The sequence below is a fragment of the Streptomyces sp. NPDC048637 genome, from assembly GCF_040650675.1.
Lineage (GTDB): Bacteria > Actinomycetota > Actinomycetes > Streptomycetales > Streptomycetaceae > Streptomyces.
Genome location: NZ_JBEZHQ010000034.1, coordinates 1 through 57,671, shown reverse-complemented (window position 1 = coordinate 57,671; position 57,671 = coordinate 1). Strand labels below are relative to the sequence as shown.

44 protein-coding genes and 2 pseudogenes are annotated in these 57,671 nt (G+C 71.3%); 23 read left to right on the top strand and 23 right to left on the bottom strand.

The features are described 5' to 3' along the window. The first annotated feature begins 67 nt into the window (after nucleotides 1-67). The gene (locus tag AB0C46_RS31355) at nucleotides 68-1,372 is read left to right on the top strand and encodes an NPCBM/NEW2 domain-containing protein (RefSeq protein WP_362831973.1); all 1,305 of its coding nucleotides are present in this window, start codon (nucleotides 68-70) and stop codon (nucleotides 1,370-1,372) included. Between the two features lie 98 nt (nucleotides 1,373-1,470). Here the strand turns inward: AB0C46_RS31355 and msrB are convergent, their stop codons facing one another. The 4 genes from msrB to AB0C46_RS31335 all read right to left on the bottom strand — a co-directional run bounded on the left by msrB (nucleotide 1,471) and on the right by AB0C46_RS31335 (nucleotide 4,933). Next, on the bottom strand, nucleotides 1,471-1,878 hold the full coding sequence (gene msrB / locus AB0C46_RS31350; RefSeq protein ID WP_362831972.1) for a peptide-methionine (R)-S-oxide reductase MsrB: 408 nt from the start codon (nucleotides 1,876-1,878) through the stop codon (nucleotides 1,471-1,473). Between the two features lie 16 nt (nucleotides 1,879-1,894). Continuing rightward, nucleotides 1,895-3,292 carry a UDP-N-acetylmuramate--L-alanine ligase gene (gene murC / locus AB0C46_RS31345; RefSeq protein WP_362831970.1) on the bottom strand — a complete coding sequence of 466 codons (1,398 nt, stop codon included), beginning with the start codon at nucleotides 3,290-3,292 and terminating at the stop codon, nucleotides 1,895-1,897. A 179-nt stretch (nucleotides 3,293-3,471) separates the two neighbouring features. Then, entirely contained in the window at nucleotides 3,472-3,969 is a 498-nt protein-coding gene (locus tag AB0C46_RS31340; RefSeq protein WP_362831968.1) for an indole-3-glycerol phosphate synthase, read from the bottom strand. A gap of 139 nt (nucleotides 3,970-4,108) precedes the next feature. Continuing rightward, a complete protein-coding gene (locus AB0C46_RS31335; protein WP_362831966.1) occupies nucleotides 4,109-4,933 on the bottom strand; it encodes a dihydrofolate reductase family protein in 825 nt (274 codons plus the stop codon). Nucleotides 4,934-5,000: 67 nt separating this feature from the next. Between AB0C46_RS31335 and zapE the strand changes: the two genes are divergently transcribed. Further along, entirely contained in the window at nucleotides 5,001-6,119 is a 1,119-nt protein-coding gene (gene zapE, locus AB0C46_RS31330; protein ID WP_362831965.1) for a cell division protein ZapE, read from the top strand. A 110-nt stretch (nucleotides 6,120-6,229) separates the two neighbouring features. After that, entirely contained in the window at nucleotides 6,230-7,597 is a 1,368-nt protein-coding gene (locus tag AB0C46_RS31325) for an alkaline phosphatase PhoX (protein ID WP_362831963.1), read from the top strand. 197 nt (nucleotides 7,598-7,794) lie between these two features. Here the strand turns inward: AB0C46_RS31325 and AB0C46_RS31320 are convergent, their stop codons facing one another. Beyond that, nucleotides 7,795-8,463, bottom strand: coding sequence for an ABC transporter (locus AB0C46_RS31320; protein WP_362831961.1), 669 nt, complete (start codon nucleotides 8,461-8,463; stop codon nucleotides 7,795-7,797). After that, on the bottom strand, nucleotides 8,460-9,398 hold the full coding sequence (locus AB0C46_RS31315) for an ABC transporter ATP-binding protein (RefSeq protein ID WP_362831959.1): 939 nt from the start codon (nucleotides 9,396-9,398) through the stop codon (nucleotides 8,460-8,462). Before AB0C46_RS31315 ends, AB0C46_RS31320 begins: the two co-directional genes overlap by 4 nt. 227 nt (nucleotides 9,399-9,625) lie before the next feature. On the opposite strand from AB0C46_RS31315, the gene AB0C46_RS31310 reads away from it, so the two are divergent. The 3 genes and pseudogenes from AB0C46_RS31310 to AB0C46_RS31300 form a co-directional block, all read left to right on the top strand. Beyond that, the gene (locus AB0C46_RS31310) at nucleotides 9,626-10,375 is read left to right on the top strand and encodes an aminoacyl-tRNA hydrolase (RefSeq protein WP_362831958.1); all 750 of its coding nucleotides are present in this window, start codon (nucleotides 9,626-9,628) and stop codon (nucleotides 10,373-10,375) included. A gap of 234 nt (nucleotides 10,376-10,609) precedes the next feature. Then, nucleotides 10,610-11,422, top strand: a pseudogene (locus AB0C46_RS31305) (DUF692 domain-containing protein); the annotation flags it as partial. Between the two features lie 415 nt (nucleotides 11,423-11,837). Then, nucleotides 11,838-12,248, top strand: a pseudogene (locus AB0C46_RS31300) (endonuclease); the annotation flags it as partial. 153 nt (nucleotides 12,249-12,401) lie between these two features. Here AB0C46_RS31300 and AB0C46_RS31295 read toward each other — a convergent pair. The 3 genes from AB0C46_RS31295 to AB0C46_RS31285 form a co-directional block, all read right to left on the bottom strand. After that, nucleotides 12,402-12,617 carry a hypothetical protein gene (locus AB0C46_RS31295; RefSeq protein WP_362831957.1) on the bottom strand — a complete coding sequence of 72 codons (216 nt, stop codon included), beginning with the start codon at nucleotides 12,615-12,617 and terminating at the stop codon, nucleotides 12,402-12,404. Nucleotides 12,618-12,746: 129 nt separating this feature from the next. Beyond that, entirely contained in the window at nucleotides 12,747-13,112 is a 366-nt protein-coding gene (locus AB0C46_RS31290) for an ASCH domain-containing protein (protein ID WP_362831955.1), read from the bottom strand. A 9-nt stretch (nucleotides 13,113-13,121) separates the two neighbouring features. Continuing rightward, nucleotides 13,122-14,591, bottom strand: a complete 1,470-nt coding sequence (locus tag AB0C46_RS31285; RefSeq protein WP_362831954.1) for a tetratricopeptide repeat protein — start codon at nucleotides 14,589-14,591, stop codon at nucleotides 13,122-13,124. Nucleotides 14,592-15,012: 421 nt separating this feature from the next. On the opposite strand from AB0C46_RS31285, the gene AB0C46_RS31280 reads away from it, so the two are divergent. The 8 genes from AB0C46_RS31280 (at nucleotide 15,013) to AB0C46_RS31245 (ending at nucleotide 24,655) form a co-directional block, all read left to right on the top strand. Continuing rightward, complete coding sequence (locus AB0C46_RS31280; protein WP_362831952.1) at nucleotides 15,013-15,849, top strand: aspartyl/asparaginyl beta-hydroxylase domain-containing protein; 837 nt, start codon at nucleotides 15,013-15,015, stop codon at nucleotides 15,847-15,849. A gap of 47 nt (nucleotides 15,850-15,896) precedes the next feature. Further along, nucleotides 15,897-16,802 (top strand): hypothetical protein, encoded by a 906-nt coding sequence (locus AB0C46_RS31275; protein WP_362831951.1) that lies wholly within the window; start codon nucleotides 15,897-15,899, stop codon nucleotides 16,800-16,802. Continuing rightward, nucleotides 16,799-17,368, top strand: a complete 570-nt coding sequence (locus tag AB0C46_RS31270) for an LOG family protein (protein ID WP_362831950.1) — start codon at nucleotides 16,799-16,801, stop codon at nucleotides 17,366-17,368. Before AB0C46_RS31275 ends, AB0C46_RS31270 begins: the two co-directional genes overlap by 4 nt. Next, complete coding sequence (locus AB0C46_RS31265) at nucleotides 17,365-17,910, top strand: phosphoribosyltransferase family protein (protein ID WP_362831949.1); 546 nt, start codon at nucleotides 17,365-17,367, stop codon at nucleotides 17,908-17,910. The genes AB0C46_RS31270 and AB0C46_RS31265 overlap by 4 nt, the downstream gene beginning before the upstream one ends. Further along, nucleotides 17,907-18,584, top strand: coding sequence for an HAD hydrolase-like protein (locus AB0C46_RS31260; RefSeq protein ID WP_362831948.1), 678 nt, complete (start codon nucleotides 17,907-17,909; stop codon nucleotides 18,582-18,584). The genes AB0C46_RS31265 and AB0C46_RS31260 overlap by 4 nt, the downstream gene beginning before the upstream one ends. 239 nt (nucleotides 18,585-18,823) lie before the next feature. Further along, on the top strand, nucleotides 18,824-21,481 hold the full coding sequence (gene alaS, locus AB0C46_RS31255; RefSeq protein WP_362831947.1) for an alanine--tRNA ligase: 2,658 nt from the start codon (nucleotides 18,824-18,826) through the stop codon (nucleotides 21,479-21,481). A gap of 597 nt (nucleotides 21,482-22,078) precedes the next feature. Next, complete coding sequence (locus AB0C46_RS31250; protein ID WP_362831945.1) at nucleotides 22,079-22,882, top strand: TIGR04222 domain-containing membrane protein; 804 nt, start codon at nucleotides 22,079-22,081, stop codon at nucleotides 22,880-22,882. A gap of 123 nt (nucleotides 22,883-23,005) precedes the next feature. Further along, complete coding sequence (locus AB0C46_RS31245) at nucleotides 23,006-24,655, top strand: alpha/beta hydrolase (RefSeq protein ID WP_362831997.1); 1,650 nt, start codon at nucleotides 23,006-23,008, stop codon at nucleotides 24,653-24,655. An 87-nt stretch (nucleotides 24,656-24,742) separates the two neighbouring features. Here AB0C46_RS31245 and hemQ read toward each other — a convergent pair whose 3' ends face one another. Both hemQ and hemG read right to left on the bottom strand, forming a co-directional pair. Further along, on the bottom strand, nucleotides 24,743-25,495 hold the full coding sequence (gene hemQ, locus AB0C46_RS31240) for a hydrogen peroxide-dependent heme synthase (RefSeq protein ID WP_127153488.1): 753 nt from the start codon (nucleotides 25,493-25,495) through the stop codon (nucleotides 24,743-24,745). 11 nt (nucleotides 25,496-25,506) lie between these two features. Next, nucleotides 25,507-26,958, bottom strand: a complete 1,452-nt coding sequence (hemG, locus tag AB0C46_RS31235; protein ID WP_362831944.1) for a protoporphyrinogen oxidase — start codon at nucleotides 26,956-26,958, stop codon at nucleotides 25,507-25,509. Between the two features lie 551 nt (nucleotides 26,959-27,509). Between hemG and AB0C46_RS31230 the strand changes: the two genes are divergently transcribed. Together AB0C46_RS31230 and AB0C46_RS31225 are read left to right on the top strand one after the other, a co-directional pair. After that, nucleotides 27,510-28,706: a thiolase family protein gene (locus AB0C46_RS31230; protein WP_362831943.1), complete on the top strand. Its 1,197-nt coding sequence runs from the start codon at nucleotides 27,510-27,512 to the stop codon at nucleotides 28,704-28,706. 189 nt (nucleotides 28,707-28,895) lie between these two features. Then, on the top strand, nucleotides 28,896-30,278 hold the full coding sequence (locus AB0C46_RS31225; protein WP_362831942.1) for an FAD-dependent oxidoreductase: 1,383 nt from the start codon (nucleotides 28,896-28,898) through the stop codon (nucleotides 30,276-30,278). A gap of 30 nt (nucleotides 30,279-30,308) precedes the next feature. Here AB0C46_RS31225 and AB0C46_RS31220 read toward each other — a convergent pair whose 3' ends face one another. Together AB0C46_RS31220 and hemE are read right to left on the bottom strand one after the other, a co-directional pair. After that, complete coding sequence (locus AB0C46_RS31220) at nucleotides 30,309-31,841, bottom strand: hypothetical protein (RefSeq protein ID WP_362831941.1); 1,533 nt, start codon at nucleotides 31,839-31,841, stop codon at nucleotides 30,309-30,311. Nucleotides 31,842-31,872: 31 nt separating this feature from the next. Beyond that, nucleotides 31,873-32,940 carry a uroporphyrinogen decarboxylase gene (gene hemE / locus AB0C46_RS31215; protein ID WP_362831940.1) on the bottom strand — a complete coding sequence of 356 codons (1,068 nt, stop codon included), beginning with the start codon at nucleotides 32,938-32,940 and terminating at the stop codon, nucleotides 31,873-31,875. 147 nt (nucleotides 32,941-33,087) lie between these two features. On the opposite strand from hemE, the gene AB0C46_RS31210 reads away from it, so the two are divergent. From AB0C46_RS31210 to AB0C46_RS31200, 3 genes are all read left to right on the top strand, one after another. Then, entirely contained in the window at nucleotides 33,088-33,744 is a 657-nt protein-coding gene (locus AB0C46_RS31210; protein ID WP_362831938.1) for a DUF3000 domain-containing protein, read from the top strand. Between the two features lie 351 nt (nucleotides 33,745-34,095). Next, nucleotides 34,096-34,758 carry a response regulator transcription factor gene (locus tag AB0C46_RS31205; protein WP_018088879.1) on the top strand — a complete coding sequence of 221 codons (663 nt, stop codon included), beginning with the start codon at nucleotides 34,096-34,098 and terminating at the stop codon, nucleotides 34,756-34,758. 77 nt (nucleotides 34,759-34,835) lie between these two features. Next, nucleotides 34,836-36,110, top strand: a complete 1,275-nt coding sequence (locus tag AB0C46_RS31200) for a ribonuclease D (RefSeq protein ID WP_362831937.1) — start codon at nucleotides 34,836-34,838, stop codon at nucleotides 36,108-36,110. 55 nt (nucleotides 36,111-36,165) lie between these two features. On the opposite strand, the gene AB0C46_RS31195 is transcribed toward AB0C46_RS31200, so the two are convergent. Continuing rightward, a complete protein-coding gene (locus tag AB0C46_RS31195; RefSeq protein ID WP_362831936.1) occupies nucleotides 36,166-36,861 on the bottom strand; it encodes a PepSY domain-containing protein in 696 nt (231 codons plus the stop codon). Nucleotides 36,862-37,111: 250 nt separating this feature from the next. Here AB0C46_RS31195 and AB0C46_RS31190 point away from each other — a divergent pair, with 250 nt between their 5' ends. The 3 genes from AB0C46_RS31190 (at nucleotide 37,112) to AB0C46_RS31180 (ending at nucleotide 40,971) form a co-directional block, all read left to right on the top strand. After that, nucleotides 37,112-38,338 (top strand): acetyl-CoA C-acyltransferase, encoded by a 1,227-nt coding sequence (locus AB0C46_RS31190; protein WP_362831935.1) that lies wholly within the window; start codon nucleotides 37,112-37,114, stop codon nucleotides 38,336-38,338. Next, a complete protein-coding gene (locus tag AB0C46_RS31185) occupies nucleotides 38,335-40,470 on the top strand; it encodes a 3-hydroxyacyl-CoA dehydrogenase NAD-binding domain-containing protein (RefSeq protein WP_362831933.1) in 2,136 nt (711 codons plus the stop codon). Before AB0C46_RS31190 ends, AB0C46_RS31185 begins: the two co-directional genes overlap by 4 nt. Nucleotides 40,471-40,572: 102 nt before the next feature. Continuing rightward, complete coding sequence (locus AB0C46_RS31180) at nucleotides 40,573-40,971, top strand: NTP pyrophosphohydrolase (protein WP_362831932.1); 399 nt, start codon at nucleotides 40,573-40,575, stop codon at nucleotides 40,969-40,971. A 77-nt stretch (nucleotides 40,972-41,048) separates the two neighbouring features. On the opposite strand, the gene AB0C46_RS31175 is transcribed toward AB0C46_RS31180, so the two are convergent. The 9 genes from AB0C46_RS31175 to ngcE all read right to left on the bottom strand — a co-directional run bounded on the left by AB0C46_RS31175 (nucleotide 41,049) and on the right by ngcE (nucleotide 53,629). Further along, entirely contained in the window at nucleotides 41,049-42,575 is a 1,527-nt protein-coding gene (locus tag AB0C46_RS31175; RefSeq protein ID WP_362831931.1) for an amino acid permease, read from the bottom strand. 194 nt (nucleotides 42,576-42,769) lie between these two features. Beyond that, nucleotides 42,770-44,767 (bottom strand): 1-deoxy-D-xylulose-5-phosphate synthase, encoded by a 1,998-nt coding sequence (dxs, locus tag AB0C46_RS31170; protein WP_362831929.1) that lies wholly within the window; start codon nucleotides 44,765-44,767, stop codon nucleotides 42,770-42,772. Nucleotides 44,768-44,979: 212 nt separating this feature from the next. Continuing rightward, nucleotides 44,980-46,287 carry a sugar ABC transporter permease gene (locus AB0C46_RS31165; protein WP_362831928.1) on the bottom strand — a complete coding sequence of 436 codons (1,308 nt, stop codon included), beginning with the start codon at nucleotides 46,285-46,287 and terminating at the stop codon, nucleotides 44,980-44,982. Beyond that, nucleotides 46,284-47,084: an ATP-binding cassette domain-containing protein gene (locus tag AB0C46_RS31160; protein WP_362831927.1), complete on the bottom strand. Its 801-nt coding sequence runs from the start codon at nucleotides 47,082-47,084 to the stop codon at nucleotides 46,284-46,286. The genes AB0C46_RS31165 and AB0C46_RS31160 overlap by 4 nt, the downstream gene beginning before the upstream one ends. A gap of 281 nt (nucleotides 47,085-47,365) precedes the next feature. After that, nucleotides 47,366-48,460: a substrate-binding domain-containing protein gene (locus tag AB0C46_RS31155; RefSeq protein WP_362831926.1), complete on the bottom strand. Its 1,095-nt coding sequence runs from the start codon at nucleotides 48,458-48,460 to the stop codon at nucleotides 47,366-47,368. 140 nt (nucleotides 48,461-48,600) lie between these two features. Then, nucleotides 48,601-49,800 (bottom strand): ROK family transcriptional regulator, encoded by a 1,200-nt coding sequence (locus AB0C46_RS31150; protein WP_362831924.1) that lies wholly within the window; start codon nucleotides 49,798-49,800, stop codon nucleotides 48,601-48,603. A gap of 408 nt (nucleotides 49,801-50,208) precedes the next feature. After that, entirely contained in the window at nucleotides 50,209-51,174 is a 966-nt protein-coding gene (locus AB0C46_RS31145; RefSeq protein WP_362831923.1) for a carbohydrate ABC transporter permease, read from the bottom strand. Then, nucleotides 51,174-52,097 carry a sugar ABC transporter permease gene (locus tag AB0C46_RS31140; RefSeq protein WP_362831922.1) on the bottom strand — a complete coding sequence of 308 codons (924 nt, stop codon included), beginning with the start codon at nucleotides 52,095-52,097 and terminating at the stop codon, nucleotides 51,174-51,176. Before AB0C46_RS31140 ends, AB0C46_RS31145 begins: the two co-directional genes overlap by 1 nt. A gap of 89 nt (nucleotides 52,098-52,186) precedes the next feature. Then, entirely contained in the window at nucleotides 52,187-53,629 is a 1,443-nt protein-coding gene (ngcE, locus tag AB0C46_RS31135; protein ID WP_362831921.1) for an N-acetylglucosamine/diacetylchitobiose ABC transporter substrate-binding protein, read from the bottom strand. Between the two features lie 434 nt (nucleotides 53,630-54,063). Between ngcE and AB0C46_RS31130 the strand changes: the two genes are divergently transcribed. Continuing rightward, nucleotides 54,064-57,516 carry a GH92 family glycosyl hydrolase gene (locus tag AB0C46_RS31130; protein ID WP_362831919.1) on the top strand — a complete coding sequence of 1,151 codons (3,453 nt, stop codon included), beginning with the start codon at nucleotides 54,064-54,066 and terminating at the stop codon, nucleotides 57,514-57,516. Nucleotides 57,517-57,671 lie beyond the last annotated feature (155 nt).

The following is a 57,671-nucleotide window of genomic DNA, read 5'->3' as shown; positions in this document are numbered from 1 at the left end:
CGGAGCCCGCCACGCCGTACGGTGTTTTCAATGATCGTCAGGACGTTGAAGGGTCAGTAGCCCACTCATGCAAGAGCAATTCGACACATTCGGTGGGACAGCGCCCTCCGACACCGAGCTGGTCCGGCGTATCCGTGCGGCGGCCCGGCCCGGCGGCCGTGTGTCGGCCGGCCCGTATGGCACCCCGGTTCCGGACGGCGCGGCCGGGGCGGGCGAGGATGCCCTCAACGAGTTCCACCGCCGGCACTACGCCGCCGTACTGGCCTACGCCCGCGACTGCTGCCGGTCCTCGCAGGCGGCAGCCGATCTGACGAAGGAAGCCATCAACGGCGTCCTGCACTCCCCCGGCCCGGAAGCGGCTTCCGATGCGGCCTGGCGGGACAGCTTGCTGGCGGCGGTACGCCACACCGCCGCCGCCTGGCACCAGCATTCCCGGAACACCGAGCTGCGGGACGACTTCGCGTCCTGGCTGGCCGCCCAGCCGGGGGAAGGCCCCGGCCCCGCGGACGGTGCCCGGCCGCACCCGGCCGAAGGTGGCCGGCCGGCCGGCGCCGGCGGCGTGCCCACGGCCGGTATGAGCTTCTCGGGGACGGTCCCGTCCGGCGCGCCGGACAAGCCCCGGCGGGCGCGGTTCTCACCGGCGCGGATCACCGTGCTGGCGGTCGCCGTGGCCGTCCTGGCCGGCGTCGCGATATCCGCCGGCCCGCTGTTCGGCTCTTCGCGGCACGATGCCGAGGCCGGCGGCCCCGCACCGTCCGGACACGCGTCGGCGCCCGCTCCGGACCGGTCGCCGACCACCTCCCCCAAGGGCTCGGCAAGCGCATCCCGCTCGGCGTCCGGCTCCCCGGACCCCACCCCCAGCGCGGCGTCGAAGCGTCCGAAGCCGCGGCACCCGTCGTCCAAGAAGCCATCGCCCTCCGCGCGCCCGGGCCACAAGAGCAAACCGCCGGCCCACACCACTTCACTGACCGCCCGGCAGTGGATTGCCAGCAGCGACAGCTTCGGGCCCGCGCGGGTGAACAGCAGCATCGACGGGCATCCCCTCACCATCCAGGGAGCCGGCTACCCGCAGGGTCTGGGCGCCCACGCCGACAGCCAGCTCCTCTACGACCTCGGTGGCTCGTGCTCCGCCCTCACCGTGGATGTGGGCCTCGACGACGAGGTGGGCGCGAACGGCTCCGTGGTCTTCCAGATCTACCGGGACACCACCTTGGTCGCCGACAGCGGGCTGATGACCGTCGACCAGCCCGCCAAGCGCCTCACCGCGGATCTCTCCGGCGGCAGCCAGCTGCGGCTCGTGGTCACCGACGGCGGCAACGGGAACGACTCCGACCACGCCGACTGGGGCGGCCCGCAGCTCACCTGCCGCTGATCCGGCCACCGGACAGCGGCCGGATCAGCACGGCCCGCCCGTGGACCGCCGGCCCGGCGTCCAGGGGCGGGGCCGCTCCATGCCGTCCGGCGCGCCGCTCACCGCTCGTCCGGAGCCAGCCGCAGCGAGATCGAGTTGATGCAGTACCGCTGATCGGTGGGGGTGGCATACCCCTCGCCCTCGAAGACGTGCCCGAGATGCGAGCCGCACCGGGCACACCGGACTTCGGTGCGCACCATGCCGTGGGAGCGGTCCGCGATGAGCTCGACGGCGTCGGAATCCTTCGGGTCGTAGAAGGACGGCCAGCCGCAGTGGCTCTCGAACTTGGTGTCGGAGCGGAAGAGCTCGGCGCCGCAGGCGCGGCAGGAGTAGACGCCCTCGGTCTTGGTGTCGGTGTATTCGCCGACGAAGGCGGGCTCGGTGCCGGCCTGGCGGAGCACCTGGTACTCGGCGGGGCTCAGCTCGGCGCGCCACTGCTCGTCGGGCTTGTCGATCTCGTACGGCATCTGGGGCCTCCTCAGCTCAGCTGCCCAGGCGGGACAGGATGGCGGGGCCGAGGTCGGTCACATCGCCCGCGCCCATGGTGAGAACAAGGTCACCGGGCTTCGCCATTCCGGCGATGACGCCCGGGACGGCGTTCTGGTCGGTCTCGGGGGTGACATCGGCGCCCGCGGCGCGCGCGGCATCGATGATCAGGGCGCTGGTGACGCCCGGGATCGGGTCCTCACGGGCCGGGTAGATGTCCAGGACGACGGAGGCGTCGGCGAGGGCGAGGGCCTGGCCCATCTCCGTGCCCAGCTCCTGGGTGCGGGAGAAGAGGTGCGGCTGGAAGACGACCAGCACGCGGGCGCCCTCGGCGGCGCCGCGGATCGCTTCCAGGTCGGCGGTCATCTCCGTGGGGTGGTGTGCGTAGGAGTCGATGACCTGCACGCCGGCCGCCTCCCCCATGAGCTGGAGGCGGCGCTTGACGCCGGTGTACTTGCCGAGCGCGGAGGCGAGGTTGTGCGGCGGGAGGCCCAGCGCGACGCCGGCGGCCAGCGCGGCGACGGCGTTGTGGGCGTAGTGCCGGCCCGGGACGGAGACTGTGAAGGTGAGGATCTTGCCGCTGGTGAGGGTGACGGTGACATCGCTGGTCAGGCCGCGGGGGTTGACCTTCAGGATGCGGACGTCGGCGTCCGCGGACTCGCCGTAGGTGACGACCTCGATGTCATGGCGGCCGGCGATCTTTTCGGTCAGCTCACGGGCGCCGGGGTGGTCGGCGGCGATGACCAGGGTGCCGCCGGGGCGGATGCGGCCGACGAAGGTCTCGAAGGACTCGTAGATCTCGTCCATCGAGGCGTAGTTGGCGTGGTGGTCCAGCTCCACGTTGAGGATGATGGCGACCTCGGGGGCGTACTTGTGGAAGCTGCGGTCGCTCTCGTCCGCCTCCGCGACGAAGATGTCGCCCGAGCCGTGCTCGGCGTTGGACCCCGGGGCGTCGAGGTCGCCGCCGATGGCGTACGACGGCTTGAGGCCGAGGGCGCCGAGCGAGACCGCGAGCATGGAGGTCGTGGTCGTCTTGCCGTGGGTGCCGGCGACGGCGATGGGGCGCAGGCCGTCCATGAGGGAGGCGAGCGCGTCGGAACGGTGCACGACGGGGATGCCGCGCTCATGGGCGGCGGCCAGCTCGGGGTTGTCGGGGCGGATCGCGGAGGAGACGACGACGCTGGTGGCGTCCTCGGCGAGATGCCCGGCGGCATGGCCGAGGTGGACCGTGGCGCCGAGGGCGCGCAGGGCCTGGGCGGTCGCGGAATCCTTGGCGTCGCTGCCCGCCACCCGGGCCCCGCGCTGCGCAAGGATCTTGGCGATGCCCGACATACCGGCTCCGCCGATGCCGATGAAGTGCGGCCGGTCCATCGAGGCTGGGATGGCGGGTGCCATGGGCGGGTCTCCCTGATGTCGATCGTCGCGAGCGGTGGTGCGGTGGTTCGGTCGTGCTGTCGATGATTCTCGCACCCGGCACCGACAGAGCCGGTCCGCGGACCCGGCCGGGTGCGGTCCCCGGTGCGAAGCCCGGTGGTCAGCGGCGGATCAGGCCCTGTGCGGGTGGCGGGGGCCCCTCAGCCGCCGGAAGTGCCCTGAGGCTGGTCGTCCGCCGCGTGCGAGAAGAGTTTGAGGACCGGGACGCCGACCCTGTGACGGGCGCGGGAGGCCCAGTCGCGGTGGAAGAACTCCTCGACGAAGTGCGGGGTGGTCAGCACGATCACCTCGTCCGCGCCGGTCTCGTCGACGATGGACCGCAGCAGGTCCAGCGGATGGTCCTCGACCACCTGCCCGACGGCCTCCGAACCGGCGTCGCGCAGCGCCTGCAGGGTGTGCGCCAGGGCGAGCTCGGCGGGGGCCTCGGCCTGGCGGCCGCCCGGCTCCTCGGCCTCCCGTACGGCGTCGTCGAACTCGCCGAGGGCGACGTCGTCGATGGCCCGCAGCAGCACGTCCTGCTTACCGCGCGGCTGCATGAGCACGACGAACGAGATCCGGTCATCGCCGTGCAGGGTGGTCACAAACTCCACGTCGGCGGGCGTCAGAGGCTTCTCGATCATCAATACGCTCGTGAACACGACGGACGCCCTTCTTCTCTTCGGGGCGCCGCATGGCACGGCGCCCGACAGACACCATCCTGCCCCGTCGCCACACGGGACCTGTCGCCTTTTAGTGTGCCCAACGGAAGCTAAGCGGAACAGATAGTTCCGCCGATTGTCAGGACCGACGGTAGCGAGTGAACAGGAACCCGGCCTCTTCCAACACCGATGCCAGGGCGAACCGCTCCGGAACCGCGACGGCGGGACCGTTCATGATCCTCGGCGCGTCGCCCACGGCGACCACCGGAGCCAGCGACAGACACATCTCGTCCAGCGCATCGGCCGCCGCCAGCTGCCCCAGCAGCCTCGGCCCGCCCTCCGTCAGCAGCCGGTGGTGGCCCCGCCCGGCCAGCACCCCGGCCACCCGGGCCGGATCGACACCCAGCCCCTCCCCGGCGAACAGCACCTCGGCGCCGGCCGCGCGGGCCCGGTCCACCCGGTCCGCCGGCGCCCCCGCACCGGTCACCACCACGGTGGGCACCTGCGGCCCGGTGAACAGCGGCAGGGTGAAGTCCAGCCCGAGGCCGGCGGTCACCACGGCGATGGCAGGGGCCGGGCCCTGGCCGGCGGCGGCCCGGCGGGCGGCGAACGCCTCCCGGGCACGGGCCGGCCGGTAGCCCTCCTGCCGCACCGTCTCCGCCCCCACCACCACGGCATCCGCGAGCGCCCGCAGCACCCCGAAGATCCGCATGTCGGCTGCGCCGGACAGCGGCTGCGAGCGGCCCTCGTGATGGGCCGCGCCGTCCAGGGAGGACACCATGTTCGCCCGCAGCCAGCCGGTGCGCCCGGAGCGCGCCGGGTCGTCCGCCGCCGGGTACGCATAGGCGTCGGCCAGCTCGTCCAGCGTCCACTCACGGTCCGTGGAGTCGGTCGTCCCCGCCCCACTGCTGTCGAGGTCAGGGGCCGGAACGGGCGGGGCAGGGAGCGGGAACAGGCGTCGCATGGCGGCAGTGTGACATGCCTCGCTCACCGGACCGGCGGGTGCCGCACACGAGATAGGCTGGACGGCTGTGTCGCCTTCCCAGCACTCCTCCCCGCAGCCCGACCCGACAGCCGGACTCCCGGCCGACGGGGACGACGCGGTGCCCGCCGCGCTCACCACCCGTGCCCCGCAGGTCCCGGCCGACCGCCTGGTCGCCGAGATGGTGCCGCCGCCGCGCTTCCAGGGCGCCCGCTTCGACACCTACATCCCGGATGCGAAGCAGCCCAGCCAGGCCGAGGCCGTACAGGTCCTGAGCGACTTCGCGGACAGCATCGACGCCGGGCGGGCGGGCGCGGCCAAGCGGCGCTGGTTCGCCAGGAAGCCGGCGGCCCCCCAGGGCCCGCGCGGGGTCTACCTGGACGGCGGTTACGGCGTCGGCAAGACCCATCTGCTCGCCTCCCTGTGGCACGCCACCCCCGCCCCGGCCGAGCGCAAGGCCTTCGGCACCTTCGTCGAGCTGACCAACCTCGTCGGCGCGCTCGGCTTCCAGCAGACCGTCAAGACGCTCGGCGACCACAAACTGCTGTGCATCGACGAGTTCGAGCTCGACGACCCCGGTGACACGGTCCTGGTCTCCACCCTGCTCGGCAAGCTGGTGGACGCCGGGGTGGCGCTGGCCGCCAGCTCCAACACCCTCCCCGGCAAGCTCGGCGAGGGCCGGTTCGCCGCCGCCGACTTCCTGCGCGAGATCCAGGGGCTGAGCGCCCACTTCCGTCCGCTGCGCATCGACGGCGAGGACTACCGTCACCGCGGTCTGCCCGAGGCGCCCGCCCCGTACGACGACGAGACCGTCACGCGCACCGCGTACCGCACCCCGGGCGCCTCTCTCGACGACTTCCCCTCCCTGCTGGAGCATCTGTCCAAGGTGCACCCCAGCCGCTACGGCGCCATGTGCGACGGCATCGAGGCGGTCTGCCTCACCGATGTCCAGGCGGTGCCCGACCAGTCCACGGCGCTGCGGCTGGTCGTCCTCGCGGACCGGCTCTACGACCGTGAGGTGCCGGTGGTGACGTCCGGCAAGGCCTTCGACGAGCTGTTCAGCGACGAGATGCTGCGCGGCGGCTACCGCAAGAAGTACTTCCGGGCGATCTCCCGGCTGACGGCGCTGGCGCGCGACGCGGGCACCCTGGTGACCGACGCCCGGTAGGCGGATCAGCGGCAACACCCGGTTGGTGCCCGCCGCCCGGTTCCCGGCGGCCCGGCCGCGTGGTACACACGAGCGGATCACGCCACCTGTCCGCCAACAGGGAGTTGCCCATGTCCGCGACACGACGTCAGATCCTGGCACGCACCGGTGCACTGGGGGCGGGAATCGCCTTCTCCGGAAGCCTCACGGAGCTCTTCGCGGGGACCGCGACCGCCCAGAGCATGGGACAGCGCGGCTACGGCCCGCTGGTCCCCGACCCGGACGGCCTGCTCGACCTCCCCCGGGGCTTCCGCTACCGGGTCCTGTCCCGGGAGGGCGACCCGCTGCCGTCGGGAGAGGGCAAGGTGCCCAGCAACTGTGACGGCATGGCGGCCTTCCCCGGGCGCCGCGGCGGCACCCACCTCGTCCGCAACCACGAGAACCGTACGGGCTCCCGCCAGGCCGTCCCCAGGGTCCGCGATCTGACCTACGACCCCGGTGGGGAGGGCGGCTGTACGGCCCTCGAACTCGACCGGGACAACAAGGTGCTCTCGGAGCGGGTCGCCATCGCCGGCACCTCCACCAACTGCGCGGGCGGCCCCACCCCCTGGAACACCTGGCTGACCTGTGAGGAGACCGAGTTCCGGGCCGGTGAGGAGAACTACACCAAGGACCACGGCTTCATCTTCGAGGTCGATCCGTACGACCCGCGGCGCACCGGAGCCGTCCCGCTGACCGCGATGGGCCGCTTCCAGCACGAGGCGATCGCCGTGGACCCCGGCACCGGCATCGTCTACGAGACCGAGGACGCCTTCGAGAAGCCCTTCGGCCTCTTCTACCGCTTTCTGCCCGAGAAGCCGATGGGCGGCCGTGGTTCGCTCCGGGCCGGCGGCCGCCTCCAGGCACTGCGTGTCCCCGGAGTGCCCGACCTCTCCACCATCCAGCGGCCCGGCACCACCTTCGACCACGTCACCTGGGTGGATGTGCCCGATCCGCTCGCCCGTGAGACCCCGATCCGCTTCCAGGACTTCGGCCCTCAGGGCATCACCCACGCCCAGAAGCTGGAGGGCTGCTACTGGGGCGGCTCCTGCGTCTACTTCGTCTCCAGCTTCGCGCACCGCGAGGACGGCTCGGCGGCCGACCACTACGGCCAGATCTGGAAGTACGACCCGAAGAAGCGGCGGCTCACCCAGGTCATCGTCTTCGGCCCGGACACCGATCTCCAGCTGCCCGGCGAGTCCCCCGACAACATCTGCCTCGCGCCCAGCGGCGGACTGATGGTGTGTGAGGACGGCGAGGGCGCCCAGCATGTCTTCGGTCTCACCCGGCGCGGCGAGGTCTATGCGATGGCGCGCGGCCGGCAGAACATCGGCACCCCGCAGAAGCCGGAGTGGGGCGAGTTCGCCGGAGTGACGTTCTCGCCCGGCCACCGGACGATGTATGTCAATTGCTATACGCCGGGGACGACGTTCGCGGTGACCGGGCCCTGGCACCACTGAGGCCCACTCGGGTCGGCCGGGAGCAGGGGCGAACCGCGGCTACCCCCACCCCACCGCGGACCGCGGCTCCCCCCCCACCCCCGAACCCACCCCCGCCCCCTCCCCCGAAGGGGGGAGGGGGAGGGGGCGGGGGAGAGCCCGCGGCCCCGCTCAGCCGCACCCCGGCTCAGCCACACCCCGGCTCAGCCGCCCCCCGCTCAGCCGCGCCGCGAGCTGAGGGCGCACGCGGCTGCGGTGGCGGCGGCCGCGATCAGGGCGGTGACGGCGAGCGGCAGCCAGGGGGCGCTGATCGTCCCGTGGAGGGAGCCGGTGACCAGTCCCGATACGGCGGCGTTGGCGGGCGAGGCGCCCAGCACCAACAGCAGCAGGGCGGCGACCAGGCCCGCCGGGATGCTCCAGCCGGTGCTGCGCAGCACCGGCCAGTTGCTCAGCGCGCCGACGGCGGTGCCCATCAGCAGACACACCAGCGCGGCGAGCAGCGCGGCGAGGGCCGCGGGCAGGACCGGAACGGCCACCTGGTGGTTGTTGGAGCGCGGGTCCGCCAGCAGTACGACCACTGCCGTACCGATGAGCGCGAGCAGCAGCCCGGTGCCGGCCGCGGTCAGCACACAGGCGAGGTGCACCCGGCCCGGCCCGGCGGCGGCCGCGGCGCAATTGCGGGCGGCCGGCGGCTCGTTGGTGACACAGACCCGGGTCAGCCATACGGTGGCCGGCAGCAGGCCGCCGACGGCCCAGCCGAATGTGTTGAGGAGCGGGTCGCCGATCCGGATGCCGATGGCCAGCCAGGCGGCGTAGAGGATGACCGGCGGCAGCCAGCGGTGCGAGCCGATGAGCAGTGCCGTCTGATAGCGGAGGAGAGCGATCACGGGAGGGGGGCCTCGTGGGGTGTGGGGGCGTCGTCGGTGACCGGGGCGGTACCGGGGGCGGTACCGGGGGCGCCGTGCGGCAGTGGGGCGGCGGTGACCGCGCGGATGTGCCAGGGCGGACGGGCGGTGAGCAGGGCGCGCAGCAAGGCGTCGGAGTGGACGGCCGGTACCGTCAGCCGGGTCGTCCCGTCCGGTCCGGACGCGATCTCCGGTGCGCCGGGCAGGTGCGGCGCACCGTCGGACGGCAGGTCCCCGGGTGCGCCCTCGGCCTCGATGAGGACGCGGGGGCCGGCCGCGGCCGTCGTACCCGCCGCCGGGCCGCGCCCCTCATGGGCCAGCAGCCGTCCGTCCGTGACCCGGTAGCGGGCGTCGGCGGCGCCCGCGAGCCGCTGCGGGTCATGGTCGACGAACACGACGGTGCCGCCGTCCGCAACCCGTTCGGCGACCGCATGGTCGAGCACCTCGCGCGCGCTCCGGTCCAGACCGGTCCAGGCCTCGTCCAGGACCAGGAGGCCGGGCTCGGCGAGCAGCGCCTGGGCGACCGCGACCTTCTGGCTCGTCCCCTTGGACAGCTCGGACAGCCGGGTTCGCGCATGCCCGGCCGCCCCGAAGCGTTCGAGCCACTCGGTGGCGCGGCGGGCCGCGGTGGGGCCGGGCAGGCCGTGGATGCGGCCGAGGTGGGTGAGGTAACCGGCGGCGGTGAAGGGCAGGGCGGCCGGGAAGCGTTCGGGTACATACGCGGTGCGCGGGCGGCCGGTGATCCGTCCGGTGCTGGGCCGGTCGATCCCGGCGAGCAGCCGCAGCAGGGTGGATTTCCCGCTGCCGTTGGTCCCCTCGACACGCAGCAGTGCGCGAGTGGGCACGTCGAGATCCACCTCCCGCAGCACCCAGGGGCCGCGCACCCCGTACCGCCGTCCCACCCCGTCCAGCCTCATACGTTCCGGCACCTCCGCTGTCTCCGCGCGGCCACCGCCGCCCCGTCGCCCCCGACGGTAGCCGGAGCGGGCGCCCGGTGCCTGTCCCGAGACGCGTTCGCCCCCGGCCGTGCGCGCCCCAACCTCGCGCCGGGCGGGCGGCGTTGGCCGTCACGGCTGCCGGACGGTGGCCGGGGCGGCGGGAGCGGGGCGGGGGCGCTGTCGGTGGCGGCTGGCAGACTGGGCGGGTGACCAGCACCGAGACCGCCGGGGAGCCCGGCAACAGCGCCACCAGCCCCTCCGAGCACGCAGAGACCGACCGGGACGCGGCTCCGCAGTTCGTGCTGCCGCTCGTCGTACGGATCGAGCGGGACGCGCCGCCGGCGCGTACGGACGCGCTGGAGACGGCGGCGCGGGCGGTGCTGGTGCTGCTGTCGGACGAGCGGTCGGCCGGGGACGGCGAGTGGGCCGCGGCGGTGCGGGACTGGCAGGACGCCCGGATCCGGAAGGTGGTGCGGCGGGCGCGCCGCGCGGAGTGGCGGCGGGCCGGGGCGCTGCCGGGCATCACGGTCACCGGCCATGAGGCCGAGGTGCGGGTCTTCCCGCCGGTGCCGCTGGACGGCTGGCCGAAGGACCTGGCGCGCCTGCAGGTCTCGGGCACGGAGCTGGACGATCCGCAGCCGCCCGGGGCGCCCGCCGCGGGCCCGGTGCTGTGGTTCAGCCCCGAGCTGGAGATGTCGGCGGGCAAGGAGATGGCACAGGCCGGGCACGGCGCGCAGTTGGCGTGGTGGGAGCTCTCCGAGGAGGAGCAGGCGGCCTGGCGGGCGGCCGGGTTCCCGCTGTCCGTGCGGTCCGCCGGGCGCGCGGAGTGGGACGCGCTCACCCGCAGCGGTCTGCCCGTGGTGCGCGACGCCGGGTTCACGGAGATCGCACCGGGCTCCTGCACGGTCGTCGCCGACCACCCCGCGCTGCGGAGGGCGCTGCCGCGCACCGGCTGAGAGCTGAGCGGGCCGGGGTTCGCCACCGGGCCCGGCGCCCGGCCCGATCAGGCCACCGTCGGGGCGCTGCTCGCGCCGGTCACCGCGGTGCGGCGGAGGAGGCCCGCAGCGCCGCCGCGCGGCCCCGCGGGGGCACCGGTGAAGCTCAAATCAACCTCTGAACTCGGCCGGTGCAGGGTTCGGCCCGTCCTGACGCGGCATGAGTACCGACACCACGGAGCGAGAGGGGGAGCCATGGAGCGCCTGGGTACGGGAATCGGCTGGCGGCCGGAAATCGCCGCGGAGATCGCGGAGCTGCCCGGGGTGGACTGGGTCGAGGTGGTGGCGGAGAACATCTGCCCGGGCCATCTGCCCGCCGCCCTGGAGGAGTTGCGCGAGCGCGGCACGACCATGATCCCGCACGGGGTCTCGCTCGGTCTCGGCGGCGCCGACCGTCCGGACCCCGGCCGGCTGACCGCGCTCGCCGAGCGCGCCGAGGCACTCGGCGCACCGCTGGTCACCGAGCACATCGCCTTCGTCCGGGCGGGCGGTCCGCTCACCGCCTCGCCCCGTATGGAGGCCGGGCATCTGCTGCCCGTACCGCGCACCCACGACGCACTGGACGTGCTGTGCGAGAACGTACGGATCGCCCAGGACGCCCTGCCGGTGCCGCTGGCGCTGGAGAACATCGCCGCCCTCGTCAACTGGCCGGGCGAGGAGCTGACCGAGGGGCAGTTCCTGGCCGAGCTCGTCGAGCGGACCGGGGTGCGGCTGCTCATCGATGTCGCCAACCTCCACACGAACCACATCAACCGGGGCGAGGACCCGGCGGTCGCCCTGGACGAGCTGCCGCTCGACGCGCTGGCCTACGTCCATGTCGCGGGCGGGGTGGAGCGGGACGGGGTGTGGCACGACAGCCACGCCCACCCGGTGACCCGGCCCGTACTGGACGTCCTGGCCGCACTGTGCGCCCGGATCACGCCGCCCGGGGTGCTGCTGGAGCGGGACGACGACTTCCCCGAAGGCGGGGAACTGGCCGGCGAACTCAAGGCGATACGCACCGTACTGAAGGAGGCCCGCCTTGACCGGGCGGCTTGAGGCAGTGGCGGACACCGCACCGGACGCGGGCACCGCACGGGACGCGGGCCACCGCCCGGACGCGAGCACCACACAGGACGCGGGCCACCGCCCGGACGCGAGCACCACACAGGGCGCGGGCACCGCACGAAACACAGGCACCACACAGGACACAGGCCACCGCCCGGACGCGAGCACCACACAGGACACGGGCACCGCACGAAACACAGGCACCACACAGGACACAGGCCACCGCCCGGACGCGAGCACCACACAGGACACGGGCCTCCGCCCGGACGCGAGCACCCGCCCGGACGCACCGGCCGAAGGGGGCACCACGGGTGCCACTGCGGGCACCGGCACCGGCACCGACACCAGCACCAGCACCAGCACCGGCACCGACGCGGCGCGCCAGCGGCTGGCGCTGGCGCAGACCGCGCTGCTGTCCGCGCTGGTCGCCGGGACGCCCGCGCCCGAGGGCTTCGACCGCGCCCGGCTGCGGGTGCAGAGCCGGGCGCTGGCCGCCAAGCGGGCCGCGGTGGTCGCCAAGGTCGCGCCCGAGCTGCCCGAGATCCTCGGCGCGGACTACCGGGCCGCCTTCGCCGGCCATGCCCGGAACCGGCCCATGAGCGGCGGCTACCGCCAGGACGCCCTGGACTTCGCGGCGTATCTGCTGGCCCAGGGGCGGCCCGAAGCCCCGGTCCCGCGGCGGCAGTTGACGCGCTGGTGGCGGGAGCGCGCGGGCCCGAAGCCGCCGTCCGCACGGCCCGCGGCCCGGCTGGCACGCGCCCTGCGGCTCTTCCGGCACCGGGGGTGACCGCGATGCCCTACCCCCAAGCGGTGTACCTGGGGATCGGTGCCTCGTCGCTACTCGGGCAGCCCGTTTGCAGCTTCGACAGCAGCTGACGGCCCCTGACCCCGTCGTCCGCATCCTGCCCACCCAGCCTCAACCGCCCGCCAGTTAAGCCCATCAGGCGGCGACGCCGAACTCGGTGCGGGCGCGGTGGACGAACTTGCCCCCGGCTGGCCCGCGCCGCCAGGGGGCAAAGGTCGCGTTGAACTCGCGGACGTAGTCCTTGGTGCGGGTGGACTGGACGCTGGCAAGGATGTCGACCGAACGGTTGCCGAGTTCGAGGCCGCGGGCGACTGCGGGGCCTTCCCGGCCGAGCCGCTGCCCCGTCCCCACGCCGACACCCCGGCTCGAACGCCTGGCTGAGCACATAGATCCGTACGCGGTGATGCGCGACGGAGTCGTACGCGACTGGGCACGTTCGTTGGTACGTCGTCCCCCTCATCGAGGAGGGGGACGGCCGTCTCAGGCGCCGGCCTGTGCGAGGGCGAGGTGGAGGGCGAAGGCGCCGAGGGCCTCCTTCTCGGGCGGGTAGATGTCGCGGATCGCGGCCACGAGCTCGTCGTGGGTCATGTCCGGGCCGCCGATCGCGGCCGGATCCTCGGCACCGAGCATCGCTTTGAATGACTCGTACTCGTTGACCTGGGTGATGCGGGTGGTCAGGGTGTCGTCGCCACAGCTGATCCGCAGAGTGTCCCCGGCGGCGATCTTGCGGATCTTGGGATAGCCGACGCGGACTTCGATGGTCTTGGCTCCGGCCGCGATTAGGTCGAAGTACGGCTTGCGGATGTTGAGGGAGTACTCGGCGGGTTGCGGTTGCTGGATGGCCATCGGTCTCCTTCATGCTTCAGACGATGCTGTGGGCAGGGCTGAGCGGGCTGCTGCGTTGACGGCGGCCAGCCGTTCGTGCAGGCCCTCGACGGCTGTCTGCCGGGGATAGCGGCGGGTCAGGAAGGTGGTGAGGTTGCCGGCCCGGTTGCGGACGGAGTCGACGACGCGGGCGGAGTCCAGGGCTTGGTGGCCGAGGATGACGGCGTCGTCGGGGTCACCGAGCTGGGCATGGGCGAGCGCGAGGTCGATGCGTGCGATGGCCTCCCGGCTGGGGGACCGGGATGCCGCCGGGGCCGCTTCATAGGTGGCCAGCGCGCTTTCGGCGTGCTGGCGGGCCTGTTCAGCCTGGCCGAGCCAGATGAATGAGGTCGCCGGATAGGAGGTGAGGGCATAGTCCGCCAGCGGCATCACGTCCATGCCGAAGCGGCGGGGTGAGCGGGGCGGCAGGAGCCGGTGGGCGTCCTGGGCGGCATGGAAGGCGGTGGTGAAGCCTTCGGCGTCGCCGTCGGCGGCGGATGCGCGGGCGGCCTGGGCATGCAGCCGCACGGTCAGCGGATGGCCGGCTGGGGCCTCGGTGAGGCCCTTGAGAGCCGCGTTATGGGCCTTGGCGGGCCGTTGTTCATACAGGTTGATGGAGGCGGCGGCATCCATCGCCCACGCGCACAGCTGGCCGTGCCCTGCCTGCTGGCCATGGACGAACGCGTCGGTGGCGAACGCCAGACCGGTGCGAGCGTCTCCGAGGTCGTGGGCCAGCCAGGCCAGGAGCTCGGACAGCCATCCGGCATACACCAGCAACTCACGTTCTTGACTATGGGTGTGCTTGGCCTTCAGCAGATGGTTGACCTTGCGCCGATAGTCCATCATCGCGTCGAAGACCGCCCTGGGTGGCTTGAGCGAGTACGCGTGGTTGAACTCGGTGACCGCGAGGTCGAGGTGGTCCAGGGTTCCCGAACCGAGCGAGGTCGCTTCCGCCTGCTGGGTGAACTCCATAGCCTCGGCGGCGGCCTGTTCCAGGATCTGTGCGGCGGCGGCCGAGGAGGCCATAGCCAGTCCGGCGAGTTTCACCACTTCGCGACGCTTCGTTGCCTCCACCTCCGTGAAGTCCGCACCGGTCCGGGCCGCGTCCCCTTCGGGAAGTGTTCCATCGGGCCCGTCCCCGCACCAAAGCGGAACGTTCCCGTCCACTGCGGGGGTGGGTGAGTAGTCGCGGGCAAAGCCCAACCCGACTGGACTGGTGGCGAACAGACGGCACAACAGGTCCTGATAGTCGGAGCTGGGCAGGACCCCTGCCTCCCAGTCCTTCCAGGAGCGCTCGGACATCCCGACCTTGGCCAGGCCCTCGGTTTCGACGAGCTGGTGGGCCGCGGCCACAGCCTGGGCGACCGTCCAGCCCATGGCTAGGCGGCGGCGCTTGAGGCGCCGGTGGCCGCAGTGGTCCGCGATCTCGGCGGCGATCTTGGCGATCAGGGCCGCCGACACAGGGGCGGGGGAGCCAGCCCGGCCCAGGGCACGTTCCCGCAGGGACAGCTCTGGCCCGCTCGGTTTTCTGGGATTTCACCGGGTGCCTCCCCGCCTGCCCCGCGAGGCGGCGCTGGTTGCGCCGCTGGTGGTGAACAACGACTTTCTGCCTTCCCTGGCAAGCGAACAAACCCTTTTGCGAGGGCGGACCCGCCGCCTGCTGTGGGCGGCCACACCGCCCACAGCAGGCGGTTACCTCTCACTACCTGCGACAACGCCGCCGGGACACTCTGATAACGGCGCCGCATCCGGCCAACGGGCCTTGGACATCGGATGACTCCCCCGGCGATGACGCGAGGGGCATCAGGCCGGACGCGTCGCCTCCCACCCCTTATCCACACGCCCCGGGCTCGGCCCAGGGCGGGAGAACGAGAGGGACACCATGGACGAAGCACAGCCGACCGCGGCCCTGTCCGGGCAGATCGCCCAGCTGGACCGGCTGGACGGTCAGTTGATCGAGCGGATGCGGCACGAGGCCCTGACCGCCCCGGCGCCCTGGAAGGCCGAGTACGGCGAGTTCCAGTCCGGTGGCTGGTGGACCACGTCGCTGATGAACGCCTCCGGCGAGGCCGCAGACGTGAAGATCGGCGACTGCACCGCCCGTCCCACCGCCCTGCTGGAGCACATGCCCGCCACGGCCGGCCTGCTGGCCGAACTGGGCCTGTCCTACATGTGGGTAAGGCTCGCCCGTCTGGAGGCGAACGCGTTCCTCTGGGAACACCGCGACTACGACGAGCTGGACCAGGTCGAACGCCACCGCCTGCACATCCCGCTGCACACCAATTCCTCCGCCTTCCTGGTGACCGGCGGGACCAAGGTCCACATGGCCGGCGGGCGGATCTGGCGGCTGACCCCGACCTACGCGCACGGGGTCTGCAACCTGCTGGGCCCGGACCGGATCCACCTGATCGCGGACGTCTACGCGGACGACGCCTACGACCGCCTGGCCGGGCGGGCCGACGCACCTGCGGCCGCCGAGCGGCTGCCACGGGCGACGGAGGCGGTGCTGGCCGAGCGGTTTGCCGCCGCCCGGCGCCTGGCCAACCTCGGCTACGCCGACGCCGCCGAAGGGCTGCTGCTGCGGCTGTTCTACTCCTTCGCCCTGCCAGAGGGCACCGCCTACGACCTGATCGCCGGCCTCCACACCAGCCGCGGAGACGCCGAGGCCGGCCGCCGCTGGACGACGGCAAAGTCCAAGCTCCTCGCCCTCGCCTCCTGAACCCACACCTCACCGGACGACCCCCGAGCCCTGGAAGGACTCCGCGCATGCCCACCGCAACCATGGCCCCGGCCCCGGCCCCGGCCGAGCTGCACCTGGCCGAACTGACCGAGGCCAACCGGCCCACCCAGTTGCCGCTTTTGACTCGCATCGCCGAACTGCTGTTCGCCGCCCCGGCGGTCACTCACCTGCTGGTCCGCGGCTCGCTCGCCTCCGGCACCGCCGACCGCCTCTCCGACGTGGACTTCCTCGTCGGCGTCCACGACCGTGACCTCCCCGCCTTCACCGCCGCCCTGGGCGACCTGATGACGGTCGCGGGCGGGGCGCTGCTGCCCGGATGGCGCGACACCATTGTCGCGGACCTGGGCGGCATCGGGTTCGTCTTCCTCGTCCAGCACGAGGGCAAGCTCCAGCAGGTCGACCTCTACCTGACGCCCGCCTCGCAGATCACCAGCGTCCGCCGGAAGATCGCCGGGAAGGTGCTGCTGGACCGCCCGCCGGCCGAGATCACCACCGGGCAGATCGAGCAGGCCCGCTCCCACATCACCGGGCTGTTGGGGCGACCGCGGTCGTGCACCGAGCTGCTGATCGAGCACCTGGTGCTGGCGGTGCTGCTGCACAAGCGCATCCAGCGCGGTCAGCGGTTCGTCGCCTACGCAGAGTGGCACATGCTGCACACCGCGACGAAGGACCTGACCAAGACCGCGCTGGCTCCGACGTCGCGGTTCTGGGGCTGGTATCAGCTGCGGGAGGAGATCGCGCTGACCCCGATCGGCCGGGCCTGCCTGGCCGACCTGGACGCGGCGGTCACCTCCCCGGCCGTCCCCGAGGCCGCCGACGTCGAGGCCGCCCTGGACCGGGTGCTCGCGCTGACCGAGCGGGCCTGCCCGATGGCCCTGGACGGTCTGACGGACGCCATCACCGCCTACCGCACCTACCTGGAGCTGACATGACCACCCGAGGTGAGAACAGCACGGCAGTGTTCTTCGGCGGCGTTGTCCCCGCGTCTGAGGCGGAAGTGCGCATGGCCGAACGGATCGGCGCGGTGCTCGCGGAGGCCGGCTTCTCGCTGGTGCACGGCGGTTACAACGGCCTGATGGAGGCCGTCGCCCGCGGGGCCGCCGCCAAGGGCGGGGAGATCACCGCAGTCACCCTGTCCGGCAAGCGGCAGGAGTGGGGCGACTTCAACCCGCATGTCACCGAGGCGATCCACCTGCCGACCTTTGGGAACCGGCTCGATCACTACTTCGCGCACGCCGACGTGGTGGTGGGCATGGGCGGTGGTGTCGGCACCCTGCACGAGCTGACCGCCGCTCTCTACTACGCGGGCAACATCCGGCCCGTCCCCGTCTGGCTCGCCGGTTCCACTGCCCTGAACCTCCTGTCCTACCTGAAGCAGGAGGGGTGGCTGTTCGAGACGACCCGGCCGCTGGGCTTCATCACCGAGATCGTGACCACGATGGATTTTGCCGACGCCCTCACTCGGCTGCTGACCGAACCTTCGGGGGGCCAGGCATGACCGTCACCGCCACGAGCATCCTGGCCTCTCGGATCGCGGAGACCGCCTGCGTCACCGGCAGGTTCGCCCTGGCTGATGGGCAGGTGCTGGACGGGTACTTCGATGAGTACCGCCTGGCCGCCGACCCGGAGCTGCTGCACGATGTCGCCGACGCCATGGCCGCCCTCGTCCCCGAGGACGCCGAGGTGCTGGCCGGGATCGAACTGGGCGGTGTCCCGCTGGTCATCGCCCTGTCGGCGGCAACCGGGCTGCCGGCCGCGTTCCTTAGGCGGCTGCCCAAGCGCTACGGCTCCAAGCGGCAGATCGAGGGCGCCCGCATCGAGGGACGCCGGGTCGTCCTGGTCGACGACGTGGTCCGCTCCGGTGGGCAGCTGCTGACCATGGCCCGGATACTGCGGGTCGCCGGGGCCCCGGTCACCGATGCGCTCTGCGTGCTGGAACGGTCCCTCGGCGGCAGGCTGCTGCTGGAGGAGCACAGTGTCGCCCTGCACCCGCTGCTGGCCGAGGCCGACCTGCCCGGCCCGTCGGGGTCGGCGTCGTGAGGGCGGCGGTGCTGTTCGACCTGGACGGGGTGCTGCTGGACAGCCAGGACGCGCATCTGGCCACCCTCGCGGGGGTCGCCACCGCCTCCCTCGGACGGCGGGTCACCGCCTGCGACCTGCCGCCGGGAGCCGCGACGACCCCCAGGGTCGAGGTGCTGTCCGCCCTCGGCGTCGCTGAGCCGGACGAGCTCTGTGAACTGTGGTGGGATGTCGCGCTGGCCACCGCCACGGGCACTCGGATCTTTCCCGGTGTCCTGGAGGGGCTGATGGCCCTTAAGGGCACCGGGGCGGGGACAGGCCTGGTCACCTTGCAGAGCCGCAGCCGGCTGCCCTGGCTGCTGCCGCCTGCGGTCCTGGATCTGCTGGATGTGACCGTCTGCCGGGAGGATGCCGAGCCCAAGCCTGCCCCGGACGGGATCTTCCTGGCCCTGGCCCGGCTCGCTGCGGCCCCGCACGACGCGGTGTTCGTCGGCGATACTCTCACCGACCGGGTGGCGGCCTTCGAGGCTGGCGTCACCTTCGCCGGGGCCGGCTGGGGCTATGCCGGGCCCGATGCACTCGCCACAGCTGGCTGCCCGGTGGTGCTGACCGACCCGGCTCAGATCGGCCCCGGCCTGTTCGACCTGGCCCAGGCCGGGAGGGCCGCACACCGGGTGTCGGCCCCCGCACGCTAAGCGATCTTGACTCCGGACCCGCTACAGTCGGTGATGCGGCAGACCATGACCATCGTGATGGCGGTCTGCTGCGGCACCGAAGTGATCAACGGATCTGGAGTCATGGTTTACACCGTGGGGGCGCGAGCTATCTGCGTCGAGCTGGAGAACTGAGAACCCTCTCAGTCCCTGTTCTCGGCCCGGCTCGGCGTGTGATCTTCCCCCACCTTCCACGACTCTCTTCGTGAGGCCATGCCGCCATGCGCTCGACGCAGATTCGCAACACGTTCACCGATTTCTTCATCTCCCGCGGCCACCAGGTCGTCCCGTCCAGCCCGCTGATCCCGGACGACCCCACCCTGCTGCTGGCCAACGCCGGGATGAACCAGTTCAAGCCTTACTTCCTGGGCGAGACGACCCCGCCGTCCCCCCGCGCGACCAGCATCCAGAAGTGCGCTCGCACCTCGGACATCGACAACGTCGGCCGGACCAACCGGCACGCGACGTTCTTCGAGATGATGGGCAACTTCTCCTTCGGCGACTACTTCAAGGAAGACGCCATCGTCTTCGCCTGGGAACTCCTCACCGATGGCTTCCAGTTGGAGAAGGACAAGCTCTGGATCACCGTCTTCGAGGACGACGACGAGGCCGAGCACCTATGGCGCCGCATCGGCGTCCCCGCGAGCCGCATCCAGCGGCTGGGGATGGAGGACAACTACTGGTCCATGGGCGTCCCCGGCCCGTGCGGCCCGTGTTCGGAGGTCAACTACGACCGCGGCCCCGCCTTCGGTAAGGAGGGCGGCCCCGCCATCGACGGCGAACGCTACGTCGAGATCTGGAACCTGGTCTTCATGCAGTTCCAGCGAGGCGAGGGCGACAAGAAGGGCAACTTCCCCATCCTCGGCGAGCTCACCAACAAGAGCATCGACACCGGCCTCGGCCTGGACCGGCTCGCTGCGATCCTCCAGGACGCGCAGAACGTCTGCACCACCGACCTGCTGCTGCCCACCTTCGACACCGTCCAGGACCTCGCCGGGCGGGCCTGCCCCAGCGAGGGCGAGGAGAAGGTGTCCTTCCAGGTCGTCACCGAGCACGCCCGCTCCATCGCCTTCCTCATCGCCGACGGAGTCCTGCCCGCCAAGGACGGCCGCGGCTACATCCTGCGGCGCCTGATGCGCCGCGCGATCCGTCATGCCCGCCGCCTCGGCATCGAGGGGCCCATCCTCCCGTCCACGACCGCCAGCGTCATCGGCAACCTCAGCGGTGTCTGGCCCGAGCTGGCACGCCAGGCGACCCTTATCGAGCAGGTCGTCACCGCCGAGGAAGAGTCCTTCACCCGTACCCTGGCCCAGGGCACCCGCCTGCTGGAGGCCGCAATTACCCACACCCGCGAGAAGCGGTCAGCTGCCCTGCCCGGGGAGACCGCTTTCGAGCTCGCCGACACCTACGGCTTCCCGCTGGAGCTGACCGTCGAGTCCGCCCGCGAGGCCGGGCTGACGGTCGACGAGGAGCGGTTCGCCGCGCTGCTGGACGAGCAGAAGAAGCGCGCGAAGGCCGGTGGCAAGGTCAAGACCGCCGAGGCCCTGCGCAAGATGGACACCTACCGCGAACTGGCCGCCCAGCTGCCGCGGACTGAGTTCCTCGGCTATGAGCACCTGTCCGCGGAGGCCACCGTCACTGGCCTCATCTCCGGCGGCACCGTCGTCCGGACCGTTGGCGCGGGCGCCGAGGTCGAGCTGGTGCTGGACCGGTCACCGTTCTATGCCGAGGCCGGCGGGCAGATCGGCGACACCGGCACCCTGACCATGAGCGACGGCACCGTCCTGCGGATCACGGACACCCGCTACGGCCTGGAAGGCTTCCGCGTCCACTCCGCCCGAATCCTCGAAGGCGAACTGACCACTGGAGCGACCGGCGAGGCCGTGGTCGATGCCGAGCGCCGGGCCGGGCTCATGCGCTCGCACTCGGCCACCCACATCCTGCATGCCGTGGTCATGGCTACCCTCGGCGATCACGCCCGCCAGCAAGGCTCCCTCGTCGAGCCCGACCGGCTCCGCTTCGACTTCGCGCACTTCACCGCCCTGACCCCCGACCAGCTCACCGCCATCGAGCACGCCGTCAACGGCCACGTCCTCGATGACCCAGAAGTCCGGGACTGGCACGCCGACCGCGCCGAGGCTGAGGCCGCGGGCGCCATCGCCCTGTTCGGAGAGAAGTACGGCGACACCGTCCGCATCGTCGACATCGGCGACTTCTCCCGCGAGCTCTGCGGCGGCACCCACGTCGCCCATGGCTCCCAAGTCGGCGCCTTCCGCCTGCTGTCCGAGTCCTCGATCGGCTCCAACCTCCGCCGCGTCGAAGCCCTCACCGGCCACAGCACCCTCCGCCACCTCGGCACCGAACGGCGCCTGCTGGGCGAACTTGCCGGCCTGCTCGGCACTCGCCCCACCGACGCCCCCGGAGTCCTGCGCAAGCGCCTGGAAGCACTGGCGACCGCGCAGGAAAAGCTGTCCCGTCTGCGGACCGAGGAACTCCAGCACCAGGCCGGGCAGCTCGCCACCGAAGCCCAGCCGGCCGGACACGGGCAGCTAGTCGTCCGACTCGTCACAGGCATCGCCCCGGACGAACTGCGCGGCCTCGCCGCTGACACCCTCGCGCGACTCGGCCGCGGCCCCGCCGTCGTGGTCCTAGGCGCCGAACACAAGGGCAAGGCCCTCCTCGCCTCCGCGATCTCCTCCGACCTCCACCAGGCCGGCACTCAGGCCAGCCAGTTCCTTGCCGAGGCGGCCCGAACGGTCGGCGGCGGCTCCGGAGGCCGCGGCCCCCTCGCCAGCGCCGGAGGACGCCGCCCAGAGGGACTCAACGAGGCCCTGGAACTTGCCACCCGACGGGCCACCAGCCTGCTCAGCGACCGCTGATAGCCACCGCCTGGGCCCGCCTGAGTGGCGGGCCCAGGCTGACGTGAGCGGCTCCGGCGGTGATGGTGAAGGACCAAGGGGCCTGACAGGGAAAGATTTCTCGGAAAGGCGAGTGACTGCCCAGACCCGGACGGGGCAATTTCTCAGCGGACACACGGCCCGGCACGTCTCATCACCCCGCCTCGCGGCCGAGACGCGCCTGCGCAAGCAGATCGTGAAACAGAGAGCTCCGCGAAAACGAAAAGGCTGAGCTCACCGTCTGCGAGCCGACGTCGAAGCCCTCGTCCACGTGGTCAACCAGCTGACCATGGAGAACTGGCAGCTTCGCAAGAAGTTCACCGACCCGAACCCCGTCATTGGGGGCGGCTCGGGGAGCGACGGCCCCGCCTGGTGCGGCTCCACCGACGGTGGGTCCGGGTGCGGCAGCGGCGGCTCGTCCTGCGGCAGCGGGGCGAGCTGTGGGGGCGGCTCGTCCTGCGGGGGCGGTTCTAGCTGCGGCGGCGGGTCCGGCTGCGGGGGCGGCTGACACCGGGCAACTGCCCACATGCTGAGATACTTTGTGGCGGTTGTCGTGGCACATCACATAAAAACTCCGACATGTGGCTGCTCTTCCTCCTCGTCGCCTGTTCGGCGGCGGTGCTGTCCTGTGCGCTGCTCTGCCGTGCGGCGGTCGCCGCCGCCCGCGCCACCTCCCGGCCGGCCCCGCAGCCGCCGCCCGAATCCGTCCCGGACGCGGCCGCCGCGGGACGCCGCGGCCCCGGGCTGACCCTGTACGAAATGGCGTACCTCTCCGGCGGTCCGCACCGGCTCGCCGATGTGGTGCTGGTGCTGATGGCCCAGCAGCGACGGCTGCTGCTCGCCGACACCGGCTGGGCCACCGTCGTCGACCCGGTCGGCAACGACGACGTCGAGCGCGCCACCCTCACCGCCATCGGCCCCGACGGGCAGCGCCGCATACCGGCGATACGGGACGCCCTGGCCGGCGACGACGCGGTGCGGGAGGTGGCCGACCGGCTGGTGACCAACGGGCTGGCGCTCCCCACCGCGGTCCGTCCGGGCGTCGGCAGCGGCGTCCGCCTGGTGCGGTGCGCCGCTCTCCTGGTGCTGCTGTCCGCCGCTGCGTCCTACTGGACGGCGCCGGCCGGCGCGGACGGCGGGCTGCTCCTGGCCTGGTTCTCGCTGCCGCTGATCCTCACCCTCGGCACCTGGGCCGTGGCCCGCTTCGAACTCCACCCGTACAGCGACTGGGCCACCACCGCCGGCGAACGGCAGCTGCCCGGCATCGGCCACTCCCCCGCCACCGCTGCCACGCCCGCCTCCCTCATCACTCTCGCCCTCCGTGGCCCCGCCGCCCTCACCGATCCCGCCTTGCGCGCGGCGCTCCACTCTTCCGGGGCATAGCCCCCGACACCGGTGCCAGGTGCTTTACAACGACAATCGCCGCCCCAACTATCCCTTTTGTATGCACACACGAAGGGACGGCCAGTGAGAGCACTTGCGTTGTACGGCACCATCGGGTCGCTGATGGTGACCGCCCTCGCCACTGCCCCGGCAGGCGGCGCCACGGGGGCCGCCGCCGCGCCACCCGCACCCGTTGCGCACCGCATCGAATTCGGCCGCTGCGCCGCGGTGGAGCATCTGCCGTCGTCCGTCGAGTGCGGCCGGCTCACCGTTCCTCTCGACTATGCGCGCCCCGACGGCAAGAAGATCCACCTCACCGTCAGCCGGATCCGCGCCACGGCGCGCGGCGAACGGCAGGGCTCCCTGGTCTTCAACCCCGGCGGCCCCGGCGCGTCCAGCATGGAGTTCCCGCTCTACGGGGCGCTCCCCAAGTGGAGCAAGCTGGCCCGCGCCTATGACTTCGTGGGCTATTCGCCGCGTGGTGTGGGCCGCTCGGCGCCGCTGTCGTGCCAGAACCCCAAGGAGTTCGCCAAGGCGCCCACCGACAGCCGGATGCACCCCGATGCGGCCTTCAAGCGCCAGAAGCGGGCGGAGGCCAGGGAGTACGCCCGCGGCTGCGTCCGCCGGGCCGGCGCGGATCTGCCGTACTACAACTCCATCAACAACGCCCGCGACCTGGACATGCTGCGGGCCGCGCTCGGCGAGAAGAAGCTGACGTTCATGGGCGCCTCGTACGGGACGTACTTCGGTGCGGTCTATGCGACGCTCTTCCCCGGCCACGTCCGGCGGATGATCTTCGACAGTGTCGTCAATCCCTCCCCCCGGCAGATCTGGTACCGCAACAACCTCGACCAGGACATCGCCTTCGAGCGCCGCTGGGGTGACTGGCTGCGCTGGGTCGCCCGGCACGACGACCACTACCACCTCGGCACGACCAAGAAGGCGGTGCAGCACGCCTACGACAAGGCCGCGGGCAAGCTGCGCCGCACTCCGCTCAACGGGAAGATCGGCGCCGGTCAGCTGCAGTCGGCGTTCCTCAAGACCGGCTACAACGACGCCTTCTGGCCGATGCGCGCCGAGGCGCTCTCCGGGTATCTGCACGGGAACCCCAAGCCGCTGATCGCCCAGGCCCTGCCCCAAGCCGCCGGGGCCGCCGCCGACGAGAACAGCAACGCCGTCTACACCGCCGTGGAGTGCAATGACGCGTCCTGGCCGCACGACTGGCGGACCTGGAACCGGGACAACACCGAGATCGCCCGGATCGCCCCGTTCGAGACCTGGGACAACGCCTGGATGAATCTGCCGTGCGCCTACTGGCCCGACCGGTCGCAATCGGCGGCGGCCGAGCTCGACGCCGCGGTGCGCCGCGCTGACCACCCCGCCGCCGGGCAGGACCTGGTCGATGTCGCCGGCCATGCGGCCGAGACCCAGGTCGACGCCGCGCTCCACGGCCGGCGCGGTCCGCTCGATGTCCGCACCGCGCCCGGTGCACTGCCGCCGGTGCTGCTGCTGGCGGCCGAGCGGGACGCGGCGACGCCGTACGGGGGTGCGCTGGAGCTGCAGCGCCGGCTGCCCGGTTCCTCGCTGGTCACCGAGAACGGGGCGGGCACGCACGGCGTCGCGTTCAACGACAACGCCTGTGTGAACAAGTACGCCGAGGCGTATCTGCTGCACGGGAAGATCCCGGCGCACAAGGTGTACTGCGCATCGCGCGCGGAACCGGTGCCGGGGCAGCAGGCGACCCGGGCACAGCACGCACTGCCGGGGAAGTAGCCGGGAACCGGTTGCGCCGCGGGCCGTCCCCCAGGGGGCGGCCCGCGGCGCTGTGTCCGGGAACCCCGGCCGGACGCGCGCTTCCGGTTACGCCAGCCCTGCGACCAGCTCGGAGACGGGCTTGCGGCGCCCCGTGTAGAACGGGATCTCCTCGCGGACGTGCATCCGCGCCTCGGAGCCGCGCAGATGACGCATCAGGTCGACGATGCGGTAGAGCTCATCGGCCTCGAACGCCAGCACCCACTCGTAGTCGCCGAGCGAGAAGGACGGCACGGTGTTGGCGCGCACGTCCGGGAAGCCGCGGGCCATCTTGCCGTGGTCGGCCAGCATCCGGCGGCGGTCCTCGTCCGGGAGGAGGTACCACTCGTAGGAGCGCACGAAGGGGTAGACGCTCACATAGGCGCGCGGCTGCTCGTCGGCCAGGAAGGCCGGGATGTGCGACTTGTTGAACTCGGCGGGGCGGTGCAGCGCCATGTTCGACCACACCGGCGTAAGCGCCCGGCCGAGACGGGTCCGGCGGAAGAGGTTGTACGCCTCCTGGAGGGCGTCCGAGCTCTCCGAGTGCCACCAGATCATCAGGTCCGCGTCGGCCCGCAGACCGGACACGTCGTAGGTGCCGCGGACCACCACGTCCTTGGCCGCGAGCTGCGCGAACAGCTCCTCGACCTCGTCCGCGTAGCCGCTGCGGTCCTCCGGGAGGACGTCGCGCAGCTTGAACACGGACCAGAGGGTGTAGCGGATGACCTCGTTGAGGTCCTTGGCCTTCTTGCCGGCGTGCGGCACCTTCTCGGGCGCCGCGGGGGTCTGCGGCGCGGAAGCGGGAGTGGAAGCGTCTGTCATGTTGTCCATTCTCACTCGGCGGGGACGGCGTCCGGCGTCAGGGTGCCGAGGAGCTCGTCCGCGGCGCGGCGCGCCGAGCCGATGCAGGCCGGGATGCCGACGCCGTCGTAGACCGCGCCGCACACCCGCAGCGCACCGGGCATCCGGGCGACCGCCTCGCGGATCCGGGCGACCCGCTCCAGATGGCCGACGGAGTACTGCGGCAGTCCGCCCTCCCAGCGGGTGACCGTGCTCGCCACCGGCCGGGCGGTCAGGCCGGCCGCCGCGCCGAGGTCGGCGAGCGAGAGAGCGACCAGCTCGGAGTCGTCGCGCCGGAGGTCGGCGGTGTCCTGGTATCTGCCGAGGGAGGTGCGCAGGACGAAGAGGCCGGGGTCGGCGGCGTCGATCCAGCCCCATTTGTGGCTGGCGAAGGTGGCGGCCTTGATGCGGTGGCCGTCGACGGGCGGTACGAGGAAGCCGCTGCCGCCGGGCACCCGGTCCAGGTCGGCGCGGCGGAAGGCCATGGTGACCAGCGCCATCGAGGCGTAGTCGACGGTGTCCAGCGCGGTGGCCGCGGCGGGGCAGTCCGCGCGCAGCAGGCCCGCCGCGGTGCCCGCGGGCGCAGCCATGACGACCGCGTCGGCCGCGAGCGTCCGGTCGCCGAGGCGGATGTGCCACCCCTCCCCGGCGGCCCACCGGAGCGCGTGTACGGGGGTCCCGAGGAGGATCTCGCCGCCGGCCCGGCGTACGGCGTCGGCGACGGCGGACGGCAGCGTCCCGATCCCGCCGTCGAGGCCCATGAAGACCGGAGGGGTCCGGTCCGGCGGGGCGGTGGCGGCGGCGCGCGCCTGGAGGGCCCGTACGCCCTCGATCAGGGAGCGCTGCGACCGGGCGGCCTCGAAGAGCTGCGGGACGGCGGCGCGCATCGAGATGCGGTAGGCGTCGCCCGCGTAGACGCCGCCGAGCAGCGGTTCGACGAGCCGGTCGACGACCTCCCGGCCGAGCCGGGCGGCGACATACGCGCCGACCGCGACATCCTCGCCGGCCTCGGTCCGGGCCAGCGTCTCGTCCTCGGCGATCCGCGCCATCCCGTCCGGCGAGATCACCCCGGAGGCGGCGAGCAGACCGAGATCCCCGGGAACGCCCATGACATGCCCCTTGGGCATCGGCCGCAGCGCACCCCGGGTCCACAGCGACGCGCTGGCCGTGGCGGGCGGCTGCAGCCGGTCACCGAGCCCGACGGCGCGCGCGAGGTCCACCGCCTCCGGGCGCCTGGCCAGCATCGATTCGGCGCCGAGATCGACGGGGACGCCCGCGATCGCGCCTGCCCGCAGCTTGCCGCCGAGCCGTCCGGACGCCTCCAGAACGGTCACCCGGGCGCCGCCTTCGAGCAGACGGTGCGCGGCCGCCAGTCCGGAAATGCCTCCACCGATGACGACGGCATGACCGGGCCCGCGGCCCGTACGGGTGTGCGCTGCGTTCATGCCTCCACTCTCTCAGAGCCCACCGGCACGACCGTGACCGGATCGCGATGCACGGACGGGCGCCCCGGTCGGCCGCGGTCCGTCGAAGCGGCAACAACGGCACGCCACTTCGAGGGGGAGCGTCATGCAGGGAGCGGCACGACGACCGGCCCACGTCGTTCGGGGACGCGCTGTCCGGCGGCCGGCACGCCTTCCTGACGGCCGTGCGAGGGGTGCTGGTGGCGATCGGGGCGGTGCTGCCGTTCGCGGTGGCCGCGGGCCTGGTGTACGCGCTGTGGCGGCTGGTCCGCGACCTGCCGCCGGTGACGCGGCGCCGGCGGCGGACGGCCGGCGGGCGCGCCCCGGAGCCGGCGGGCGCGCCCCGGAGCCGGCGGACGGTCCGGCGGCCGCGTCCGGGGCTGCCGGGCGGGCCGAAGCGTCCGCTACGGCCGGGGAAGGTGACCGGGAGCCCCGTTGACAGCGGGCAGCGTCGGGCAAAGACTCAGGGTCGGCGGGCGGCGATCTTCGTACCGCCCCACCGATGTCGAGCCGGGACAGCGAGGACGCGCCTGATGACCGACCCACGCGTACGGGATGTGTACATCGTCGATGCCGTACGGACCCCCGTCGGCAAGTACGGCGGCGCGCTGGCCGGGGTACGGCCCGACGATCTGGCCGCCCATGTGGTCAAGGCCCTGGTGGACCGCACTCCGGAGCTCGATCCGGCGCGGATCGACGACGTCTGCTTCGGCGATGCGAACGGCGCGGGCGAGGACAACCGCAATGTGGCGCGGATGGCGGTACTCCTCGCCGGGCTTCCGGTGACCGTCCCCGGTGTGACCGTGAACCGGCTGTGCGGGTCGGGTCTGGAGGCGGTCATCCAGGCGGCCCGCGCCCTCGCGCACGGCGATGCGCATATCGCGGTGGCGGGCGGGGTGGAGTCGATGAGCCGTGCGCCCTATGTGCTGCGCAAGCCCGAACGGGCCTTCCCCGCGGGCCATCAGGAGATGTTCTCCTCGACGCTGGGCTGGCGGATGGTCAATCCGCGGATGCGGCCGGAGTGGACGGTCGCGCTGGGCGAGGGCGCCGAGTTGATCGCCGACCAGCACGGCATCACCCGCGAACAGCAGGACGTGTTCGCGCTGGCCAGCCACCAGAAGGCGGTGCGGGCCTGGCAGGAGGGCGCCTACGACGCCGAGGTGGTGCCGCTGCCGGACGTGGACCTGCTGCGCGACGAGACGATCCGGGAGGCGTCCTCCCTGGAGTCGCTGTCCAAGCTGAAGCCGGTGTTCCGTACGGCCGGAGGCACGGTCACCGCCGGGAACTCCTCGCCGCTCAACGACGGTGCGGCCGCGCTGCTGCTGGTCGACGAGGAAGGGCTGCGGGCCACCGGGCGGGAGCCGCTGGCGCGTATCCGTGCGAGCGCGGTGACCGGCGTCGAGCCGCAGCTGTTCGGCCTGGGCCCGGTGGAGGCAGTACGGCGTGCCCTGGAGCGGTCCGGGCGCGGCTTCGGCGAGGTGGCGACGTTCGAGCTCAACGAGGCGTTCGCGGCCCAGGCGTTGGGCTGCATCGGGCAGTGGCCGGAGCTGGACCCCGCCGTGGTCAATCCGCGCGGCGGCGCCATCGCCATCGGCCACCCGCTGGGTGCCTCCGGTGCCCGTCTCGCGGGCGCGGTCGCCCACCAACTCGCCGCCCTGGGCTCGGGTACCGGGCTCGCCGCGCTGTGCATCGGCGTGGGCCAGGGACTCGCACTGGTCCTGGAGCGCTGAGACCCGTCCCGGGCCGGACCGGCCGCTGTCCGCCGCGCGGCGCGGGGCCCTGACCGCCCCCGCGGACACCGCGCGGGCCGTAACGTGGCGAATCCGGGCCGGCGGGCGTCCCGGAGACGGTGGCGTCGGCGCACCCCCACGACGAAGCACCCACACGACGAGGACCCGAGCGGCGAAGGGGCACACGGCATGGCGGCGGAGCGGCTGGTGGTCGTCGGAGGCGATGCGGCGGGGATGGCCGCGGCATCGCAGGCACGCCGGCTGCGGAAGCCCGACCAGCTGGCGATCACCGCGTTCGAGCGCGGCCATTTCACCTCGTACTCCGCCTGTGGCATCCCGTACTGGGTGGGCGGCGAGGTCGACGGCCCGGACGCGCTGATCGCCCGTACGGCCGAGGAGCACCGCGCCCGGGACATCGATCTGCGGATGCGTACCGAGGTCACCGAACTCGACCTGGACCGCGGCCGGGTGCGTACCCGGGAGCTGGACAACGGCGGCCGGGAGTCATGGACCGGCTTCGACAAGCTGGTGCTGGCGACCGGTGCGCGGCCGGTCCGCCCCGATCTGCCGGGGATCGACGCGCCGGGGGTGCACGGTGTGCAGACCCTCGACGACGGCCAGGCGCTGCTGGACACCCTCGACGCGTCGTCCGGCCGGCGGGCGGTCGTGGTGGGCGCGGGCTACATCGGGGTGGAGATGGCCGAGGCGCTGATCCGTCGCGGCTATGCGGTCACCGTCCTGGAGCGGAGCGCCCAGCCGATGTCCACCCTGGACCCGGACATGGGCGCACTCGTCCATGAGGCGATGTGCCAAATGGGCATCGAGACGGTGTGCGGGACGACCGTCACCGGTGTGCTGACAGATGCGGTGGGACGGGCCCGCGCGGTCACCACCGAGGACGCCGAGTACCCGGCGGATGTGGTCGTGCTGGGCATGGGCGTCCGCCCCGAGACCACGCTCGCCGCCGCGGCCGGGCTGCCGCTGGGCGGGTCCGGCGGGCTGCTCACCGATCTCGGGATGCGGGTCCGCGGCCAGGACCACGTCTGGGCCGGCGGCGACTGTGTGGAGGTCATGGACCTGGTCTCCGAGCGCACCCGCCATATCGCGCTGGGCACCCACGCCAACAAGCACGGGCAGGTCATCGGCGCCAATGTGGGCGGCGGCTACGCCACCTTCCCCGGTGTCGTCGGCACGGCCGTCAGCAAGGTCTGCGATCTGGAGATCGCCCGGACGGGGCTGCTGGAGCGCCACGCGCACGCCGCCGGACTGCGCTTCGTCACGGTGACCGTCGAGGCCACCAACCGCGCCGGCTACTACCCCGGCGCCCGCCCGATGCACGTCAAGATGCTCGCCGAGCGCCGTACGGGCCGGTTGCTGGGGGTCCAGATCGTCGGCCGCGAGGGCGCCGGCAAGCGGGTGGACATCGCGGCGGTCGCGCTCACGGCCGGCATGACGGTGGAGCAGATGACCGCCCTCGACCTCGGCTACGCCCCGCCGTTCTCCCCGGTCTGGGACCCCGTCCTGGTGGCGGCCCGCAAGGCGACCGGCGCCGTACGGGCCGCCGGGGTCTGACGCCGCGCCTCGGCGCCGGCCCGCCCCGGCTCAGTCGTCGTCCTCGCCGTACCCGTCCTCGGCGGCCTCGTCCCAGGTGTCGCACCACTCCAGCCACTCCTCGGCGAGCGGTGCGAGGTTCCGGGGGCAGGCCCAGGCGTCCGGCTCCTGTGCGCCCTCCGGGGCCGGGAAGCTCTCCGGGGCGAAGAGGTGGGCGAGGCGCTCACCGGCCTCGCCGGGCAGACCGGCCCCCACTCCCGGGTGTGCCTCCCCGTGCGGGCACGTCTCCGGCACCGTGGCGACGGCGCTCTCCAGAACGGGGCGCAGCTCGCGGTAGACGGACGGCGGCGGGTCCGGGTAGGCGAGGTCCAGGCTGTGACACACGGTCAGGAACAGCACAAGCCGTTCGTGGTCGGCGAGGGGGCCGCGCACGAAGCGGCGGGCGGCCCACAGCCCGAGGTCCTCGGTCCGTTCCTCGCCCTCGGCAGCGCGCCGCAGCACTACCGCCAGCCGTGCCGCGTCCCATGTCCCGTCCGGGCCCAGGCACTCCGCGTCCAGGTACTCCGTCCGGCGCTCGCCGAAGAACCGGTCGCGGGCCACGGTGAGATGGCCGAGGGTGTCGTGGGCGAGCGCCTGCAGATGGGCGCGGCAGGTCCAGGCGACGGGTGGCGCGTCCTCGATGCCGTCCTGGTAGCTCCGCTGGAGCCGGGCGCGGCCGCCCGGGGTGAGGAGGTGGTAGCCGGTGCCGGCGTCGGCGTCCGGGTCGCCCGAGAGCTCGGGGTGTGCGCCGTCGTCGTGGGAGCAGGTCGCGCCCTCCAGCGCCCGCAGGGCGTCTTCCAGCGTCCCGATCATGTCGTCGAGCACCCAGCGCGGCCTGACCATCCCGGAAGCGGCTTCCCAGCACGCAGCGCGGAGCAGGACGAGGTGCCCGGCGAGGGCTCCCCTGCTGGGGTGCGCGGGGAGACCGGTCCCGGCGGTGACCTCGTACGCGGGCTCGACGCCGCCGCGCGGATAGCCGTGCAGGACCGAGGCGAGGTCCTCGATGCCGTCCTCGTGGTGCTGCGGAACGCGCTCGGGAATGCCGTCCGGGGTGCCGGGGGCGATGATCTCGGCGGCGGTCCGCGCGAACACCGCGACGGCGTGCGGGCAGCGGTACTCCTCCTTGGTGCCCGGCTCCTGCCACGCCGGGTCCGCCTCGGTCGGTGTGCCGTTGCCGAGGAGCACCACGTCCGGAGCGCTGTAGGTCAGCCGGAGCTCATCGGAGTCGAGGTCCTCCAGGGCGCTTTCGCAGGGGTGCGTGCGGTGGTCGCAGGGCGGGCCGTCCAGGGCGCCGGCCGCCGTGCGCAGCACCTCCGCGACCTGCCCGGCCGTCGCGTCATCCGCTCTCGTGGCGAGGTAGCGGGTCATCGAGAGCAGCCCGTAGACCCACATGGCGGCGTGCTCGCCGCCCGGGTCGGCGGCGAGGCGGCGTACACAGTCGAGGACGACCGGGTCGGCCGTCCCGGCCGGGGAGCGGTGGTCGACCAGCTTCCAGGCGGCGGCAAGGTCGGCAATCGGGGCGTCGGCGGAGGCATGCATGATCACGACGACGCCCCGGGGGCGGGAGCGGTTCCGCTCAGCGCGCCGTCTGCGTGTGCACGTACTCGACCAGGCGGGTCAGCGCGTCCGGGTCGGTGGTGGGCAGGACGCCGTGGCCGAGGTTGAAGATGTGGCCCTCCAGGCCGGCGGCCGCGTCGAGGACCGCACGGGCCTTGGTCTCGACGGCCTCGCGGGGGGCGAAGAGCACGGCCGGGTCGATATTGCCCTGGAGTGCCTTGCCGGGGCCGACGCGGCGGGCCGCCTCGTCCAGCGGGACCCGCCAGTCGACGCCGACGACATCCGCGCCCGCCTCGCCCAGCAGGCCGAGGAGTTCACCGGTGCCGACACCGAAGTGGATCCGCGGCACGCCCAGACCCTCGACCGCCTGGAAGACCTTGACGGAGGCCGGCATCACGGAGCGGCGGTAGTCGGCCGGCGAGAGCGCGCCGACCCAGGAGTCGAAGAGCTGCACCGCGCTCGCCCCGGCCGCGATCTGGACCTTGAGGAAGGCGGCGGTGATGTCGGCGAGCCGGTCCAGGAGGTCGGCCCACAGCTGCGGGTCGCCGTACATGAGGGCCTTGGTGCGCTCGTGGTTGCGCGACGGGCCGCCCTCGACGAGGTAGCTGGCGAGCGTGAAGGGCGCACCGGCGAAGCCGATCAGCGGGGTGCCGCCCAGCTCGCGGACGAGCATGCCGATGGCCTCGGTGACGTACGGGACGTCGCCGGGCTCCAGGCGGCGCAGCTGCTCCAGGTCGGCGCGGGTGCGGATCGGGTTCTCGACGACCGGGCCGACGCCGGGCTTGATGTCGAGGTCGATACCGATGGCCTTGAGGGGGACGACGATGTCGCTGAAGTAGATGGCGGCGTCGACGTTGTGGCGGCGTACGGGCTGCAGCGTGATCTCGGTGACCAGCTCGGGCCGCATGCACGAGTCGAGCATCGCGATGCCCTCACGGACCTTGCGGTATTCGGGGAGTGAGCGCCCGGCCTGGCGCATGAACCACACCGGGGTGTGCGGCACCGGCTCCCGTCGGCATGCCCTGAGGAAAGCCGAGTCTTCCGTACCGGTCTGCTGCTGGCCCGCGGGGCTGAGGTTGGCGCTCACGCCCCAAATCTTCGCACGACGACCCGGCCGCCGATCGGGGCAGGTGGCCGTTATCTCCCCATGCGCCCGAGGGCGCCTCCGAATGGGCGACGCGCGCACCGGGTGTCCTCCCCGTATGCGGGCCCGGTTCCGCCTAATCTTCCGGGCATGGCTGCGGCTCATGAACACCTCGCGGACAGCGCGGACGAGACCCCGATCCCCTTCCGTCAGGCGGTCGAAGCGCTCCGCGCGGCACGACTGCGGCCGGAGATCGAGATCGATCCGACGCCCGCCCCGAAACGGCTCGCCCCGTTCGCGTATGCGCTGGAGGCCGCGGTCGTCGAGCGCGGTTCGGGTCCGGACGGCGAGGACCGGGATCTGGCGGACGGGCGGCTGGTGGTGCTGCACAACCCGGCCGGGGACGAGACCTGGCAGGGCACGTTCCGGGTGGTGACACTGGCGCGGGCGGAGCTGGAGCCGGAGATGGGCGCCGATCCGCTGCTGCCGGAGGTGTCCTGGTCGTGGCTCACGGGCGCACTGGACGCGCGCGGGGTGCACTACGGCGCGCCGAGCGGGACGGTCACCCGGGCCGGCTCGTACTACTTCGGCGGGCTCGCGGCGCGTGAGCCGGCAACACAGATCGAGATCCGGGCGTCCTGGACGCCGGCCGAGGGCGCCGGCGGGGTGCCGGATCTGGCGGCGCATCTGTCGGCGTGGTGCGATCTGCTGTGCCAGGTGGCGGGTCTGCCGCCGGCCCCGCTCGACATGACCACGCGCGGCGGGATCGTCCCGTTGCCGCAGCGCCGCGGCGCACAGCCGCGCTGACCTCCGCCGCTCCCCGCGGCCCGGCCGCGGGGAGCGTGCTCCTTTTCCGCCGGTCCCGGTGATCGTTTTGCTGCCCGGCCGGCGCCGCGCCCGCCCCGCCGCCTCTCCTGACGAGGTCCGCGGTAGCAGCGCGGGCGGCTTCGCGTACGGCTTTGATCATCTCAGTGCGCACCGGGCACTCACCCTGATCGATCACCCATCCGATTTGCCCGAATTGCCCCTAACTAAATCGTGATCAAAGTCTAAAGTCCCGCCGGATTGCTGCCGAAGAGGTCAGTGACCCTTCAAACACGGATCATTCCGGCTCCCCCAAGTCGGCTTCCGTCCCCGCCACTCCCCCCAGGAGGCCCGGTGTCTGTTCTCCTCGAGCAACCTTCGAGCCTGGTCGCCTACCGCCCGAACAAGCCGACGGCCATGGTCGTCGTGGCCGACCCTCGCGTCCGCTCCACCGTCACCCGCCATCTGTGGGCCCTCGGAGTGCGCGACGTGATCGAGGCGTCGTCCATCGCGGAGGCCCGTCCCCGCGTCGGCAACCCGCGCGACATCTGCGTTGCCGACGTCCACCTTCCCGACGGCTCCGGCCTCACGCTGCTGTCCGAGACCCGGGCGGCGGGCTGGCCCAACGGCCTCGCGCTGTCCGCGGCCGACGACATCGGCGCCGTACGCAACGCCCTGGCCGGCGGCGTCAAGGGCTATGTCGTCACCGGCACCCGCACCAACCTGGGCCTTCCCGGCCGTCCCGGCGCCTCGCCCATCGGCGCCAACGCCGCCCGTATGCAGCGCCGCCCTCCGGGCGCCCCCGGCCACCCGGGCGGCTACCGGGAACTGTCGGGACGCGAGGTCGAGGTGTTGCGGCTGGTGGCGGAGGGCCAGTCCAACAAGGCCATCGGCGTCTCGATGGGGCTGTCGGCACTGACCGTCAAGAGCCACCTCGCCCGTATCGCCCGCAAGCTCGGCACCGGCGACCGGGCCGGAATGGTGGCGGTCGCCCTGCGTACCGGCATCATTCACTGACCGTCCACACGACCGTCTCGCCCGTCGAGGGAACGTTCCCTCGACGGGCGACGTGCATACACAGATACCCTTGACTGGTGACCGACGCCCAAAAGACCGCAGCAGACACGACACTGCGAGCAACCGGAGACTCGCCTCCGGACCCCCGACCGGCGCCGGTCCCTCTCCTGGAGCCCCGCGAGGGCATCCCCCCGGTGACCGCCACGGACGAGGCACTCGCCGAGATCGTGGCGGCCTTCGCGGCCGGTACGGGCCCGGTGGCCGTCGACGCCGAGCGGGCCTCCGGCTACCGCTACGGCCAGCGCGCCTACCTCGTACAGCTGCGCCGCGAGGGCGCCGGCAGCGCGCTGATCGACCCGGTCGGCTGCCCCGACCTGTCGGCACTGGGGGAGGCGATCGGCGACGCCGAGTGGGTGCTGCACGCCGCCACCCAGGACCTGCCGTGTCTGCGTGACATAGGGATGGTCCCCACCCGGCTGTTCGACACCGAGCTGGCCGGACGGCTGGCCGGCTTCGCCCGGGTCGGACTGGGCGCGATGGTCGAGAACGTCCTCGGCTTCGCCCTGGAGAAGGGCCACTCCGCCGTCGACTGGTCCACCCGCCCGCTGCCCGAGCCCTGGCTGCGCTATGCCGCGCTCGATGTCGAGCTGCTGGTGGATCTGCGGGACGCCCTGGAAGAGGAACTGACGCAGCAGGGGAAGCTGGAGTGGGCCCGGCAGGAGTTCGCGGCGATCGCCGCCGCTCCCCCGCCGCCGCCCCGCAAGGACCCCTGGCGCCGCACGTCCGGCATGCACAAGGTCCGCCGGCGCCGCCAGATGGCGGTCGTACGGGAGCTGTGGACGGCCCGTGACCAGGTCGCCCAGCGGCGCGATGTCTCACCCGGCAAGGTGCTCGGGGACGCCGCGATCGTGGAGGCGGCGCTGAGCCTGCCGCCGAACAGCCATGCGCTGGCGGGACTGCCCGGCTTCGGGCACCGGATGGGCCGCCGGCAGCTGGAGCAGTGGCAGGCCGCCGTGGACCGCGCCCGCGCGCTGCCCGAGAGCGAGCTGCCGCAGCCCGGCCAGCCGCTCAACGGCCCGCCGCCGCCCCGCGCCTGGGCCGACAAGGACCCGGTCGCCGCGGCCCGGCTGTCGGCCGCCCGCACGGCGGTCACCGCGCTCGCCGAGAGCCTGCATCTCCCGCAGGAGAATTTGATCACTCCGGACACGGTGCGCCGGCTGTGCTGGGAGCCGCCGGCCGAGCCGACCCAGGAGTCGGTCGCCGAGGTGCTGTCGGGCCATGGCGCCCGCCCCTGGCAGATCGAGCAGGTCGCGCCGATTCTCACCGAGGCGCTGCTGACGGACGCCGGCTGACGCGTATGCCCCGGGCGGAGGAGGACTCCGGCCCGGGCCATGGGCACACGGTTGCTCAGTCCTGATCGATGTTCATCCACAGGACCTTGCGGTTGGTCGCGTCGATCTCGTACGTCGTCTCGTTCCAGTCATCGAGGGTCACCACGCCCACCGTCCACGCCACGGTGTCATTGCCGTGGTCGGCGTCGTCGAGCTCGATGGTGGTGACGGTGCCCTTCGTCTTCTCGGTGGCCGTCTGCGCGGCCTGCTGAGCCGTGACGGTGGCCTTGGACAGCCGGGCGGCCAGCTGCTGTTTGTCCTCGGGGTCGTCCGACTGGGGGCGCGGCTGCTCCGCCTTGCCGGAGACCGCGTCGACCCGCACGGCGTATGCCGCGCCGTCGGTCGTCGCCACCACGGTGTCCCAATAGGGGCTGGCGGGCGTCCCCTTGAGTTCCGCGGCGATCGCCTCCGAGGAGGGGACGGCCGCGATCGCCGCCTTCAGTGCCTGCCCGTAGTCGACCTTGGCCTTGGGGACCAGGGCCTTGCGCTGGGCCTGGTCCGCGTTGAGCGAGCCGCTCGGGGAGGGGGCGGCGGTGGCGGGCACCGCCCGCGAGGGGGCCCCGCTCTTCTGGGGGCTTCCCGTGTCGTTGCCGTTGTTCCCGCAGCCCGACAGCAGCGCGCCCGCGGCGGCGACAGCACAGACCAGTCCGATCGTGCGCGGCCCCGCCGGACGCCCGCGCCGGACCACGACACCACTCCTGTTCGTATCCATATGGGCACTTTAGGTGTGTGATGGGATGAATTGCTCCAAGACCCGACGGCATTCAGCCCTTTTCGATCACCGGTTTCCGCCGGTTGCGGCGCCGTCACCCGGCAGCCGGGGCCTCCGCGGGGTGTGACCTTCAACGCTCCGGGCGGTGGGGGTGTGCAGCTTGGTTACCCGTAAGTAGCATGTTGGTGGGAAGCGCCCCGCGGGGCGCCCCGCAGCAGCAGTGCCATCCCGCACCTGGAGGAGAGCCAACGTGCCTCGTACCGCTAGGGACGTCGTCTTTGTCGACGGCGTCCGCACCCCGTTCGGCAAGGCGGGCCCGAAGGGCATCTACCACGAGACCCGCGCCGACGATCTCGTCGTGAAGGCCATCCGGGAGCTGCTGCGCCGCAACCCGGCCCTGGACCCCGCGAAGATCGACGAGGTCGCCATCGCCGCCACCACCCAGATCGGTGACCAGGGTCTGACCATCGGCCGCACGGCCGGCATCCTCGCGGGCCTCCCGCAGTCCGTGCCCGGCTACTCCATCGACCGCATGTGCGCCGGTGCGCTGACCGCCGTCACCGCCACCGCCGGCTCCATCGCCTTCGGCGCGTACGACGCCGTCATCGCCGGCGGTGTCGAGCACATGGGCCGCCACCCCATGGGTGAGGGCGTCGACCCGAACCCGCGGTTCGTGAGCGAGAAGCTCGTCGACCAGTCGGCCCTGTTCATGGGCATGACGGCGGAGAACCTCCACGACCGCTACCCGCACATCACCAAGCAGCGCGCCGACGAGTACGCCGTGCGCTCGCAGGAGAAGGCGGCGAAGGCGTACGCGAACGGGAAGATCCAGCAGGATCTGGTGCCGATCTCGGTGCGCAACACCAACGCGGAGGTCGGCGAGACGGGCTGGGGCCTGGTCACCGCCGACGAGCCGATGCGTCCGGGGACGACCCTGGAGAACCTCGCCGGTCTCAAGACGCCGTTCCGTACCCACGGCCGCGTCACCGCCGGTAACGCCGCCGGTCTCAACGACGGTGCCACCGCCTCGATCATCGCCTCCGAGGACTTCGCCCGGGAGCACGACCTCCCGGTCAAGATGCGCCTGGTCTCCTACGCCTTCGTCGGCGTCGAGCCCGAGGTCATGGGCTACGGCCCGATCCCGGCCACCGAGAAGGCCCTCGCCAAGGCGGGCCTGGGCATCGAGGACATCGACCTGTTCGAGGTCAACGAGGCGTTCGCCGTGCAGGTGCTCGCCTTCCTCGACCACTACGGCATCGCCGACGACGACGCGCGCGTCAACCAGTACGGCGGCGCCATCGCCTTCGGCCACCCGCTGGCCTCCTCCGGCGTGCGGCTGATGACGCAGCTGGCCCGGCAGTTCGAGGAGCAGCCGGAGGTCCGCTACGGCCTGACCACCATGTGCGTCGGCTTCGGCATGGGCGCGACGGTCATCTGGGAGAACCCGAACCACAAGGACGCCGGAGGCAGCAAGTGAGCACCCCCACCACCGCCGAGCTTCTGAAGGGTGCGGCCGAGCTGTTCCCGGACGAGGTCGTCACGTCGGCGCACGTGCGCCACCTCGATCTGCCGTACGGCGCGGGCAAGTTCGCGCTGATCACGCTCGACAACGGCTTCGACCACACCAAGCCGACCACCTTCGGTCCGGGCTCGCTGGCGAACCTCAACGCCGCGATCGACCAGGTCGAGAAGGAGGCCGCGGACGGCGACATCGTCGGCGTCGGCCTCACCGGCAAGCCGTTCATCTTCGCCGTCGGCGCCGACCTCAAGGGCGTCGAGCTGCTGAAGAAGCACGAGGACGCGCTGGCCATCGGCAAGGGCGGCCACGAGGTCTTCAAGCGGCTCGCCAAGCTCGCCGTGCCGACCTTCGCCTACTACAACGGTGCCGCCATGGGCGGTGGCGTCGAGGTCGGTCTGCACTGCTCGTACCGCACCGTCTCCAAGGCCCTCCCGGCCTTCTCGCTGCCCGAGGTCTTCCTCGGTCTCGTCCCGGGCTGGGGCGGCTGTGCGCTGCTGCCGAACCTCATCGGCGCGGACAAGGCCGTCTCGGTCATCATCGAGAACTCGCTCAACCAGAACAAGCAGCTCAAGGGCCAGCAGGTCTTCGACCTCGGTATCGCGGACGCGATCTTCGAGGGCGCGGACTTCCTGGAGCAGTCGCTGATCTGGACGGCGAACGTCCTCAAGGGCGACGTCACCGTCGAGCGCCCCGAGGTCGACCGCGGTGAGGCCTGGGACCAGGCCGTCGCCAAGGGCAAGTTCATCGCCGACGGCAAGGTGCACGGCGCCGCCCCGGCCGCCTACCGCGCGCTCGACATCATCGCCGCCGCCAAGAGCGGCGACCTCCAGGCCGGTTTCGACGCCGAGGACCAGGCCCTGGCGGACCTGATCATGGGCGGCGAACTCCGCGCCGGCATCTACTCGTTCAACCTGGTGCAGAAGCGCGCCAAGCGCCCCGCGGGTGCGCCGGACAAGAACCTGGCGCGTCCGGTCAGCAAGGTCGGTGTCGTCGGCGCCGGTCTGATGGCCTCGCAGCTGGCCCTGCTGTTCCTGCGCCGCCTGGAGGTGCCGGTCGTGCTGACCGACATCGACCAGGAGCGCGTCGACAAGGGTGTGGGCTATGTCCACGCCGAGATCGACAAGCTGCTCGGCAAGGGCCGGATCAACCAGGACAAGGCCAACCGCCTCAAGGCCCTGGTCTCCGGTGTCCTCGACAAGGCCGAGGGCTTCTCCGACGCCGACTTCATCATCGAGGCGGTCTTCGAGGAGATCGGCGTCAAGCAGACGGTGTTCGCGGAGGTGGAGGCCGTCGCCCCGGCGCACGCGATCCTCGCCACCAACACCTCCTCGCTGTCGGTCTCCGAGATGGCCTCGAAGCTGAAGCACCCCGAGCGGGTCGTCGGCTTCCACTTCTTCAACCCGGTCGCGATCCTGCCGCTGCTGGAGATCGTCCGCGGCGAGAAGACCGACGACGCCTCGCTGGCCACGGCCTTCGGCGTCGCCAAGAAGCTGAAGAAGACCGCGGTGCTGGTGAAGGACGCCCCGGCGTTCGTCGTCAACCGCATCCTGACCCGCTTCATGGGCGAGATCCAGAACGTCATCGACGAGGGCACCCCGGTCGAGACCGCCGAGAAGGCCATCGAGCCGCTCGGGCTGCCGATGTCGCCGCTGGTGCTGCTGGAGCTGGTCGGCCCGGCGATCGGTCTGCACGTGTCGGAGACCCTGAACCGCTCCTTCCCGGACCGCTTCACGGTCTCCCCGAACCTCAAGGCCGTCGTCGAGGCCGGCAAGCGCGGCTTCTACGTCTACGACTCCGGCAAGCCGGAGCTGGACCCCGAGGTCGCCGCGCTCCTCAAGCAGGGTGACTCGGTGCTGACGGAGGAGCAGGTCCGCGACCGTGTCCTGGACGCGGTGGCGCAGGAGATCGGCCTGATGCTGGACGAGGGCGTGGTCGCCGAGGCGCAGGACATCGACCTGTGCCTGATCACCGGCGCCGGCTGGCCCTTCCACCTGGGCGGCATCACGCCGTACCTGGACCGCGCGGGTGTCTCCGAGCGGGTGACCGGCAAGAAGTTCCTGGCCCCGGGAATCGCGAGCGTGCCCGCCTAAGGGTGCACAGCTGACAGCGGGAGGCGCGGGCCGGCTCGGCGGAGCCGGTCCGCGCCTTCGTGTGCCGGGGCCGGCGGCCGCCCGGCGTGGGAGGGTGGCGGCATGGATTCCTTGGTCATTGTCGATGCCGCGAATGTCGTCGGCTCGGTGCCCGACGGCTGGTGGCGGGACCGGCACGGCGCGGCCGAGCGGCTGCGTGACGCGCTGCCCGGGTACGTCGCCCAGGGCCTGCCGGGGCTGGTACCGCCGCCCCTGGAGATGGTCCTGGTGGTCGAGCGCGCGGCGCGCGGGGTCGAGTCCGTCGAGGGCGTCCGGGTGGTGCCGGCGGACGGCAGCGGCGACGACCGGATCGTGCAGCTGGTGGCGGACGAGTGCGGCGGGCGGGACTGTCTGGTGGTCACCGCGGACCGCGAACTGCGGGAGCGGGTCCAGGCCCTGGGCGCGCGGGTGACGGGGCCGCGGGCCGTGTGGGGCCGGGAGCGCGGCGGGCGCCGGGCGTAGGTACGGCGAAGCCCCGTACGCCGCGGCGGGCGCGGCATACGGGGCCGGGCGGAGGACCGGGCAGGCGTCCGGCGCCGTCAGTCCTTGGCGGCCTCCCGGGTGCGGATACCGAGGCGGCTGTGCGAGCGCCCGTACAGGAAGTAGATGACGAAGCCCGCCACCATCCAGAACCCGAACCGGACCCAGGTCTCCGCGGGCAGGTTGAGCATCAGCCACACCGAGGCCGCCACCGAGAGCGCCGGCACCAGCGGCACCAGCGGGGTGCGGAAGGAACGGGGCAGATCGGGCCGGGAGCGGCGGAGCAGGATGACGCCGACGGCGACCACGACGAACGCGAACAGGGTGCCGATATTGACCAGTTCGGCGAGTTCGTCGATCGAGGTGAAGCCGGCGACGACGGCGACGACGACCCCCAGCGCGATGGTCGACCGGTAGGGGGTGCCGAACCGCGGGTGGGACTTCGAGAAGACCCGCGGCAGCAGCCCGTCCCGGCTCATCGCGAAGAACACCCGGCTCTGGCCGAGCAGCAGGATCATGCTGACGGAGGTCAGGCCGACGGCGGCGCCGAAGCTGATGACGCCCGCGAAGAAGGGGTGTCCGAGGTCCTTGAAGGCATCGGCGAGCGGGGCGTCGGTGGAGAGCTTGCTGTACTTCTGCATACCGGTCACGACGATCGACACGGCCACGTAGAGGACGGTGCAGATGGCCAGTGAGCCGAGGATGCCGCGCGGCACATCGCGCTGCGGGTTGCGGGTCTCCTCGGCGGCGGTGGCCACGATGTCGAAACCGATGAAGGCGAAGAAGACCACGGCCGCCGCGGCGAAGATGCCCATGGTGCCGAAGTTGGCCGGGGTGAAGCCGAACATCAGCTGGGCCAGCGGCGCATTCAGTCCGCCGCCGGCTGCCACGGGCTCGCTGGGCGGAATGAACGGCGTGTAGTTGGCGCCGTTGATGAAGAAGGCACCGGCGGCGATGACCAGCAGGACGACGGTGACCTTGATCCCGACGACCACCGCCGTCACCCGCGAGGAGAGCTTCGCACCGAGCACCAGGATGCCGGTCAGCACCAGGACGAGGAGGAAGGCGAGCAGATCGAAGCCGAACCGCCCCTCATGGGTGCCGGACAGAGCAGCGGGCAGATGCAGCCCGCCGGTGTCCAGCAGGGACCGCACATAGCCGGACCAGCCGACCGCGACCACCGCACAGCCCAGGGCGAGTTCCAGGATCAGGTCCCAGCCGATGATCCAGGCGGGCAGCTCGCCCAGTGAGGCGTACGAGAAGGTGAAGGCCGAACCGGCGACCGGCACGGTGGAGGCGAACTCCGCGTAACACAGCGCCGCCAGCGCGCAGACCACGCCCGCGACGACGAAGGACAGGGCGACGGCGGGTCCGGCCTGCTCCTTGGCGATTTTTCCGGTAAGGACGAAAATGCCGGTGCCGATGACGACACCGACACCGAAGACGGTCAGATCGAGCGCGGACAGGGACTTTCTGAGCGTGTGCTCCGGCTCCTCGGTATCCAGGATCGACTGTTCCACAGACTTCGTCCGGAACAGGCCGCGACTGCGGCGTGAATCATGTGGTGTGCCGTGCTGTGTGCTCATGGGCGAACCTCCGCCTGGACGACCCTCGCAACTCTCCTGAACTGACCGAGTCTCCGCAATGTCGGGAAACAGTCAGCTTCGGCGGGCCTCCGGGCGGCGGGATTCACCCGATGGGGTGCGGCCGTACGTATGCCGATGGGCCGGGCGGAACATCCGTACGGATGACCGGCCGGCCCATCGTGCCGTCTGCGGAATCAGTCGCGGGTGGCCTCGGCAGGCTCGGCCGCACCCTTGGCGCGGGCGGCCTCGGAGGCGTCCGCGCTGCCGTTGACGGAGGTCTCCCCGGTCGGACGGAGGGGCGGCTGGGACAGTCCGTCGATCTTGGAGACCAGGCCGGTCACCTGGCGGGCGATGTCCGGCGCGGTGAGCCCGATCTCCGCCAGGACCTCCTTGCGGGAGGCGTGGTCGAGGAACCGCTCGGGGATGCCGAAGTCGCGCAGCGGCAGGTCCACACCGGCGTCGCGCAGCGCCTGGGCGACGGCCGAACCGACGCCGCCGGAACGGACGTTGTCCTCGACGGTGACCACGACCCGGTGCTTGGCGGCGAGTCCCGGCAGCGCCGCGTCGACCGGCTTGACCCAGCGCGGGTCGACGACAGTGGCGGAAATGCCCTGCTTGTCCAGGAGGTCGGCGATCTCCAGGCACATCGGGGCGAGCGCGCCGACGGACACGAGGAGGACGTCGGGCCGGGTGACGCCCTCGGCGGGCTCGCGCAGCACGTCCATGCCGCCGACCCGTCCGACGGCCTCGACGGCGGGGCCGACGGCGCCCTTGGAGTAGCGCACCACGGTGGGCGCGTCGTCGACCTCGACGGCCTCGCGCAGCTGGGCGCGGACCTGGTCGGCGTCGCGCGGCGCGGCGATCCGCAGGCCCGGCACGACCTGCAGGATCGACATGTCCCACATGCCGTTGTGCGAGGCTCCGTCGGTGCCGGTGACCCCGGCCCGGTCCAGCACGAAGGTGACACCGCACTTGTGCAGCGCCACATCCATCAGCACCTGGTCGAAGGCGCGGTTGAGGAAGGTGGCGTAGACGGCGAAGACCGGGTGCAGGCCGCCGGTGGCCATGCCCGCCGCGGAGACCGCCGCGTGCTGCTCGGCGATACCGACGTCGAAGACCCGGTCGGGGAAGGCCTTGGCGAACTTGTCCAGGCCGACGGGCTGGAGCATGGCCGCCGTGATGGCGACGATGTCCTTGCGCTCCTTGCCGAGCTCGACCATCTCGTCACCGAAGACGGACGTCCAGTCCTTGCCGCCCGAGGAGATGGGCAGGCCGGTGTCGGGGTGAATCTTGCCGACGGCGTGGAAGCGGTCCGCCTCGTCCTGGAGGGCGGGCTGGTAACCGCGGCCCTTCTCGGTGAGGCAGTGGACGATGACCGGGCCGCCGAAGCGCTTGGCGCGCGTCAGGGCGGATTCCAGCGCCTCGAGGTCATGGCCGTCGATCGGGCCGACGTACTTCAGGCCCAGGTCCTCGAACATGCCCTGCGGGGCGATGAAGTCCTTGAGGCCCTTCTTGGCGCCGTGCAGGGTCTCGTAGAGCGGCTTGCCGACGACGGGCGTGCGCTCCAGCAGGTCCTTGCCGCGGGCCAGGAAGCGCTCGTAGCCGTCCGTGGTGCGGAGCGTCGCCAGGTGGTTGGCGAGGCCGCCGATGGTCGGGGCGTAGGAGCGCTCGTTGTCGTTGACGACGATGACGAGCGGGCGGTCCTTCGCGGCGGCGATGTTGTTGAGCGCCTCCCAGGCCATGCCGCCGGTCAGCGCGCCGTCACCGATGACCGCGGCGACCCGGTCGTCCGACCCGAGCACCTCGTTGGCCTTGGCGATGCCCTCGGCCCAGCCCAGGACCGTGGAGGCATGGCTGTTCTCGATGACGTCGTGCTCGGACTCGGCACGGGAGGGGTAACCGGACAGGCCGCCCTTCGCCTTGAGCTTGGAGAAGTCCTGACGGCCGGTGAGCAGCTTGTGGACGTAGGACTGATGCCCGGTGTCGAAGAGGACCTTGTCCTTCGGGGAGTCGAAGACGCGGTGCAGGGCGATGGTCAGCTCGACCACGCCGAGGTTCGGGCCGAGGTGGCCGCCGGTCTTGGACACCGCATCGACAAGGAAGGTACGGATCTCCCCCGCCAGCTGCTCGAGCTGCTCCGGGCCCAGTCGGTCCAGATCGCGCGGTCCCCTGATACGGGAAAGCAACGCCACCCCTGCCTCCTTGCTGCTTGCTGCCGTGGATCGAGCTTGCCGATCAGATGAGTCTAATGTTGCGCCCGCCGCGGCGACGCCCGGGCCTTGCGATGTATGTCACTCGGGTGACATGGAACGTGGTACGCCGCGCGGCGTACGGCACCGCACGCGGACCGGCCCCCACCGGATGATGCCCGGTGGGGGCCGGCGCTGTCGGACGACCGGCGCGGTCAGGTGCGTCCGGCCGTCTTCTGTGTCCGGCGGGAGACCGAGTCGATCACTACCGCGGCGAGCAGCACCGCGCCGGTGATCATGTACTGGATCTCACTGGCCATACCGAGCAGGTTCAGGCCCTGCTGGATCGACTGGATGACCAGCATGCCCAGCAGCGCGGACCAGATCTTGCCACGGCCGCCGAAGAGGCTGGTACCGCCGATGACGGCCGCCGCGATGACATTCATCAGGGTGTTGCCGGAGCCCAGGTTCTTGGTGGCGCCGCCGGAGAGGCTGGCGATGAACAGTCCGCCGAAGGCCGCGAGCATGCCGGAGACCGCGAAGACGCTGATCCGGATCTTGTTCACATCGATACCGGCGCGGCGGGCCGCCTCGGCGTTGCCGCCGACCGCGAAGATCTGGCGTCCGTAAGTGGTACGGCGCACCACGAAATCGGCGATGACCAGGACCGCGAGGAACAGCACCAGGGCCAGCGGCAGACCGCGGGCGCCGGCCGGCTCGTTCAGGACGTAGGCGACGACGAAGGCGAGCACCGCGACCACACCGGTGCGCAGCAGGACCTCGCTGAGCGGCCGGGACGGCAGGGCGGCGGCCTTGCGGCGCTTGCTGTCCAGCAGCAGCGATCCGGCGTAGGCGAGGACCGCGACCAGCGCGAGACCGTACGCGGCGGCCTTGTCCTCGAAGTAGTAGCCGGTGAGGTTCTCCACGACACTGCCGCTCGGCGTGTTGATGGAGCCTTCCTTGCCCATCATCCAGATCTGGAGACCGCTCCAGCCGAGGAAACCGGCCAGCGTGACGACGAAGGCCGGCACACCGATCTTGGCGAAAAAGAACCCGTGCAGGGCGCCGATGACCACACCCGTCGCGATGGCGATCAGGACCGCGAGCCAGTCGTTGACGCCGTTGGTGACGCTGAGCACGGCCCACACGGCCGCGCCGACACCCGCCACCGAGCCGACGGACAGATCGATCTCGCCGAGCAGCAGCACGAAGACGATGCCGACGGCCATGATGCCGAGGCCGGAGGTGTAGACGCCGATGTTCGCGAGGCTGTCCGCGGACAGGAAACTGCTGTTCTTGAGCTGGAAGACGACCGCGATGACGAACAGGCCGATGATGACCGGCAGCGAGCCCAGCTCACCCCCGCGCACCCGGCGCCGGAAGTCGTTGAGATAGCCGGCGAAGCCCTGTTCGCGGACGAGCAGGCGGGGGTCGACGGCGGCCGGCGGGGCGACGTCCGCGGCGGGGGCGGCCGTGGTCGCCTCGTCCTCGCCGGCAGCGGGCTGCTTGGTGAGATCGCTCATGCCCCGGCCTCCTTCTTCACCTGGTCCGTACGCGCCTTGCGGCGGGTCACAGCGTTGTCCGAGGCGCCGGTGATGGCGGCGATGATCTCTTCGTGGGAGGTGCCCTCGACATCGAAGACACCGTTGTTGCGGCCCAGCCGCAGCACCGCGACCCGGTCCGCGACGGCCTGCACATCGGCCATGTTGTGGCTGATGAGAATGACGCCCAGGCCGCGCTCCCGCAGCCGCTCGACGAGGTCGAGGACCTGCGCGGTCTGCTCGACACCGAGCGCGGCGGTGGGCTCGTCGAGGATGACGACCTTCGGGTCGCCGATCAGCGCGCGGGCGATGGCGACGACCTGCCGCTGACCGCCGGAGAGCGCCGCGACGGGGATCCGGACGCTGGGGATGCGGATGGACAGGGTGTCCAGCAGCTCCTTGGCCCGCTTCTCCATGGCGATCTCGTCGAGGACGCCGACGGTGCGGATCTCGTTGCCGAGGAAGAGGTTGGCGACGACATCGAGGTTGTCGCAGAGCGCGAGGTCCTGGTAGACGGTGGCGACGCCGAGTTCCTGGGCGTCGTGCGGCTTGTTGACGCGGACCGTCCGGCCCTCCCATTCGAGGGCGCCGTCGTCGACCGGGTGGACGCCCGAGATGGTCTTGACGAGGGTGGACTTGCCGGCGCCGTTGTCGCCGACGAGGGCGACCACCTCACCGGGGTGGATCTCCAGGGTGACGTCCGTGAGTGCCTGGACGGCGCCGAACCGCTTGGAGATTCCGCGCAACGCCAGCACAGGCGTAGCGGACACGTGAATCATCTCCTTCGCCGCCGTCACAACGGCGGGGATGGTGGTGCGTGGAGCGGGGGGGGCTCGCGAGGGACGGTCCGGCTCCGCGCCCGGGACGGGGCGGCGCGGGGCGGGTACGGACCGGTAGGGGTACGGGCCGGGTCGGGGGCCGCGGGCGGTGCCGCGCGGCCCCGCCTGACCGGGGTCCTGGGGCCGGGGTCCGGGGTCCGGGACCAGGGGTCCAGGTCCGGGGGGGGCCGGGGGCTTGGGAAACCGGGGCCGGGGGGGCCGGCGCCGGAGAGCCCGGGGCCTTACTTGATGTCGGCCGCCTCGCAGGCCTTCTTGGCGTCGCCGGTGCAGATCTGGCTCGCCTTGTAGACCTTGTCCTTGAGGATCGTGGACGCGATGTTGTCCTTGGTGACGATCTGCGCGTCGTACAGCTTGGCCGGGATGCCCTTGACCTCGCCGCTGAGGCTGTCGACCTTGGTGTCCGTCAGGGAGTCGATCTTCTCGCCCTTGAGCAGCTTGACAGCGATCTCGGCCGTGGAGTCGGCCTGTGGCTTGATCTGCTTGTAGATGGTGAACGCCTGGTCACCCTTGAGGATCCGCTGCAGACCCGCGAGCTCGGCATCCTGGCCGCCGACCGGGACCTCCACGCCCTTCTGCTTGAGCGCGGTGATGATGCCGCCGGCCATGCCGTCGTTGCCGGAGTAGACGCCCTGGAAGCCGTCCTTGCCGAGCGAGTCGAGGGCCGCGCCCATCTTCTTGTTGGCCTCGTCCGGCGACCAGTCCGGGATGTCCTGCTCATACGCGATCTTCTTGACCTGCTTGTCGAGGACGCTGTGGGCGCCCTTCTTGAAGAACGGCATGTTCGGGTCGGTCGGCGAACCGTTGATCATGACGACATTGCTGTCCTTGGCCTTGTCGCCGAGCGCCTTGACCAGCGCCTCGCCCTGCAGGCGGCCGATCTTCTCGTTGTCGTAGGACACGTAGGCGGAGATGTTGCCCTCGGCCAGCCGGTCGTAGGCGACGACCTTCACGCCCTTCTTGGCGGCCTGGTTCACCCAGGACTTGGTCGCCTTGTAGTCGACGGAGTCCAGAATGATCACCTTCACGCCCTGGGTGATCAGCGCGTCGAACTGCTTCTTCTGGTTCTCGGTGTCCTGCGAGGCGTTGTTGTACTGCACCTTGCAGTCGCTGCAGAGCGCCCTGATCTTCGACTCGATGAGCGGTCGGTCGAAGGTCTCGTAACGAGTGGTCTTGTTCTCCGGCAGCAGCAGGCCGATGGTCTTGTTGTCGCCGCCGCCCGACTTGGCGCCGTCACCGGCCTTGCCGCAGGCGGCCACGGAGAGCGCCATCGAGACGGCGGCAGTGCCTATGACGACGCGACGCGTCCAAACGTTCATTGGGGTTGCCTCCCTGACGAGGCCGCGTCGTTGCGGCCGAGGTGGCTGGAAGTCAACTCGGCCGCCAGCCGACCGTCAAGGAGTAAATCCTTAACGAGATGACAACGGTGCCATGCGTTAGCTGCGTGAACTCAGTGCGCTCATGCCAGGGCGGGAGCGTCCGCCGCCTGCGCACCGTCGAGCAGGGTCGAATCGCCCATCTCGCTCAGCACCAGCGCCAGCGCGCCGAGCACCTCCGCGCGGCCCCCGAGCGTGCCCGGGACGATCCCCAACTGCCGTGCCGCACTGGGGATCGCATACCGCGACACCGACTCCCGGATCGGCGCGAGCACCAGCTCACCGGCCTCGGCGAGATCGCCGCCGAGCACCACCCGGCTGGGATTGAGCAGATTGCACAGATTCGCCACACCACTGCCGATATGGCGCCCTACGTCCGCGATGACCCGGCGGCAGCCCGGGTCGCCCTCGCGGGCCAGCTGGACCACCCGTGCCATGGTCAGATCCAGCCCATGGCTCGGCTGCAGCAGCGGGAGGACGTACCGGGCCGCGGTGAAGGTCTCCAGACAGCCGCGGTTGCCGCAGCGGCACACCGGACCGGCCTCGTCCAGCGTGATGTGCCCGATCTCGCCCGCCGTGCCACCGGGACCGCGGTAGATCTGCCCGCTGATCACCAGCCCGGCGCCGACCCCGCTGGCGACCTTGATGTACGCCAGGTCGGAGGCCCCGCGGCCACTGCCCCACACCAGCTCGCCCAGCGCGCCGAGGTTGGCGTCGTTGTCGACGTGGACCGGCACCCCGAGGCGTCCCGACAGCTCCTGACCGGGGTTCGTCCCCGTCCAGCCCGGCAGGATCGCCGTGGAGCCGAGCGTCCCGGATTCGACGTCGATGGGCCCCGGCACGCCCAGGCCGACGCCGACGATCTTGCCGGTGCCGATCCCGGTGGCCGCGATCAGCCGGTTGACCAGCTGTTCCGCCCGGTCGAAGCCCTCGGCCGCGGAGGCGTCCACATCAATCGGCTCGGCTTCCTCGGCGAGTACCTGGTGGGCGAGGTTGCCGACCGCCACCCGCAGATGAGAGTGCCCGAAATCGACTCCTACGACGATGCCCGCATCGCCGGAGAGCGAGACACTGCGCGCCCGCCTCCCGCCCGCCGAGGTCGGCGTCACCTCAACGGTTCCACCGTCCTTCAACTCGCGAACGATGTTGGAAACGGTGGCCGCGGACAGCCCCGTGCTCCGGGCGATCTCCGCCTGCGTGAGTGAGCCCGCCATACGCACCGCGCGTACGACCCGCTCCAGATTGGCCCGGTGCAGCGAGGACTGCGACCCTGGAGTCTCCATCGACTCATCCACTCCCGTCTGGGGCCAGGGGTGCCTCCCAGCGGAAGCTGGGGAGGCACGACGACCGCCCGCCGACCGCACCCACATCGTTGGGGGGCGGCCATCGATTCAACATGTGAACCCTAAGCAGAACGCCAGCCGGGAAGTCTCGTCAAGGCGTTGAGCCCGGCATGATCGGAAAGCGGCTGATCCGGGCAGCCGCGGCGGTGGCCCCGCCGCAGCGGAGCCGCTCCGGAATGCGTACCGGGCGGCACACCAAGGTGGCGCAAACCTTTCGCCGGACCGTCGGATGCCGGCCGCCGGATGTTGGATGCCGGCCGCCGGATGGCGTCGGACGCCGGGCCGGATACAGGCAGCCGGATGCCGTCAGCCGTCGTCGGCCGTCGCACCGGCTCCCGGTCCGCTTCCCTACTTCAGTGCGCCGGCGGTCAGACCGGCCACCACCTGCCGCTGGAAGATGATGTACGCGGCGAGCACCGGCAGCATCGCGATCGTCAGCCCGGCGAACAGACCGGACCAGTCCCCCTTGTAGCCCTGACTCACCGCCAGGGCCACCAGCCCCTGCGTCAGCATCTTCTTGTCCGGGTCACCGACGTTGAGCACCGTCGGCAGCAGATATTGATTCCACTGCCCGAGGAAGTTGAAGATGCCGACGCTGATCAGGCCGGGCTTGGCCATCGGCAGCATCACCTGGAAGAAGGTGCGGGTGTGCGAGGCGCCGTCGATGAGCGCCGCCTCGGCCACCGAGGTGGGCAGCGTTCTGAAGAACCCGCTGAGGAAGAAGACCGTGAACGGCAGCGAGTACGCGATATAGACCAGAATCAGCCCGTGGTAGGTGTCCAGCAGCGCCATGTTCTTCATGACGAAGAACAGCGGGACCAGCGCCAAGATGACCGGGAAGCCCATGCCGCCCACGAACAGGAAGTACACGAAGCGGTTGCCCGGGAAGTCGAAGCGGGCCAGCACATAGGCCGCCATCGCCCCCAGCAGCATCGTGCCGATCAGCGAACCACCGACGACGATCAGCGAGTTGAAGAAGTACTGGCCCATGTTCGCCTTGTCCCAGGCGCGTGACCAGTTCTCGAAGTGCAGGACCGACGGCAGCCCCCAGGGTGAGCCGAAGATCTCGCTGTCGTCCTTGAAGGAGCTCACCACCGCCCACAGCAGCGGCATGGTGACCAACAGGCCCCAGATCACCAGGACTCCGTGCGAGAAGACATGGAGGACCTTGCCCTCGCTGCTTCCGCCGCCGGACCCGGCGCCGTCCTTCCGCCCCGGTCCACTGCGCGGGCCGGGCAGCCGCGCCGCGCCCGGAGGCGGTGTGTGCTCCTTCGTCACCCCCGGGACGTCCGCGGGGTCTGTCTGCGCACTCATCAGAACTCCAGTCGCTCGCGTCGTCCCAGCCGCATGACGACGGCCGAGAAGATGAGGGTCACGATCAGCAGGGAAACGCCGATGGCGGTCGCATATCCGGCCTGACCGTCGCGGAAGGTCTTCTGGTACACGTACAGCGGAAGGACCTCGGTCGAATAGTCGGGGCCGCCCGGACCGACGCTCATGATCTGCACGAAGGCGAAGGCCGACACGTCCAGGGCGAGGATGCCCATATAGATCCAGCCGGTCTGCACGGTGTCCCACAACAGCGGCAGGGTGATCCGGAAGAACGTGTTGAAGCGGTTCGCGCCGTCCAGCAGCGCGGCCTCGTAGAAATCCTTCGGAATGGAGCTCATACCGGCGGAGAAGAGCACGACATAGAAGCCGACATTGGCCCACACCATCGCGGCCATCACACACCACAGCGCGATCTGCGGATCCCCCAGCCAGTCCGGCTGCACACTGTCGAGCCCGATCGCGTCGAAGAAGGCGTTGAGCGCGCCGCTCTCCGGGTTGTAGGCGAACTGGAACAGCAGCGCGACGATCGGGACCGACAGCACCTGCGGGAAGAAGTAGAGGATCTTGTAGGTGCCCGAGCCGCGCACCCCGCCGATGACCGCCTTCTTCCGGCGACGGCCACCGACGTTGAGCATAAAGGCGAAGAAGAGCCCCAGCGAGAGCGTCACCACCGGCAGGAGCAGCAACAACGTCACGCTGTTGCCCACCGCGGACCAGAAGACGTCGTCCTGGAAGAGGCGCGCATAGTTGTCGAAGCCGACCATCTTCATGTCCGGACTCAGTCCGGTCCAGTCCGTGAAGGAGTAGTAGATGGCCTGCACAAAGGGCGAGATCACGAAGATCGCGTAAATCGCCAGCGGGAGGACCAAGAACCCCGCGATGAAACGGTACTTACCGTGTTTCATGACTACCGATCCCGTTCTCTCCCTGCGTGTGCCGCCGCCGGTGACGCGCCCCCGGCCAACGCCGGGGGATACCCCAAAGAACTTCTCGGTCAGCGCTTGTACTTCTTCACGCTGGAGTCGTCGCGGGTGTCGTCCGCGTACTTCTGGATCTTCTTGATGGCCTCGTCGGGAGTCAGCCGGCCGGCCATCATTTCGCCCAGCGCACCGACCCCGATCCGCTCCTTCTGGAGCGCCACATACCAGTCCTGCAACCGCGGATTGACGATGTTCTGGCCGGCCGTCTGCAGCGCCACCTGCGCCGATGCCAGACCCGGCGGGAGCTTCAGCCCCTCGGTGCCGCCGTTGAGCGAGGTGAGGGAGGAGACCTGCCGGATGAAATTCTGCGAGGACTTCTTGCTGAGCATGATGCGCAGCAGTTCCATGCCGCCCTCGGCGTTGCGGGCCTTCCTGGGCACGATGTACGGCTCACCGCCCGAGGCCCAGAGGGTGCCGTAGGGCATCTTGTCGGAGTCCGACAGGCTGGACGGGGCGCCGACCGCGAGACCGAAGTGCGGGTTCTTCGCGATCTGCTTGGCCGACTCGTTCTCCACCCAGGAACCGTTCGGGATGAACAGCGCCTTCCCCTCGGCCCACGCCTTCTGCGACTGGAGGTGGTCCAGACCGGGCGAGCCCTTGAGGACATAGCCCTTCTTGTAGAGCTCGTAGTAGGCGTCGAATGCCGCCTTGACCGCCGGGTCCTTCCAGGCGTTCGGCTCCAGATTGTCGATCTTCCGCAGGACCTCCGCACCACCGATCTTGGCGATGAACGGGTAGAGGCTGAAGGGAAGGTAGTACGGGTACTTGCCCGGGTACGTCCAGCCCGCGACGCCCTTCTTCTTGGCCTTCGCGCACAGGGCCAGCATGTCGTCCCAGGTCTCCGGGTATTCCGCGTCCAGCTTCTGCAGATTGCTCTTGGAGTACCAGACGCCGTAGACCGTGTACGCGTAGTAGAGAATCCAGGTTTCCTTGCCGCCGAACTGACCCATTTCGACGACGCCGGGGCGCAGGGTGTCCCGTACCTTCTTGTTCGGGTCGTCGGCGGAGGGGGCGTCGAGGAGCGCCGAGAGGTCGGTCAGCTGGTCCTTGGCCACCAGCGTGCCGAAGTCCATCTGTTCCGCACCGGAGTTGTCGACGAGGTCCGGGGGGTTTCCGCCGTTGAAACGCGGCTGCAGTGTCGACTGGATCTTCTGGGTCGACGAGAGCTTCACCTTGCCGTCGGCCTTCGGGAAGGCCTTGAGGTACTCGCTCTGGGCGTCCTTGGCGTACTTGTCGCCGAATCCGCCGTCGAAGATGACGACATCGAGGCCGGCCGACTCATTGACCGCGAGCGGATTCTTGGCCGACTTCTTTCCCTTTTCGACCTTGTTATCGCTGTCACCGCCGCCACCGCCGGCACACGCCGACAGCATTCCCATGGCCGGTACGGCGACGATCCCCAGGGCCGCGGCTCGCTTGACCAGATCACGACGGTTGAATTCTGAGGTGGATCCCATGCTCAAGTCCTCGCCTTCTTCAGGACTCAGGCGGTGTACCGGAGCCACCCCGGCACCGCGGGTCAGATGAAGCTGAGTTGTACGGGATGTGCACCGGGCGCGCTAGAGAAATGCGGGGCAATCATGCGTTCCCGCCTTCCCCCCGGATCCACGGCCTGGGTCGTACGGCCGGTCGGACGCCGACAGGTATAGTCCACTTGTGGCAGCAGGGGCAAGATCGAATGCAGGGTTGGTCGGCAGTCTTTCCCTAGTTGAGACCTCCCCGGTATGCGAGGATTCGCCCGGCCGCCGCCCGCGGGACCGCCCGGCGACACGACCGGCGCACCGATCTCAGCGCCACCCTTGACACCAAAGTCCCCACGCACCTTACTTATCTCTGTTTATCTTGGCGCCATGTAACTGACAACGATGTCAATCTCGTTGAGAGGGCTCGCGTGCGGCTCAGACACCGGCACCGTCCACTGCGGGGGATCGCCCGCCCCGCCGCTCTCGCGGCGGCCGCTCTGCTCGTCATCACCGTGCCCGGCCCGGCCCAGGCCGCGCCTGCCCAACCACCCCAGGGGGCAACGGAGTTCCGCTCCTCGTTCGAATCCGGCGAACCGCAGCCGGACTGGACCGACACCGTCGAGACCGGCCCCGACGGAAAGCCCCGGACCTCCGGCGTCACCCCGCAGACCGCCCCGGCGGCACCCGGGATGAACACCGGGACCGACACCGGCCCCCGCGACTCCCCCACCGCCAAGGCGCACGCCGGCTTCACCGGAGGACATGCGCTGCGCTACGCCGGCACCCACACCGCCCACGGCCGCGGCTACGCGTACAACAAGATCTTCGACGTCAATCTCCCGGTCACCGCGGCCACTTCGCTCTCGTACAAGATCTTCCCCGAGATGGCGAAGAGTGATCCGGACTACCCGGCGACCCATGCCGCCGTCGATCTGGCCTTCACCGACGGTACGTACCTCAGCGAGCTGTCCGCCGTCGACCAGCACGGCGCGCCGCTGACGCCCCGGGGCCAGGCCACCTCCAAGACCCTCTACGTCAATCAGTGGAACAACCGGGAAGCGCGGATCGGCGCGGTCGCCGCGGGCAAGACCGTAGACCGGATCCTGGTCGGCTACGACGCACCGGAGGCACCGCGGACCGCACCGGCCTTCCGCGGCTGGGTCGATGACCTCACCCTCGCGCCCAAGGCCCCGGACACACCGCTCGCCCATCTCTCCGACTACGCCGTCACCACCCGCGGCACGCTCTCCAGCGGCAGCTTCTCGCGCGGCAACACCTTCCCCGCCACCGCCGTCCCCAACGGTTTCAACTTCTGGACCCCGGTCACCAATGCGGGCTCCGCCGACTGGCTCTACGAGTACGCGCGGAAGAACAACGCCGACAACCTCCCCACCCTCCAGGCGTTCAGCGCCAGCCATGAGCCCAGCCCGTGGATGGGCGACCGGCAGACCTTCCAGATCATGCCGTCCGTCGCGGCCGGCACCCCGGACGCCTCGCGCACCGGCCGTGCCCTGCCGTTCCACCATGCCAACGAGACCGCCAAGCCGCACTACTACGGCGTGACCTTCGACAACGGCCTCAAGACGGAGATCACCCCCACCGACCATGCCGCGCTGATGCGCTTCACCTTCCCCGGCGACCAAGCGAGCCTGATCTTCGACAACGTCAACAACAAGGGCGGTCTGAGCCTGGACACCGGGCGCGGGATCGTCACCGGCTTCTCGGACGTCAGAAGCGGGCTGTCGGTCGGCGCCACCCGGCTCTTCGTCTACGGCGTCTTCGACGCCCCCGTTACCGGCGGCGGGAGCATCAGCGAGTGCGGCGTCAGCCGCTCCGGTGGAGCCGGTGCTTGCACCGGGGGCGGGGGCGGCAAGGACGTCACCGGCTATCTCCGCTTCCGGCCCGGGGCCGACCGCACCGTGACCATGCGGATCGCGACCTCGCTCGTCAGCGTGGACCAGGCGAAGGCGAATCTGACCCGGGAGATCCCCGACGGCGCGACCTTCGCCGGCATCAAGGACCGGGCGCAGTCGCAGTGGGACGGACTGCTGGGCCGGATCGAGGTCCAGGGCGCGAGCCGCGATCAGCTCACCACCCTCTACTCCAACCTCTACCGCCTCTACCTCTACCCCAACTCCGGCTTCGAGCGGGTCGGTTCACGCAGCCGCTACGCCAGCCCGTTCTCCCCGCAGACCGGCCAGGACACCCCGACCCACACCGGCTCCAAGATCGTCGACGGTGAGGTGTACGTCAACAACGGCTTCTGGGACACCTACCGGACCACCTGGCCCGCGTATTCGCTCCTCACCCCGAAACGCGCGGGGAAAATGGTCGACGGCTTCGTCCAGCAGTACAAGGACGGCGGCTGGATCTCCCGCTGGTCCTCCCCCGGCTATGCGGACCTGATGACCGGGACGAGTTCCGATGTGGCGTTCGCCGACGCCTACGCCAAGGGAGTGGAATTCGACGCCGAGGCGGCCTATGCCGCAGCCGTCAAGAACGCCACCGTCGCCCCGCCGCTGCCCGGAGTCGGCCGCAAGGGCATGGCCACCGCGCCCTTCCTCGGCTATACCAGCACCGATACCCGCGAGGGCATGTCCTGGGCGCTGGAGGGCTACCTCAACGACTTCGGTATCGCCCGTATGGGAAAGGCCCTGTACGAGAAGACCAAAAAGCCCCGCTACAAGGAAGAATCGGCCTATTTCCTGAGCCGCGCCCAGAACTACGTCAAGCTCTTCGACCGCAAGGCCGGCTTCTTCCAGGGCAAGGACGCCCAGGGCAACTGGCGGCTGCCGCCGGGCACGTTCGACCCCCGGGTCTGGGGCCACGACTACACCGAGACCAACGCCTGGACCTTCGCCTTCACCGCGCCACAGGACACCCGGGGCCTGGCCAACCTCTACGGCGGCCGGGCCGCCCTGGCCAAGAAGCTGGACGCCTACTTCTCCACCCCGGAGACCGCATCCAAGGAATTCGCCGGCTCCTACGGCGAGGTGATCCACGAAATGACCGAGGCCCGCGACACCCGGATGGGCATGTACGGGCACAGCAATCAGCCCTCGCACCACATCGCCTATGTCTATGACGCGGCGGGGCAGCCCTGGAAAACCCAGGAAAAGGTCCGCGAGGCGATGTCCCGGCTCTACCTCGGCAGCGAGATCGGCCAGGGATACCCGGGCGACGAGGACAACGGTGAGATGTCCGCGTGGTACGTCTTCAGCTCGCTCGGCTTCTATCCGCTGGTGATGGGCCAGGGCGAATACGCGGTGGGCTCACCCCTCTTCACCAAGGCCACGGTCCACCTGGAGAACGGCCGCGATCTCACCGTCAACGCCCCGCGCAACAACGCCCGCAATGTCTATGTCCAGGGCCTCCGGGTGAACGGCAAACCCTGGAATTCCACCGCACTGCCGCACCGGCTCCTCGCCCGCGGCGGCACTCTGGACTTCACCATGGGCGACCGGCCGTCCGCCTGGGGCACCGGACCGGACGCCGCCCCTACGTCGATCACCAAGGACGCAAAAGTGCCCGCACCACCGGCCGATGTGACCGATCCGTCGGCCGGCCCGCTCTTCGACAACACCTCCGGCAGCTCGGCCGCACTAACCGGCGCCCCGGTGGACCTCACCCGGCCCGCGCGGGTGACGTCGTACACCCTCACCTCGGCGGGCCGTGCCACCGCGCCGGCCGGCTGGACGCTGGAGGGCTCCCCGGACGGGAAGCGGTGGACGCGGCTGGACCACCGTGCCGGTGAGTCCTTCACCTGGGACCACCAGACCCGCGTCTTCGGCATCGCCCGGCCGGGCAGCTACCGGCACTACCGGCTGGTACCCGACGGCTCGGGCACCCTCGCCGAGATCGAGCTGCTCGGGGCGCCATGACGGGACCTTCGGCAGCTACCGCCTGATCCGCTGAGACCGGGCACGGACAAACGGACGGGGGGCCCCCCCCCCCCCCCCGGGGGGGGGGGGGCCGGCGGGGGGGGCCGGGGGGGCGCCGGGCGGCCCCGGACGTTGGGGTGTTGGGGGGGACCCCG

Bases quoted from the DNA above. Each gene is read 5' to 3' on its own strand.
- murC (WP_362831970.1), bottom strand. From the start codon at position 3,292: ATGGCACCCGCCATCCCAGCCTCGATGGACCGGCCGCACTTCATCGGC.
- AB0C46_RS31245 (WP_362831997.1), top strand. From the start codon at position 23,006: ATGGTGACCGCCCTCGCCACTGCCCCGGCAGGCGGCGCCACGGGGGCC.
- ngcE (WP_362831921.1), bottom strand. From the start codon at position 53,629: ATGGGATCCACCTCAGAATTCAACCGTCGTGATCTGGTCAAGCGAGCC.
- AB0C46_RS31315 (WP_362831959.1), bottom strand. From the start codon at position 9,398: ATGAGGCTGGACGGGGTGGGACGGCGGTACGGGGTGCGCGGCCCCTGG.
- msrB (WP_362831972.1), bottom strand. From the start codon at position 1,878: ATGCCGTACGAGATCGACAAGCCCGACGAGCAGTGGCGCGCCGAGCTG.
- AB0C46_RS31290 (WP_362831955.1), bottom strand. From the start codon at position 13,112: ATGGCCATCCAGCAACCGCAACCCGCCGAGTACTCCCTCAACATCCGC.
- AB0C46_RS31230 (WP_362831943.1), top strand. From the start codon at position 27,510: ATGACCGACCCACGCGTACGGGATGTGTACATCGTCGATGCCGTACGG.
- AB0C46_RS31155 (WP_362831926.1), bottom strand. From the start codon at position 48,460: ATGAACGTTTGGACGCGTCGCGTCGTCATAGGCACTGCCGCCGTCTCG.
- AB0C46_RS31250 (WP_362831945.1), top strand. From the start codon at position 22,079: ATGTGGCTGCTCTTCCTCCTCGTCGCCTGTTCGGCGGCGGTGCTGTCC.
- AB0C46_RS31210 (WP_362831938.1), top strand. From the start codon at position 33,088: ATGGCTGCGGCTCATGAACACCTCGCGGACAGCGCGGACGAGACCCCG.
- AB0C46_RS31280 (WP_362831952.1), top strand. From the start codon at position 15,013: ATGGACGAAGCACAGCCGACCGCGGCCCTGTCCGGGCAGATCGCCCAG.
- AB0C46_RS31165 (WP_362831928.1), bottom strand. From the start codon at position 46,287: ATGAGCGATCTCACCAAGCAGCCCGCTGCCGGCGAGGACGAGGCGACC.
- AB0C46_RS31325 (WP_362831963.1), top strand. From the start codon at position 6,230: ATGTCCGCGACACGACGTCAGATCCTGGCACGCACCGGTGCACTGGGG.
- AB0C46_RS31160 (WP_362831927.1), bottom strand. From the start codon at position 47,084: ATGATTCACGTGTCCGCTACGCCTGTGCTGGCGTTGCGCGGAATCTCC.
- AB0C46_RS31180 (WP_362831932.1), top strand. From the start codon at position 40,573: ATGGATTCCTTGGTCATTGTCGATGCCGCGAATGTCGTCGGCTCGGTG.
- AB0C46_RS31335 (WP_362831966.1), bottom strand. From the start codon at position 4,933: ATGCGACGCCTGTTCCCGCTCCCTGCCCCGCCCGTTCCGGCCCCTGAC.
- AB0C46_RS31145 (WP_362831923.1), bottom strand. From the start codon at position 51,174: ATGAGTGCGCAGACAGACCCCGCGGACGTCCCGGGGGTGACGAAGGAG.
- AB0C46_RS31175 (WP_362831931.1), bottom strand. From the start codon at position 42,575: ATGAGCACACAGCACGGCACACCACATGATTCACGCCGCAGTCGCGGC.
- AB0C46_RS31140 (WP_362831922.1), bottom strand. From the start codon at position 52,097: ATGAAACACGGTAAGTACCGTTTCATCGCGGGGTTCTTGGTCCTCCCG.
- AB0C46_RS31225 (WP_362831942.1), top strand. From the start codon at position 28,896: ATGGCGGCGGAGCGGCTGGTGGTCGTCGGAGGCGATGCGGCGGGGATG.
- AB0C46_RS31195 (WP_362831936.1), bottom strand. From the start codon at position 36,861: ATGGATACGAACAGGAGTGGTGTCGTGGTCCGGCGCGGGCGTCCGGCG.
- alaS (WP_362831947.1), top strand. From the start codon at position 18,824: ATGCGCTCGACGCAGATTCGCAACACGTTCACCGATTTCTTCATCTCC.
- AB0C46_RS31150 (WP_362831924.1), bottom strand. From the start codon at position 49,800: ATGGAGACTCCAGGGTCGCAGTCCTCGCTGCACCGGGCCAATCTGGAG.
- AB0C46_RS31265 (WP_362831949.1), top strand. From the start codon at position 17,365: ATGACCGTCACCGCCACGAGCATCCTGGCCTCTCGGATCGCGGAGACC.
- AB0C46_RS31355 (WP_362831973.1), top strand. From the start codon at position 68: ATGCAAGAGCAATTCGACACATTCGGTGGGACAGCGCCCTCCGACACC.
- AB0C46_RS31275 (WP_362831951.1), top strand. From the start codon at position 15,897: ATGCCCACCGCAACCATGGCCCCGGCCCCGGCCCCGGCCGAGCTGCAC.
- AB0C46_RS31270 (WP_362831950.1), top strand. From the start codon at position 16,799: ATGACCACCCGAGGTGAGAACAGCACGGCAGTGTTCTTCGGCGGCGTT.
- hemG (WP_362831944.1), bottom strand. From the start codon at position 26,958: ATGAACGCAGCGCACACCCGTACGGGCCGCGGGCCCGGTCATGCCGTC.
- hemQ (WP_127153488.1), bottom strand. From the start codon at position 25,495: ATGACAGACGCTTCCACTCCCGCTTCCGCGCCGCAGACCCCCGCGGCG.